59 protein-coding genes and 1 pseudogene (1 of these 60 only partly in view) are annotated in these 55461 nt (G+C 64.4%); 30 read left to right on the plus strand and 30 right to left on the minus strand.

Going from position 1 to position 55461, the window contains the following annotated elements:
* Positions 1-207: 207 nt before the first annotated feature.
* The 6 genes from QCM77_RS24375 to QCM77_RS24400 form a co-directional block, all read right to left on the minus strand.
* Positions 208-912 carry a hypothetical protein gene (locus QCM77_RS24375; RefSeq protein ID WP_279685248.1) on the minus strand — a complete coding sequence of 235 codons (705 nt, stop codon included), beginning with the start codon at positions 910-912 and terminating at the stop codon, positions 208-210.
* Between the two features lie 280 nt (positions 913-1192).
* A complete protein-coding gene (locus tag QCM77_RS24380) occupies positions 1193-1342 on the minus strand; it encodes a hypothetical protein (protein WP_007591825.1) in 150 nt (49 codons plus the stop codon).
* A 163-nt stretch (positions 1343-1505) separates the two neighbouring features.
* Entirely contained in the window at positions 1506-2327 is an 822-nt protein-coding gene (locus QCM77_RS24385) for a tetratricopeptide repeat protein (RefSeq protein ID WP_279665990.1), read from the minus strand.
* A 32-nt stretch (positions 2328-2359) separates the two neighbouring features.
* Positions 2360-3043 carry a substrate-binding domain-containing protein gene (locus tag QCM77_RS24390; protein WP_279665992.1) on the minus strand — a complete coding sequence of 228 codons (684 nt, stop codon included), beginning with the start codon at positions 3041-3043 and terminating at the stop codon, positions 2360-2362.
* A gap of 18 nt (positions 3044-3061) precedes the next feature.
* Positions 3062-3763, minus strand: coding sequence for a GrlR family regulatory protein (locus QCM77_RS24395; RefSeq protein ID WP_279666089.1), 702 nt, complete (start codon positions 3761-3763; stop codon positions 3062-3064).
* 196 nt (positions 3764-3959) lie between these two features.
* On the minus strand, positions 3960-4994 hold the full coding sequence (locus QCM77_RS24400) for a glutamine synthetase beta-grasp domain-containing protein (protein WP_279665993.1): 1035 nt from the start codon (positions 4992-4994) through the stop codon (positions 3960-3962).
* 540 nt (positions 4995-5534) lie between these two features.
* Between QCM77_RS24400 and QCM77_RS24405 the strand changes: the two genes are divergently transcribed.
* On the plus strand, positions 5535-5735 hold the full coding sequence (locus QCM77_RS24405; protein WP_371261365.1) for a DUF2735 domain-containing protein: 201 nt from the start codon (positions 5535-5537) through the stop codon (positions 5733-5735).
* A gap of 113 nt (positions 5736-5848) precedes the next feature.
* Here the strand turns inward: QCM77_RS24405 and QCM77_RS24410 are convergent.
* A pseudogene (locus QCM77_RS24410) lies at positions 5849-6159 on the minus strand (MliC family protein).
* A 71-nt stretch (positions 6160-6230) separates the two neighbouring features.
* Between QCM77_RS24410 and QCM77_RS24415 the strand changes: the two are divergent.
* The 7 genes from QCM77_RS24415 (at position 6231) to QCM77_RS24445 (ending at position 9806) form a co-directional block, all read left to right on the plus strand.
* Entirely contained in the window at positions 6231-7019 is a 789-nt protein-coding gene (locus QCM77_RS24415; RefSeq protein ID WP_279665999.1) for a tyrosine-protein phosphatase, read from the plus strand.
* 40 nt (positions 7020-7059) lie between these two features.
* Positions 7060-7740, plus strand: coding sequence for an SDR family oxidoreductase (locus QCM77_RS24420; RefSeq protein ID WP_279666001.1), 681 nt, complete (start codon positions 7060-7062; stop codon positions 7738-7740).
* A 54-nt stretch (positions 7741-7794) separates the two neighbouring features.
* On the plus strand, positions 7795-7992 hold the full coding sequence (locus QCM77_RS24425) for a hypothetical protein (protein ID WP_279666003.1): 198 nt from the start codon (positions 7795-7797) through the stop codon (positions 7990-7992).
* Positions 7989-8243 carry a hypothetical protein gene (locus QCM77_RS24430; RefSeq protein ID WP_279666005.1) on the plus strand — a complete coding sequence of 85 codons (255 nt, stop codon included), beginning with the start codon at positions 7989-7991 and terminating at the stop codon, positions 8241-8243. Before QCM77_RS24425 ends, QCM77_RS24430 begins: the two co-directional genes overlap by 4 nt.
* A 160-nt stretch (positions 8244-8403) precedes the next feature.
* On the plus strand, positions 8404-9090 hold the full coding sequence (locus QCM77_RS24435; RefSeq protein ID WP_279666006.1) for a DUF2161 domain-containing phosphodiesterase: 687 nt from the start codon (positions 8404-8406) through the stop codon (positions 9088-9090).
* Positions 9091-9115: 25 nt separating this feature from the next.
* Positions 9116-9415 (plus strand): putative quinol monooxygenase, encoded by a 300-nt coding sequence (locus QCM77_RS24440; RefSeq protein WP_279666007.1) that lies wholly within the window; start codon positions 9116-9118, stop codon positions 9413-9415.
* A gap of 85 nt (positions 9416-9500) precedes the next feature.
* A complete protein-coding gene (locus QCM77_RS24445; protein ID WP_279666008.1) occupies positions 9501-9806 on the plus strand; it encodes a hypothetical protein in 306 nt (101 codons plus the stop codon).
* 79 nt (positions 9807-9885) lie between these two features.
* On the opposite strand, the gene QCM77_RS24450 is transcribed toward QCM77_RS24445, so the two are convergent.
* On the minus strand, positions 9886-10497 hold the full coding sequence (locus QCM77_RS24450) for a GNAT family N-acetyltransferase (RefSeq protein ID WP_279666091.1): 612 nt from the start codon (positions 10495-10497) through the stop codon (positions 9886-9888).
* A gap of 167 nt (positions 10498-10664) precedes the next feature.
* Positions 10665-11066, minus strand: coding sequence for a PaaI family thioesterase (locus QCM77_RS24455; RefSeq protein WP_211396139.1), 402 nt, complete (start codon positions 11064-11066; stop codon positions 10665-10667).
* Between the two features lie 119 nt (positions 11067-11185).
* Between QCM77_RS24455 and QCM77_RS24460 the strand changes: the two genes are divergently transcribed.
* Complete coding sequence (locus QCM77_RS24460; protein ID WP_279666009.1) at positions 11186-11965, plus strand: cobalamin-binding protein; 780 nt, start codon at positions 11186-11188, stop codon at positions 11963-11965.
* Positions 11966-12052: 87 nt separating this feature from the next.
* Here the strand turns inward: QCM77_RS24460 and kynU are convergent, their stop codons facing one another.
* The 5 genes from kynU to QCM77_RS24485 all read right to left on the minus strand — a co-directional run bounded on the left by kynU (position 12053) and on the right by QCM77_RS24485 (position 17223).
* On the minus strand, positions 12053-13255 hold the full coding sequence (kynU, locus tag QCM77_RS24465) for a kynureninase (RefSeq protein WP_279666010.1): 1203 nt from the start codon (positions 13253-13255) through the stop codon (positions 12053-12055).
* An 8-nt stretch (positions 13256-13263) separates the two neighbouring features.
* Complete coding sequence (gene kynA / locus QCM77_RS24470) at positions 13264-14103, minus strand: tryptophan 2,3-dioxygenase (protein ID WP_279685249.1); 840 nt, start codon at positions 14101-14103, stop codon at positions 13264-13266.
* A gap of 33 nt (positions 14104-14136) precedes the next feature.
* A complete protein-coding gene (locus tag QCM77_RS24475; protein WP_279666014.1) occupies positions 14137-14946 on the minus strand; it encodes a hormone-sensitive lipase in 810 nt (269 codons plus the stop codon).
* Between the two features lie 219 nt (positions 14947-15165).
* Positions 15166-16443 (minus strand): ArgE/DapE family deacylase, encoded by a 1278-nt coding sequence (locus tag QCM77_RS24480; protein WP_279666016.1) that lies wholly within the window; start codon positions 16441-16443, stop codon positions 15166-15168.
* A 54-nt stretch (positions 16444-16497) separates the two neighbouring features.
* Positions 16498-17223, minus strand: a complete 726-nt coding sequence (locus QCM77_RS24485; RefSeq protein WP_279666018.1) for a pyridoxamine 5'-phosphate oxidase family protein — start codon at positions 17221-17223, stop codon at positions 16498-16500.
* Positions 17224-17297: 74 nt separating this feature from the next.
* Between QCM77_RS24485 and pdxR the strand changes: the two genes are divergently transcribed.
* Both pdxR and QCM77_RS24495 read left to right on the plus strand, forming a co-directional pair.
* Positions 17298-18770, plus strand: a complete 1473-nt coding sequence (gene pdxR / locus QCM77_RS24490) for a MocR-like pyridoxine biosynthesis transcription factor PdxR (protein ID WP_279666019.1) — start codon at positions 17298-17300, stop codon at positions 18768-18770.
* A 67-nt stretch (positions 18771-18837) separates the two neighbouring features.
* Positions 18838-19086, plus strand: coding sequence for a DUF6719 family protein (locus tag QCM77_RS24495; RefSeq protein WP_279666092.1), 249 nt, complete (start codon positions 18838-18840; stop codon positions 19084-19086).
* 3 nt (positions 19087-19089) lie between these two features.
* Here the strand turns inward: QCM77_RS24495 and QCM77_RS24500 are convergent, their stop codons facing one another.
* A complete protein-coding gene (locus QCM77_RS24500) occupies positions 19090-19452 on the minus strand; it encodes a hypothetical protein (protein WP_279666020.1) in 363 nt (120 codons plus the stop codon).
* 35 nt (positions 19453-19487) lie between these two features.
* Complete coding sequence (locus QCM77_RS24505) at positions 19488-19652, minus strand: hypothetical protein (protein ID WP_279685250.1); 165 nt, start codon at positions 19650-19652, stop codon at positions 19488-19490.
* A 413-nt stretch (positions 19653-20065) separates the two neighbouring features.
* Here QCM77_RS24505 and QCM77_RS24510 point away from each other — a divergent pair, with 413 nt between their 5' ends.
* The gene (locus QCM77_RS24510; protein WP_279666022.1) at positions 20066-20275 is read left to right on the plus strand and encodes a hypothetical protein; all 210 of its coding nucleotides are present in this window, start codon (positions 20066-20068) and stop codon (positions 20273-20275) included.
* A gap of 11 nt (positions 20276-20286) precedes the next feature.
* On the opposite strand, the gene QCM77_RS24515 is transcribed toward QCM77_RS24510, so the two are convergent.
* Complete coding sequence (locus QCM77_RS24515) at positions 20287-20835, minus strand: CreA family protein (protein WP_279666023.1); 549 nt, start codon at positions 20833-20835, stop codon at positions 20287-20289.
* A 202-nt stretch (positions 20836-21037) separates the two neighbouring features.
* On the opposite strand from QCM77_RS24515, the gene QCM77_RS24520 reads away from it, so the two are divergent.
* From QCM77_RS24520 to QCM77_RS24535, 4 genes are all read left to right on the plus strand, one after another.
* Positions 21038-22591: a L,D-transpeptidase family protein gene (locus QCM77_RS24520; RefSeq protein WP_279666024.1), complete on the plus strand. Its 1554-nt coding sequence runs from the start codon at positions 21038-21040 to the stop codon at positions 22589-22591.
* A 92-nt stretch (positions 22592-22683) separates the two neighbouring features.
* Positions 22684-23253 carry a glutathione peroxidase gene (locus QCM77_RS24525; protein ID WP_279666025.1) on the plus strand — a complete coding sequence of 190 codons (570 nt, stop codon included), beginning with the start codon at positions 22684-22686 and terminating at the stop codon, positions 23251-23253.
* A gap of 165 nt (positions 23254-23418) precedes the next feature.
* Positions 23419-24447, plus strand: coding sequence for a polysaccharide deacetylase family protein (locus QCM77_RS24530; protein WP_279666026.1), 1029 nt, complete (start codon positions 23419-23421; stop codon positions 24445-24447).
* Between the two features lie 8 nt (positions 24448-24455).
* Positions 24456-25007, plus strand: a complete 552-nt coding sequence (locus QCM77_RS24535; RefSeq protein WP_279666027.1) for a dihydrofolate reductase family protein — start codon at positions 24456-24458, stop codon at positions 25005-25007.
* A gap of 12 nt (positions 25008-25019) precedes the next feature.
* Here the strand turns inward: QCM77_RS24535 and QCM77_RS24540 are convergent, their stop codons facing one another.
* Positions 25020-25472 carry a DoxX family protein gene (locus QCM77_RS24540; protein ID WP_279666029.1) on the minus strand — a complete coding sequence of 151 codons (453 nt, stop codon included), beginning with the start codon at positions 25470-25472 and terminating at the stop codon, positions 25020-25022.
* Between the two features lie 246 nt (positions 25473-25718).
* On the minus strand, positions 25719-28028 hold the full coding sequence (locus tag QCM77_RS24545) for an NADP-dependent malic enzyme (RefSeq protein ID WP_279666030.1): 2310 nt from the start codon (positions 28026-28028) through the stop codon (positions 25719-25721).
* 247 nt (positions 28029-28275) lie between these two features.
* Here QCM77_RS24545 and QCM77_RS24550 point away from each other — a divergent pair, with 247 nt between their 5' ends.
* Positions 28276-30252 carry an aq_1923 C-terminal domain gene (locus tag QCM77_RS24550; protein WP_279666031.1) on the plus strand — a complete coding sequence of 659 codons (1977 nt, stop codon included), beginning with the start codon at positions 28276-28278 and terminating at the stop codon, positions 30250-30252.
* A gap of 192 nt (positions 30253-30444) precedes the next feature.
* On the opposite strand, the gene aspS is transcribed toward QCM77_RS24550, so the two are convergent.
* Positions 30445-32217 carry an aspartate--tRNA ligase gene (gene aspS / locus QCM77_RS24555; RefSeq protein ID WP_279666032.1) on the minus strand — a complete coding sequence of 591 codons (1773 nt, stop codon included), beginning with the start codon at positions 32215-32217 and terminating at the stop codon, positions 30445-30447.
* Positions 32218-32412: 195 nt separating this feature from the next.
* On the opposite strand from aspS, the gene QCM77_RS24560 reads away from it, so the two are divergent.
* Positions 32413-33888, plus strand: a complete 1476-nt coding sequence (locus tag QCM77_RS24560) for a protein adenylyltransferase SelO (protein ID WP_279666033.1) — start codon at positions 32413-32415, stop codon at positions 33886-33888.
* 126 nt (positions 33889-34014) lie between these two features.
* Here QCM77_RS24560 and QCM77_RS24565 read toward each other — a convergent pair whose 3' ends face one another.
* Positions 34015-34548 carry an REP-associated tyrosine transposase gene (locus tag QCM77_RS24565; RefSeq protein ID WP_279666034.1) on the minus strand — a complete coding sequence of 178 codons (534 nt, stop codon included), beginning with the start codon at positions 34546-34548 and terminating at the stop codon, positions 34015-34017.
* 199 nt (positions 34549-34747) lie between these two features.
* Here QCM77_RS24565 and QCM77_RS24570 point away from each other — a divergent pair, with 199 nt between their 5' ends.
* Genes QCM77_RS24570 through QCM77_RS24585 form a run of 4 tightly spaced genes read left to right on the plus strand, consistent with a single transcriptional unit; the run spans position 34748 to position 38760 of the window.
* Positions 34748-35599, plus strand: coding sequence for a phosphodiesterase (locus QCM77_RS24570; RefSeq protein WP_279666035.1), 852 nt, complete (start codon positions 34748-34750; stop codon positions 35597-35599).
* Between the two features lies 1 nt (position 35600).
* Entirely contained in the window at positions 35601-36551 is a 951-nt protein-coding gene (locus tag QCM77_RS24575) for a carbohydrate ABC transporter permease (RefSeq protein ID WP_279666036.1), read from the plus strand.
* On the plus strand, positions 36548-37417 hold the full coding sequence (locus QCM77_RS24580) for a carbohydrate ABC transporter permease (RefSeq protein WP_279666037.1): 870 nt from the start codon (positions 36548-36550) through the stop codon (positions 37415-37417). Before QCM77_RS24575 ends, QCM77_RS24580 begins: the two co-directional genes overlap by 4 nt.
* 11 nt (positions 37418-37428) lie before the next feature.
* Positions 37429-38760: an ABC transporter substrate-binding protein gene (locus QCM77_RS24585; RefSeq protein ID WP_279666039.1), complete on the plus strand. Its 1332-nt coding sequence runs from the start codon at positions 37429-37431 to the stop codon at positions 38758-38760.
* Positions 38761-38834: 74 nt separating this feature from the next.
* Here the strand turns inward: QCM77_RS24585 and QCM77_RS24590 are convergent, their stop codons facing one another.
* Positions 38835-39824, minus strand: coding sequence for a zinc-dependent alcohol dehydrogenase family protein (locus tag QCM77_RS24590; protein WP_279666040.1), 990 nt, complete (start codon positions 39822-39824; stop codon positions 38835-38837).
* A 103-nt stretch (positions 39825-39927) separates the two neighbouring features.
* Here QCM77_RS24590 and QCM77_RS24595 point away from each other — a divergent pair, with 103 nt between their 5' ends.
* Complete coding sequence (locus tag QCM77_RS24595; protein ID WP_279685251.1) at positions 39928-40827, plus strand: LysR family transcriptional regulator; 900 nt, start codon at positions 39928-39930, stop codon at positions 40825-40827.
* 346 nt (positions 40828-41173) lie between these two features.
* Entirely contained in the window at positions 41174-42325 is a 1152-nt protein-coding gene (gene rnd / locus QCM77_RS24600) for a ribonuclease D (protein ID WP_279666042.1), read from the plus strand.
* Between the two features lie 190 nt (positions 42326-42515).
* Here the strand turns inward: rnd and QCM77_RS24605 are convergent, their stop codons facing one another.
* The 5 genes from QCM77_RS24605 to QCM77_RS24625 form a co-directional block, all read right to left on the minus strand.
* Complete coding sequence (locus QCM77_RS24605; RefSeq protein ID WP_279666043.1) at positions 42516-43898, minus strand: aspartate aminotransferase family protein; 1383 nt, start codon at positions 43896-43898, stop codon at positions 42516-42518.
* 160 nt (positions 43899-44058) lie between these two features.
* Positions 44059-44229, minus strand: coding sequence for a hypothetical protein (locus QCM77_RS24610; RefSeq protein ID WP_279666044.1), 171 nt, complete (start codon positions 44227-44229; stop codon positions 44059-44061).
* A 30-nt stretch (positions 44230-44259) separates the two neighbouring features.
* The gene (locus tag QCM77_RS24615; protein ID WP_279685252.1) at positions 44260-44823 is read right to left on the minus strand and encodes an isochorismatase family protein; all 564 of its coding nucleotides are present in this window, start codon (positions 44821-44823) and stop codon (positions 44260-44262) included.
* A gap of 25 nt (positions 44824-44848) precedes the next feature.
* Complete coding sequence (locus tag QCM77_RS24620) at positions 44849-45469, minus strand: GNAT family N-acetyltransferase (RefSeq protein WP_279666046.1); 621 nt, start codon at positions 45467-45469, stop codon at positions 44849-44851.
* A complete protein-coding gene (locus QCM77_RS24625; RefSeq protein ID WP_279666047.1) occupies positions 45456-46067 on the minus strand; it encodes a hypothetical protein in 612 nt (203 codons plus the stop codon). Before QCM77_RS24625 ends, QCM77_RS24620 begins: the two co-directional genes overlap by 14 nt.
* A gap of 77 nt (positions 46068-46144) precedes the next feature.
* On the opposite strand from QCM77_RS24625, the gene QCM77_RS24630 reads away from it, so the two are divergent.
* The gene (locus tag QCM77_RS24630) at positions 46145-47185 is read left to right on the plus strand and encodes a LysR family transcriptional regulator (RefSeq protein ID WP_279666048.1); all 1041 of its coding nucleotides are present in this window, start codon (positions 46145-46147) and stop codon (positions 47183-47185) included.
* 79 nt (positions 47186-47264) lie between these two features.
* Here QCM77_RS24630 and QCM77_RS24635 read toward each other — a convergent pair whose 3' ends face one another.
* Positions 47265-48434 (minus strand): autotransporter outer membrane beta-barrel domain-containing protein, encoded by a 1170-nt coding sequence (locus QCM77_RS24635; protein ID WP_279666049.1) that lies wholly within the window; start codon positions 48432-48434, stop codon positions 47265-47267.
* A 380-nt stretch (positions 48435-48814) separates the two neighbouring features.
* Between QCM77_RS24635 and QCM77_RS24640 the strand changes: the two genes are divergently transcribed.
* Positions 48815-49021, plus strand: a complete 207-nt coding sequence (locus tag QCM77_RS24640; protein ID WP_007591938.1) for a cold-shock protein — start codon at positions 48815-48817, stop codon at positions 49019-49021.
* Positions 49022-49108: 87 nt separating this feature from the next.
* On the opposite strand, the gene purN is transcribed toward QCM77_RS24640, so the two are convergent.
* Complete coding sequence (gene purN / locus QCM77_RS24645; protein ID WP_279666053.1) at positions 49109-49762, minus strand: phosphoribosylglycinamide formyltransferase; 654 nt, start codon at positions 49760-49762, stop codon at positions 49109-49111.
* Positions 49762-50835 carry a phosphoribosylformylglycinamidine cyclo-ligase gene (gene purM, locus QCM77_RS24650; protein ID WP_279666054.1) on the minus strand — a complete coding sequence of 358 codons (1074 nt, stop codon included), beginning with the start codon at positions 50833-50835 and terminating at the stop codon, positions 49762-49764. Before purM ends, purN begins: the two co-directional genes overlap by 1 nt.
* A gap of 155 nt (positions 50836-50990) precedes the next feature.
* On the opposite strand from purM, the gene QCM77_RS24655 reads away from it, so the two are divergent.
* The 4 genes from QCM77_RS24655 to ppx form a co-directional block, all read left to right on the plus strand.
* Positions 50991-51533, plus strand: coding sequence for a CDP-alcohol phosphatidyltransferase family protein (locus QCM77_RS24655; protein WP_279666055.1), 543 nt, complete (start codon positions 50991-50993; stop codon positions 51531-51533).
* A gap of 112 nt (positions 51534-51645) precedes the next feature.
* Entirely contained in the window at positions 51646-52323 is a 678-nt protein-coding gene (locus QCM77_RS24660) for a P-loop NTPase family protein (protein WP_279666056.1), read from the plus strand.
* Positions 52324-52451: 128 nt separating this feature from the next.
* The gene (locus tag QCM77_RS24665) at positions 52452-54644 is read left to right on the plus strand and encodes an RNA degradosome polyphosphate kinase (protein ID WP_279666093.1); all 2193 of its coding nucleotides are present in this window, start codon (positions 52452-52454) and stop codon (positions 54642-54644) included.
* Between the two features lie 15 nt (positions 54645-54659).
* A protein-coding gene (gene ppx / locus QCM77_RS24670) for an exopolyphosphatase (protein WP_279666057.1) crosses the window boundary here: on the plus strand, positions 54660-55461 show its 5' portion. 701 nt of this gene lie beyond the right edge of the window; the window shows 802 of its 1503 coding nt (coding positions 1-802); its start codon is at positions 54660-54662; the stop codon falls past the right edge of the window.

Raw genomic sequence — 55461 nt, forward strand, 5'->3', positions numbered from 1 at the left:
CGGCGTCGAGCCATTGCTGGCAGCCATGCGGGCGTGAGGCGCGGGCAGCGAACTCAATAGCGACACCGACGGCCGCCTTCGTTGCATGGAGGTGATGCGGAGCCGCGTTTTTACACAGCCTGGGTCACAAGCCGACATCGCTGCGCGTCGCAAGTCAGGCCAGCATTACCTTCTCAAGCAGACATCCCAGATTTCTAAGTATCCGTCCTAGGCCCGCCGCATCAGCTTGAGCGAGGCCGTAAGGCGCAGGCTGCGCTTGCCCGCAAGCGCGATGCCTTCAAGCTCGCCGCTATCCGCCGTGCAGGTCCCGGAGAAGCCGATCCCGACCTCATAGCCGCCGAACACGGGGTTCTCGCCTTTCGCCGGCGTGTGTTCCTGGTTGAGCATCTCGCCCTTCCAGCGGCCGTCCGCCGAGGAAAAGGAGCCGAGATAGTAGAAGAACGCATCTCCGCCGAGGATGCGGCCGTCCATCAGCAGCATGACGCCGGAGAGTCCGGCATCGACGCCGTCGAGCGCGCGCAGATGGATCGCATAGAGCCCGTTCACGACCCCGCCCGGGCCAATCGTCCCCTGCGGCGGCAGCCCCTCGTCGTCGAGCCGGGTGAGATTGGCCCAGAAGTTGCCGCCCGGCATCGTGTCCGCACTGCCCGCGAGACGGATCTGGTTGCCGACCAGCCGGCCGCGTGCGCCGATCGCGGCGACATCAGCCCCCATCAGCGGCTTGTAGTGGGGATCGTCATTATGCCGTTCGGTGACGACTTCGGCGATGATCTCGCCGTCGCGCTCAAAATAGGTTCCGAGGTGCGCGAAGGCCGAATTGCCGCCCAGCAGCTTGCCGTCATGCATGCACATGATGCTGCGGCCGAACGCATCGTTGACGCCGTATTCAACCTTGTAGAGCCCGTCCAGCAACGCAATAGACCCAAAAAAATCAGAAGGAATCGCGGGTTACCTAGCACCGCCGCGGCACCAAGGCCATCCGGCTTTTCCGCGCAGGGCCGTTCAGAGCCACGCGCTGCCATGATGCCATCATGCCCCTGTTTTGCCCGACGGCGCAACAGTTTCGTAAATTCCGCAGGGCTGTGATTTCAACACCATCCGCAGAGCTGTGATTTCAACCACTTGGCTACTGTGCATGGGGTTGTTTTCGACATTTTTGTTTTGTGCGGTCCCGAACGGCCTTGCTCAGGAGCTAGTGACGCTTGAAATACTGCACCTCGCGCTCATGCTTCTCAGCCGCCGCCCGGCTCCTGAACGTGCCGAGGTTGCGGCGCTTGCCGGTCTTGGGATTCACCTTGCGTGAATAGAGGCGATATTCGCCGGATGCGAGCTTGCGGATCATGGTTGCGCCTCCTGTCAGGTTTCGGACTCAACCCGCTCCGCACGAGGTCCGTTCCTTCAAGGTCTTATGAGCGGGACGAGTGTAGGCCGGTACGGCCCGTGGCGGCATTTTCTCGAGACCACCTATCGCGACGCCAGCAAGAATGTCGCCTACTACACGTGAACTAGAAGCACAGCGTGGTCACGAGCTTGCCCTGCTTGTCCTTGATCGCATAGGGACAGCGCAGCCGCTCCAGCGCCTGCTTGGCGTCCTCGTCGCCGAGCGCTGCGGCGCGCTCGTAATAGGATTTCGCGGCGTCCTTGTCCTTTGGCCCGCCGCGGCCTTCCTGTGCGAAGGCGCCCATCCGCTCCAGCGCCCCGGGATGGTTTTGCGCCGCCGCCTTTTCGAACAGCGCGCGCGCCGCGGCGTCGTCCTTCGCACCGCCTGTGCCTTCGGAGAGCATCATGCCGAGCTGGTACTGCGCCTCCGCATTGGTCTCGGCCGCCTTGCCGAGCAATGCGCGCGCCTGTGCGGGATCGGCCGGCGCGGCGCCGCCGGTGCCGCCGAGCGCGGCGAGATTGCTGACGCCGCGGGGATTGCCGGCCTGCGCCGCCTTCTCGAACAATTTGCGCGCCTGCGCTTCATCCCTGGCGACGCCGGAGCCGGTGCCGTAGGCCACACCGAGCTCGACCATGGCGGCGCTCGATCCCTTGTCGGCGGCCTTGCGCCAGGCAGCCATCGCTTCCGCCGTCTGCCGGTTGGCCGCATAGGCGCGGCCGAGCGCGAACATCGCGCGCCGCGATGACGGCGCGGCCTGCTTGCAGAATTTGATGGCGGTCGCAACGTCGGAGGCTGCAATCTCCGTCACGCCCCTCAATTCGGCCGGCTTGTCGGGATCGCTGGGATCGGCGGCGACCCGATCGCACAGGACGAGATCGGCCGATTGCGCATGCGCCGACAACGGCGCCGCAAGCACGAAGAGGATGGCAACGAGGAAAGTCCGCATGGACGCCAAATTGGCTCGCCGCCCCGGCAAATTCAAGGCTCGAGTCCCGATTGGCGCAGCACGGGGACGACCTCCGGTGATGCCAGATAGCGCAGCAGCCGGTCCGCGGCATCGGCGTGCTCAGCGTTTGCCATCCGGCCGGCGGAGAACACGGCCGGCGTTTGCAGATCGTGCGGGACGGGGCCGACCACCTCGATGCCTTCGACCTGCCTCAGCTCGCTGATCTGCTGCACGGCGAGGTCAGCCTCGCCGCTCACGAGCCGCTCCGCGGTAAAGCCCTGCTCGACGATGGTGGCTTTGGCGTTGATCTCTGCCGCGATCCCCATCTGCGCGATCAACCGGGCGAAATAGACCCCGCTCGCACCCAGCCGCGAATAGGCCACGGACCGCGCCGCAAGCAGCGTATTGCGCAGCGCGGATGCGGTGGCGATGTCGGGATGGGCTTGCCCTGCCCGCACAGCGATGCCGACGAAGGAGCGCGCGAGATCGGCTGCGCTGCCCGAGACCACGCGGCCCTCGCCGATCATCTCGTCGAGCCCTTCGCGCGTGAGGATCACGAGATCGGCGGCCTCGCCGTCGCGCAGCCGCTTGAGCAGTGCCAGGGTCGGCGCGAAATCGGCGTCGATGCGGACGCCAGTTGCGGTCTCGTATGCGGAGGACAGGCTGCGTATCGCGCCCATCAGGCCGAGCGTCGAGAGCATGCGAACATTTTCCATAAGCGATTCCTGTCGCGATCAGGCGCGGTGCATCAGCTTGAGCGCGGCGGTCAGGCGCAGGCTGCGCTTGCCGGCGAGCGCCGTTGCCTCCAGCACCGCCTGCTCCGCATCATAAGTGCCGGAGAAGCCGATGCCGACCTCGTGGCCGCCGAAGATCGGATCGTCCTTGGCCGGCGTGTGCTCCTGATTGAGGATCTGGCCCTTCCAGCGCCCGTTGGCGGCGGTGTAGCTGCCGAGATAGTAGAACGATGCATCGCCGCCGAGGATGCGGCCCTTGTTGAGCAGCATCACGCCGGTGAGGCCGCCGTCGACGCCATCGAGCATGCGCAGATGCACCGAGTAGAGCCCGTCGGCGATGCCGGCCTCGCCGACGCCGCCGGCGATCGGCACCTCGTCTTCGGTGATCGGCGTCATCAACGACTGGAAGGGCACGCCGGGCAGCTCCTTGAGCTCGCCCTTGAAGCGATAGAGATCGCCCTCGGCCCAGCCCTTGGCCAGCAGCGTCGCATCATCGGTGCCGGCCATGGCGCGGTAGTTCGGATCGGGGTTGTGGCGGACGGTGTTGATCACGATGTCGACGCCGCCTTCGGTCTTCGCGTAGGTGCCGATATGGGCGAAGGCCGAATTGCCACCGAGCATCTTGCCGTTGCCGGCATGCATCACGCTTCGGCCGACCCCGTCGCCGAGCTGAAATCTCACCTTGTAGAAGCCTTCAAACACCAGCCGTCCCCGGCCCTGCGCGCATCCGGGCACACTCTATCCCGCTTTCGGCGGCGATGGACAAGTTTCGCGCGATCGAGGTCCGAGGGATCGCCGCAACTGCTGTCATCAGAATGCAAAAATCCGCCGAAGCCTTTCGGCTTCGGCGGATCGAAGTCCAACCCGGGCCAGCCCCCCAGCCCGGGCCGGGAGGATGTTAGGCCGCAGCCTTCTTGTCGGCCGGCACGGACGCGATCGTCTTCAGGATCTGCGAAGCGATCTGGTATGGGTCGCCCTGCGAGTTCGGACGGCGGTCTTCCAGATAGCCTTTGTAGCCGTTATTGGCGAAGGAGTGCGGAACGCGGATCGAGGCACCGCGATCGGCAATGCCGTAGCTGAACTTGTTCCAGGGCGCGGTCTCGTGCTTGCCGGTCAGACGTTTGTCGTTGTCCGGGCCGTAGACGGCGATGTGGTCCATGATGTTCTTGTCGAAGGCCGCCATCAGCGCCTCGAAGTACTCCTTGCCGCCGACCGTACGCATATACTCGGTCGAGAAGTTGGCGTGCATGCCGGAGCCGTTCCAGTCGGTATCGCCGAGCGGCTTGCAGTGGAACTCGATGTCGATGCCGTATTTTTCGGTCAGGCGCAGCATCAGGTAGCGGGCCATCCACATTTCGTCAGCGGCCTTCTTGGAGCCTTTGCCGAAGATCTGGAATTCCCACTGGCCCTTCGCGACTTCCGCGTTGATGCCTTCATGGTTGATGCCGGCGGCCAGGCAGAGGTCGAGATGCTCCTCGACGATCTTGCGGGCGACGTCGCCGACGTTCGAGAAACCGACGCCGGTGTAGTACGGACCCTGCGGCGCCGGATAGCCCGAGGCCGGGAAGCCGAGCGGACGGCCGTCCTTGTAGAAGAAGTATTCCTGCTCGAAGCCGAACCAGGCGCCGGAATCGTCGAGGATGGTGGCGCGCTTGTTGGAAGCGTGCGGGGTCTTGCCATCGGGCATCATGACTTCGCACATCACGAGCACGCCGTTGGTGCGGGCGCCATCCGGGAACACCGCGACCGGCTTCAGCACGCAATCGGAGCTGTGGCCTTCAGCCTGCTGGGTGGAGGAGCCATCGAAGCCCCAGAGCGGAAGCTGCTCAAGCGTCGGGAACGACGCAAATTCCTTGATCTGAGTTTTGCCGCGCAAGTTCGGAGTCGGCGTATATCCGTCGAGCCAGATGTACTCGAGCTTATACTTGGTCATTGAGCCTCTCTGTAGATGATGCGAAAGGTGGGGGCCGTAGGCCCCCGCACGATTGTTTACCCGGCCACCATCGGCCGACCGTTTACAAGCATTTAACGTGCCAAAAGGCCGCAGCGCGGGAGGTTTGCCACCGCGGCCGGCCTCCCTCGCTCCCGGCAGATCGTCGACTGCGCCGTGCGTCATAGCGGCGCACCTTTGCGTGAAGCTGCACCGCAAAAATCCCGCGGAAAACGCCTGATTCTGGAGCACGAGCACCAGAGCCCGAGGTTGCCGGCTAAACGCGCATCAACGTCCGGCAACATTCGCCAAGTCTGTGCCCGTCGCCCGCAACCTTCGCAACGGCCCACGCGTTAGCCACTCGACCGCTGCCTTAGAGGAAGCAGAATGCAGTCTGCCTACAAAATAGGCCAGCGCTGATTTCCTTTTCAGCACTTTGCATTTCGGAATGCACGGCCGATATGGGGATTCCAGTAACCACAAGCCAACGAGTCGGGCGCACCATGGAGGCCAACCGCTGCGATCTCGGGAGATACCGCAATGATGAATAATGGACTGAGTCACGGATCTGCACAGATCTACCAATTCCCTGTCGGGGGCCGCTCGGCTCTCGGGGGGCGCCGCAACGGTGAGACCCGCCTTCCCGCCAACCACGCCTCGCTCCCCGTGAACGAGACGATTTGCAGTGGAAGCTGGTACCATCAGGAAGCAGTCGATGAAGCCAAGCCGAAATGGGATCGCTGATGCCTGCGTTCGGTTCGATACCGCCGCGCTCTCTCAATGCCCGGCGTCAGTTTGAAAAAGGGTCGAAACAACGAAGTTTCGGCCCTTTTTGATTCCTGCGGCAATGCCGCCGTTCAGATCCCCGCGCAGGCCGTGACCGGCCGCTTCAGATGCTTGACCGTGGTGCTGCCGGTCTTGCCGATCACAAGCGTGATCCCCGCCCCGAATAGCGCGCGCCGGAGACCGTCAGCCGCTTGGCAAGTGTGACCGGTTCGCCGTCGATCTGGAGGAAGGCGCGCTTGTCGGCGTCATAAAATCCAACGATGAACTGCGTACCATCGGCGCAGCGATAGGTCCGGAACGTCTGCGCATCGGCCTGTCGTGAATTGATAATTCCGCCCGCCAGCATGGTGACCGCCAAAAGAATGGCCTTGTGCCGGCCCATGATCGCCCCCTGTAATAGACCTCAAGGACGCCCATCGAGCGTCCGCTGGAACCATAACCCAAGCTGATCTCATGCAAGACTCCTCCGTGCAAGACTCCTCCGTACAAGACTCTTCCGTACAAGACTCGCCTGCCCGCCATCTCGCCCTGCAAGGCGCCAGCAATTTTCGCGACCTCGGCGGCTACCCGACCGCAGATGGCCGTACCACGCGCTGGCGGCACATCTTCCGCTCCAACCATCTCGGCCAGCTCACCGCCGCCGATGTCGAGATCGTCCGCGCGCTCGGCGTGCGCAGCGCCTTCGATTTTCGCGGCGTCGAGGAGCGCGCGGCGGGCGTCTGCGTGGTGAACGAGATCGCCGTGTATTCACTGCCGATCGAGCCGACGGTCGTGGCCGCGCTGCGCGCGGAGCTCGCCAGGGGCAGGCTGACCGCGCCGGTCGCGCTCGAACTCATGCGCGAATCCTATCGCAACTATGTCCGCCACAACACGGCCAGTTTCCGCAACCTGTTCGGGCATCTCCTGGAGGACCGCGCGCCGCTCGTCATTCACTGCACCGCCGGCAAGGACCGCACCGGCTTTGCCAGTGCGCTGATCCTGCATGCGCTCGGCGTAGCCGACGACGTCATTGCCGCGGACTACCTCTTGACCAACCGGCACTACAGACGCGATGCATCGAACGCTTCCGATCTTCCCGCCGATGTCCTCGACGCGATCGGCAGCGTCGAGGCCTCGTATCTTGCTGCTGCTTTCGAGGCCGTCGATAGCGCGTATGGCGATCTCGATACCTACTTGCGCGACGGCCTCAAGCTCGGCACACCGGAGCGGACCGCGCTGAAGGCGCGTTATCTGCAATCGTAAGCGGCCGTAAATCTCGAGCGGCCGTGCCGGGAGAACGATGATGCAAGGCAAGGTTCTGATCGTGACCGGAGCACTCGGCGCACTTGGAAAAGTCGTCGCCGAGGCCGCGCAGTCGCGCGGCGCGCGCGTGGCCGGCATCGACCATGCGCCCTCGCAAATCTCCGCGACGGCTGAGCGCATCGAGATTGGCGGCGTCGATCTGTCCGATGCGGCGCAGGCGAAGACGGCGGTCGATGCCGCGGCAAGACACTTCGGCAAGCTCGATGCGCTGATCAACATCGCCGGCGGCTTCGCCTTCGAGACCGTCAGCGACGGCGACATCAAGACATGGCAGCGCATGCATGCGCTCAACGTGCTGACGGCGCTCAACGCCTCGCATGCGGCGCTCCCGCATCTGGCCGCCTCCAATGCCGGCCGCATCGTCAATATCGGCGCCATGGGCGCGCTTCAGGCCGGCTCCGGCATGGGCCCCTATGCGGCGTCGAAAGCCGGCGTCCATCGTCTCACCGAGGCGTTGGCGAGCGAGTGGAAAGGCAAGGTGACCGTGAACGCGGTGCTGCCCTCGATCATCGACACCAAGGCCAACCGCGCCGACATGCCGAAAGCCGACTTCGCCAAATGGGTGACGCCGCAGGAGCTCGCCGAGATCATCCTGTTCCTCGCCAGCGATGCCGGAAGCGGCGTCACGGGCGCGCTGATCCCGGTCGGCGGGCGGGTATAGGGGTCAGTTGCCGCGGACCTTTTCTAAACCACACCGCATTGCTATAATCGAACCATGACAACGGAAGATATCGAGCGAGCGGTCGAGCGACTTACGCCTGACGAGTTGGCGCGGTTTCGTGCGTGGTTCGACCAACTCGTCGCTAAACGGTTCGATCAACTCCTGGAGCAAGACATCGGGGCGGGCAAGCTCGATGAATTTGCCGAGGAGGCGCTGAGCGATTATCGCGCCGGCCAAACGCGCGACTTGTGAAGCACACGGCTTCGACGAGATTCTGGAAGGCTTATGAGGCGTTGCCCGTCAATGTTCAACGGCTGGCCGATGCCAATTTCAAATTGCTGAAGAGCGACCCCACTCCATCCCTCGCTTCTGTTCAAACGGGTCGGACGATTTTGGCCGCCAGAGTCGGCCTGCGTTATCGCGCCCTGGCTATCGAGTCTGATGGCGCCTGCGTCTGGTTCTGGATCGGCTCGCACGCAGACTACGACCATCTCATAGGCTGAAGGCGTCAATCTGGCACCAACAGCCGCAGATTGCCTTTGAAACGGATGCTCTGTCCCGTCCGCAGGATAGCCGGATCATCCGCTCCCGATCAAATGGCGCAGAGCCCTAAGTCCGATACGGGCTAGACTGCCCGCAACTGATTCTCGGATTCGAGCACCCGTGGAAACTGAGCTTTATCTGCCCGTCAAACGCTTCCTCGAAGAGCTCGGCTTCACGGTCAAGGGCGAGATCGGCGGCTGCGATCTCGTGGGCCTCAGCGCCGGGGATCCGCCGGTCGTGGTGATCGGCGAGCTCAAGCTAGCTTTCAATCTCGAGCTGATCCTCCAGGCGGTCGATCGTGCGCCGGCCGGCGACGAGGTCTGGATTGCCGCCAAGATGTCGGCGCGCGGCAAGGGACGCGAGGCCGACGCGCGCTATCGCAATCTCTGTCGCCGCCTCGGATTCGGTATGCTCGGGGTAACCGACCGCGGCCAAGTCGAGGTGCTGGTGAAGCCGCCAACGGCGGCGCCGCGCCGCGAGCCGAAGGTTCGTTCGCGCCTCGTCGCAGAGCATCAGCGCCGCCAGGGCGATCCCGTGCTGGGCGGCAGCACCCGCGCGCCGATCATGACGGCCTATCGGCAGCAGGCGCTGGCCTGCGCCTCGGAGCTTGCGGCGGGCCCGCGGCGCGTGAGCGAATTGCGCCAACGCTGTCCCGATGCCGGCAAGATCATGCTTAACAATGTGTATGGCTGGTTCGAGCGTACTGAGCGGGGAATCTACGGGCTGACCGAGGCCGGACGCGCGGCGCTGAAACGCTGGCCGCAAGCACCGGTGAATGACACCGCCCGCGAGGCGTCGCTGCCCTAGCGGCAATCATTTCGGGAGACATCGTATGATCGTTGTGACTGGCAGCGTAACGGTCCGCACCGACACGTTCGACGAGGCGCGCCGCCTGAGCCTCGAACATGTTCATCGGTCGCGGCAGGAGCCCGGCTGCATCTCGCACGCAGTGCATGTCGACTGCGAGAACCCGCTCAGGCTGGTGTTCTTCGAGCAATGGGCCGACCGCGCCGCGCTCGCTACCCACTTTGCGGTACCTGCGTCCGGCGAGTTCGTGCGCATCCTGCGCTCACTTGCCACGGGGCCGGCCACGCTTGAACTCTATGACGCCAGTAAGCTCGAGAAGCTGTGAGTGCATAGCTGAGCTGCCACACGAAATTCATATTGCAATGCAACATGGACGGCACTAGGTATCCCGGCATCGAAACGAGGCCGTTATGAACGCAGACTGGAATACCAAATATGGCACGCGGCGCGTGCGCCACGATCCGCCGACCCTGGACGAGGCGATCTTCGCCGCCGTCGGCATCACCGACGATCAGGAGCAGCAGGCCGAGATCGCGGCAGCTCTCATGGGGATGCCGGTCGAAATCGTCCAGGCCGAGGTGAAGAAGCAGGCCCGCACCAACAGCCGCATCATCGCCACGCGCGTGATCGCCGGCGAACAGGGCGCGCAGCGCTCGGTGGTGGTCGAACGCCGTGTCGTGCGCCGCTTCGGCAACGACAAGCGCACCGGCACCTGAGCGCTTAGCTCCCTGTCTCCCATACGAAAGCGGACCGGTTTTGCCGGTCCGCTTTTTGATTCCAGTCGGCAGTTTCCAGTCAGGCGGCGCGATTGCCATACATGCTGGAGATGATCTTCCAGCAGGTCGAGTTGAAGCTGAGAAGAGCGCGGCCGGCCGTGAAGGGCGAGGCTGCGAGATCAGCGAGCTCGTCCTCTGGCGCCTTGGCGAGATCGATCGTCCCGGTCGATTCGCCATGACGGAATTGCAGATGCGCCCCGAACTTCCTGGCGAGCGCCCGCATCGCGTGATTCTCGGCGCCGGTGGTGATGCGCAGGCGCTTGTAGCCTTTCCAACGCGCTTCCGCGATCAGGCGGCTGAACAGCACGGTGCCGACGTTCTGGCGCCGCGCCGAGGCTTCCACGCTGAAGGCGACCTCGGGCAGCGAATCGTCCTCCGGCGGATGCAGCTCGGCCGCACCGCGGACCACGCCGTCGACGATGTAGGCGACGATGACGGTGCCGTCCTCGGCACAGCGTGCGGCGTAACGTTCGATAAAACTGTCGTCGAGAAAACCGTTGAAACGGTCATGCCTGCTTTCGGCATCGAGCCTCAGCAGATGATCGCGCAAAAGCGGCAATTCTTCCTGCTGGCTCAAGGTCCGCACATAGCCCTGAACGGACTTCGTGCGGCTGGTTTCTTCAAGTTCCAAATCTGCGTCGATTGACAAGTCAAAACTCCTCTTGGTGTCCCTCGAGGAGGCGTTCGAATCCCTAGACCTCCAATATTGTGCATCGCAACAATCTTTTCAAGACGGGAACCTGCCCAAGTTTCGAGCATGGGAGTCGACTAATTCGTTAACAAAATCAAACCCCGTAGTCATACGAGGACCAGCTGAGTCTGGGTCACTACCGCGACCAGCTTGCCGTCCTCGGTCTCCAGCCGGGTGGTCCAGACCTGGGTCCGCCGGCCCCGGTGGATCGGGGTGGCGGTCGCGATGACCGTGGTTCCCTCTTTGGCGCCGCCAATGAAGTTGGTCTTGCTCTCGAGCGTGGTCGTGCCCTTGGCGTCCTCGGGCAGATTGATCACGGTCGCCGCCGCGCCGACGGAATCGGCCAGCGCCATCACCGCGCCGCCGTGGATGGTGTGGTGGAGCGTGCAGAGATCGGGCCTGACCGTCATCCGCGCCACCACGCGGTCCTTCCCGGCCTCGACGAACTCGACGCCCTTGAGCTCGGCGAACGGCATCTTCATCGCTTTAAGTTTCTCGAGCGGCGTCATCGGATCTCCTCCCAATTCATTGTTGTCTCAACGTGAATTGCTTCACGCGGCAAAGCAATGACGTCAGAGGTAATCGCGGTGCTGACATCGGCGCCCGCATTTGCGCATATGCTCCTCCCATGCGCCACATCCCGCCCCGCCGCATCGTCTGCCTGACCGAAGAGACGGTCGAAACGCTGTACCTGCTCGGCGAGCAGGACCGCATCGTCGGCGTCTCCGGCTACGCCGTCCGTCCGCCCCAGGTGCGCCGCGAGAAGCCGCGGGTATCGGCCTTCGTCTCCGCGGACATTCCAAAAATCCTGGCGCTGAAACCGGACCTCGTGCTCGCCTTCTCCGATCTCCAGGCGGGGATCGTCGCCGATCTGGTTCGCGCCGGCGTCGACGTCCACGTTTTCAACCAGCGCGACGTCGCCGGGATTTTGGCGATGATCCGTACGCTCGGCGCGCTGGTCGGCGCGGGCGAGCGTGCGGAGGAACTCGCTCACGAGCTCGAACGGCGCCTCGCCGCGATTGCCGCAACGCCTCGTCCTTCTGCCCGCCCGAGGGTCTATTTCGAAGAGTGGGACGATCCGCTGATCTCAGGCATCGGATGGGTCTCAGAGCTGATCGAGATCGCGGGCGGCGAGGATGTGTTTCCGGAGCTGCGCCATCGGCAGGCGGCGAAGGATCGCATCGTTTCGGCGGAGGCGGTGCGTGACGCTGCGCCGGACGTCATTCTCGCTTCATGGTGCGGCAAGAAGGTCGTCCCTGCCCGCATCAGCGCGCGCGACGGCTGGAGCGAGATCCCCGCCGTGCGCGATGGTCGTATCGTCGAGATCAAGTCGGCGATCATTTTGCAGCCGGGGCCGGCGGCGCTGACGGACGGGCTCGATGCAATCGTGCAGGCGCTGTGGGGGTGAAGCGCAATAGCTTGGCCGTAGCTCTCGTGTCCCGGACGCGCCGCGACGCGTCAGCGTTGCTGCGCTGCGGGGCACGGCGGACACTTCTCACGTCACCGCATTCACGACCTGATATTCCGGCCGCCGCCACACTTCGCCCGCGATCACGTCCTCGATGATCTTGGCCGCCTTCATCACCTCGGCCTCGCCGATATACAGCGGCGTGATGCCAAACCTCATGATGTCAGGCGCGCGGAAATCGCCGATGACGCCGCGGGCGATCAGGGCCTGTATCGCGGCGTAACCGCCATCGAAGGCGAAGGAGACTTGCGAGCCGCGGCGCTCATGGGCGCGCGGGGTGACCAGCTTCAGCTGCGGGCAACGGCGCTCGACTTCGCTGATGAGGAGATCGCCGAGCGAAAGCGAGCGGGCCCGGACCTCGGCGATATCGACGCGGTCCCAGATGTCGAGCGAGACCTCCAGCGCCGCCATTGCCAGCACCGGCGGTGTCCCGACGCGCATGCGCTCGACGCCGCCCGCGGCCGCATAGGCGAGCTCGAACGCGAACGGCTTTGCGTGCCCCATCCACCCCGACAAAGCGGCGCGCACGCTGTCGGCGTGACGCGGCGCGACGTAGAGGAAGGCCGGCGCACCGGGGCCGGCGTTGATGTATTTGTAGGTGCACCCGGCGGCGAAATCGGCGCCGGTGCCTGCAAGATCAACCGGCAGTGCGCCGGCCGAATGCGCGAGGTCCCAGACAGTGACGATGCCGAGCGCATGTGCTCTTGCAGTCAGCTTCGCCATGTCGTGGCGGCGCCCGGTGCGGTAATCGACCTCGGTGATGTAGAGGACAGCGATCTCCTCGGACAGCGCGGCCTCGATCTCCTCCGGCGCCACCAGGCGCAATTGATGGCCACGGCCGAGCGTCGCGATCAGGCCTTCGGCCATGTAGAGGTCGGTCGGGAAATTGCCGGTGTCCGACAGGACGACCTTGCGCGATGCGTTCATGTCGAGCGCGGCGGCGAGCGCCTGATAGACCTTGAGCGACAGCGTATCTCCGACCATGACGGAGCCGGCTTCCGCGCCGATCAGTCGCGCGATGCGATCGCCGACATGGCGCGGCTGGGCATACCAGCCCGCACTGTTCCAGGCGCGGATCAGCTCGTCACCCCACTCGGCGGTGATGACGCGACTGACACGCTCGGCAACGCCAAGCGGTAGCGCGCCGAGCGAATTGCCGTCGAGATAGATCACGCCATCGGGCATATGGAACAGCGCTTTGGTGTCGTCGTAGACGCGAAGCTTGGTCATGGAGATCTCTACAGGATCGTGCGCACGCGCCAGAGTTCGGGAAACAGCTCGACCTCCAGCATGCGCTTGAGGTAGCTGACGCCGCCGGTGCCGCCGGTGCCGCGTTTGAAGCCGATGACGCGCTCGACCGTCGTCACATGGTTGAAACGCCAGCGCCGGAAATAATCCTCGAAATCGACCAGCTTCTCGGCGAGCTCGTAGAGCATCCAGTGCGTCTCCGGCGCCTCGTAGACGATACGCCAGGCCTGCAGCACACCTTCGCTGAAGCTATGAGTCTCGCGAACATCGCGCGCCAGCACGGCCGCAGGCATCTTGAGCCCGTTGCGGTCGGCGAGCCGCAGCACCTCGTCGTAGAGGCTTGGCGTCGCGAGCTCGGCTTCGAGCAGCTGCGTGGTTTCCAGATCGTGCGCGTGCGGCTTGAGCATGGCGTGGTTGCGGTTGCCGAGCAGGAATTCGATCAGCCGGTATTGCCGCGACTGGAAGCCTGAGGACTGGCCAAGCTGCGAGCGGAAGCGCGTATACTCGCTGGGCGTCATGGTGCGCAGCACGTCCCAGGCGCCGTTGAGCTGCTCGAAGATGCGCGACATCCGTGCCAGCATCTTCATCGCAGGCTGCACCTCATCTTTAGCGATCGAGCGGCGTGCGGCGCTGAGCTCGTGGATAGCGAGTCGCATCCACAGCTCGGTGGTCTGATGCTGGATGATGAACAGCATCTCGTCATGCGCTTCCGACAGCGGATGCTGCGCGCCGAGGATCGCGTCCAACGCCAGATAGTCGCCATAGGACATGCGCCGGACGAAATCGGTCTCGGCGCCTTCGCTTGCGGGATCGTATTCGCTGGACGTCATGACAGGCCCTTTCGATCGATCTTCCAGGCCTCGTCAGTCGAGGCCGATCAGGCGCGCGGTGATTGGCGACGACGGGTCCTTGAGGGCGTCGATCACGGTGAAATGGTTCAGCCCGGGATCGACGACGAGGCGCGTCGGTACGTCGAATCCAGTCCAGACATTGGCCATCAGATCGGACTGGCGGATGAATTCGGGCCGCTCGTTGCCGCCGACCCAGGCGGTCACGGGCGAATGCCCGCGCGGCAGATGCAGCGCCGCGCTTTCCAGCGTCGCCTCCTCCATCGTCATGCGCAGCGTCTCGTTCATCCCAGTCTTGAGCAGCGGACGCAGATCATGCAGGCCGCTGATGGAGAGCGTGCCAGCGATGCGGTTGGAGACGGCGGGCTCGAGCCGGCTGTCGTCACACAGCATGCGCGTGACGAGATGGCCGCCCGCCGAATGGCCGGCGAGCCGGATCGGGCCAGCGACGAGCGAGGCCGCCTTGGCGATCGCGGCGGTGATTTCCGCCGTAATGTCGGCGATGCGCGCGGCCGGCGTCAGCGTGTAGCTCGGCAGCGCCATCGTCCAGCCGTGATGGCGCGCGCCTTCGGCGAGATCGGTCCACGTCGATTTGTCGAAGCGCATCCAGTAGCCGCCGTGGACGAACACGACGAGGCCCTTGCTGTCGCCGTCGGGCAGGATGAGGTCGAAGCGCTGGCGCTCGCCGGCGCCATAGGCGATGTCGGCGCGAAAATCTTTCAGCCCGGCGCGGTAAGCCGCCGCCCGCTCCGCCCACAGCGCCGGCATCTTGTCCGAGCCCGGGATATGGGCGGAATTGGCATAAGCGTCATCCCAATCGCGCATCATTACTTCCTCGACGGACTCAAGGCTTTGTGAACCTGGCGCCCACTCTGCCACCGGCGCGGGCGGCATCCTAGTCTTTAGTTTAAGCTTAAAGGATTTGGGGCGCCGATGGATTGGGCAGCCCGTCGTTGCGAGCGCAGCGAAGCAACCTAGCCTGCCCCCGCGGAGTCTGGATTGCATCGTCGCAAGGGCTCCTCGCAATGACGGTGGAAGAGAGAGCTATCCCTTCTCCACCCCGCACCAATCCGCGATGAACAGCGCCATTGCCTTGGTGGTCTTCTTCAGCGAGTCCAGATCGACATATTCATTGAAGCCGTGCATCTCGCCGCCGCTCGCGCCGAAGCAGAGGCTCGGGATACCGTGATTAAGGCCGTAGAAGCGGGTGTCGGTGAGCGCGGTGAAGACGAGGTCTTCGACTTCGCCGCCATAGACGGTGTTGAAGGCCTTGCCGAACGCCGCCTCGGGCGCGGCGGCGTCGGTCAGCTCATAGCCTTCCGACAAAAAGCCCGACCATTCGATCTCCGGCGGATTGTTGGCGAGGAAGCGGTGGTTGCGCGCGGCGGCAGCAACGCAGGCCATGATCTCCTTCTGGTGATCGGCGATCGACCAGCCCGGCAACACGGCAATCCGGCAATCGACGTCGCACCAGGCCGGCACGCTGGAGGCCCAGTCGCCGCCCTTGATGATGCCGGGGTTGAAGTTGATGGGATGGTTCAGCGTCTTGAAGTGGCGGTCGGCTTTCGCGCGCTCGTTCCACTCGATCTCGAGCTTTTGCAGCGCCTGGATCAAATGATAGGCCGCCATGATTGCGTTCGCGCCGGAGCCGGCGAAGGCGACATGGGTCGGATGGCCCTTTACGCTCAGGCGGAACCAGATCACGCCGACCTGCGAGCGCACCATCTTGCCGCCGGTCGGCTCAGGGATAAAGCAGGCATCCGCGCGATAGCCGCGTTGAAGCGTCGAGAGCGCGCCGACGCCGGTGCTCTCCTCCTCGATCACGGACTGGAAGTGGATTCGCGCCGTCGGCTTGAAGCCCGCCGCCTTGATCGCATCGAGCGCATAGAGCGCGCCGATGGTGCCCGACTTCATGTCGCAGGCGCCGCGGCCGAACATCTTGCCGTCCTTGATGACGGGCGAGAACGGCGGGGTGTCCCACAGTTCCAGCGGCCCCGCGGGCACGACGTCGCAGTGGCCCTGGAGGATCAGCGATTTGCCCCGGCTGGTTTGCGGACGATAGGTCCCGACCACCGAGCGCGCCTTCGAAAAATCGTGTTCGATGGGCCCGAAGCCGCGCAGATCCTTGAGGTCGTCGACATTGATGTGCCAGTCGTCGACCTCGTAGCCGCGCGCGCGCAGGAGGTCGCCGATCATGTCCTGGCACGGTCCCTCCGCACCGCGGGTCGAGGGGATCGCGACGAAATCGCTCGTAGTCGCAAGCTGGGCTTCGAAGCCGGCGTCGACGGCGTCAACGATCCTCTGCTGCGTTTCGGCATTCATCAGGCAACTCCAATCGGGCATTCAGATCATCGATGGAGCGCAAGCTAGCCGATTTCAGCCGTTCGGGTACTCTGCAAAATAGGCATCCCGCAATGCATCTTCGAGCAACCGGCCCTCGGAATAGCCATTCAGTGTCGCCGGCCGGCTCACGCCGTCGAGCAACCGCGGGCACGGTTCCGGCGCGCCGAGCACGGTGCGCACCGGGATGCGCTCGGCATAGATTGGCAACTCATAGTCCTCGTCATCGTCGGCGACGCCCTTGGCGCGGACTTTCGCGGAGGCTTCCTCGATCTCCATCGCGATAAAGGAGGTCGCCTTGATCTCCTGCGTGTTGCTCGCCCGCAGGCTCGCGGTGCGATCGGGGAAGAAGCGGTCGACCATCGCGATCACCGCGCGCTCTTTCTCCTCGGGGTCGGTGACGAGATAGGCGGTGCCGAACGCCATCACGGCGCGGTAGTCGGCCGAGTGATTGAAGCCGCAGCGCGCCAGCACCAGGCTGTCGAGATGGGCGACCGTCAGGCACACCCGCTCCCCTTTGGTCTGGTTGCGCAGCATGCGGCTGGCGCTCGAGCCGTGCCAGTACAGCTTCGTGCCCTCGCGCCAGAAGAAGGTCGGCGTGCAATAGGGTTGGCCGTCGATCGCGTAGGAGACGTGGCAGAGCATCGAGGAATCCAGGATGCGATGAACGGTGTCGTGATCGTAGAAGCCGCGGTCGTGACGGCGCTTCACCTGGTTGCGCGCGGACGTCGGATAGGAATTCTGGCTCTCGGTCTGGCTCACGGCCGCTCCTGTCGGATTGGAACAATTCCAAGGCAGTTGTAGCCGCGGATTTGGTCTGCGATAGTGCCAATTCCATGCGAAAAATTCCGACCAATTCTGTTCCCTCGCCGGCCAAGGCCGAGCTGCCGCTCGATCTCGCCGGCCCGCACATCACGCCCGGCGCCTCGTCGGCGCACCGGCTGTACCAGGCGCTGTGCGAGATGATCGTCGGCGGTCTGGTGAAACCCGGCGAGCCGCTGCCGCCGTCGCGCACGCTGGCCAAACAGACCGGCTTTCGGCGCAATGCCGTCGTCACCGCCTATGAGCGGCTGATCGCCGACGGCTTTGCCGACGCCACCGTCGGCTCCGGCACGTTCGTCGCCGCGCGCATCCCCGCGCGCGCGGCCGAGCCGAAGCGGCCGAAGATCATCGTCGAAACGCCCGGGCAAGGCGCGTTTTCGCTGGGCTGCACCCATATCGACGAGCGCGCCGTGCAGCGTTTCCGTGCCTTTGTCGGCCGTCGCATGCGCGCCTTCGGCGCGGAACATCTGCACTATGGCGACCCCCGCGGCAGCCGCGAGCTGCGCGCGGCGATCGCCGATCACTTGCTATCGGCGCGGGGCCTGCGCTGCGATCCCGATCAGATCATGCTGACATCAGGCACGCTGCACGCGCTGCGCATCGTGCTGAGCGCGATCCTCAAGCCCAACGACCAGGTCTGGTGCGAGGACCCAGGTTACCCCGCCGCGCGCAGGACCATCGCGCATTGCGGCTATCGCGCCGTGCCCGTTCCCGTCGACGCTCACGGCATGCGGGTCGCCAGGGGCCGGGCCGCGGCGCCGTCCGCGCGCGCGGCCTATGTGACGCCGTCGCACCAGTTTCCACTGGGCGTTCAGATGTCGATGCCGCGGCGGCTCGAGCTGCTGGACTGGGCCAAGCAGGCTGGCGCCTTCGTGCTGGAAGACGATTACGACAGTGAGTTCCGCTATGACGGCGCGCCGCTGATGTCGCTCGCAGGCATCGATCATCTCCAGCGCGTGATCTACCTGGGCACGTTCGCCAAGACGTTGTTTCCGGGGCTGCGCATCGGCTATTGCGCCCTGCCCGAGCGCTTGATTGCGGACGTCTCCGCCGCGCGGGCCGCACTCGACCGCTTTCCCGGCACGCTGATGGAGGGCGCGGTGGCCGACATGCTCAATTCCGGTGCGTTCGCCGCGAACCTGAAGCGCGTGCGAAAGCTCTATCGAGAGGCGCGCGACGTGCTGGCCGCGACCCTGGAAGCCGCATCCGACGGCGTGCTGTCGGTGCCGGTTCCATCACAGGGTCTGCATCTTGTCGCCCGGTTCGATCCCTCGGTCGATCTAGAGGTGGCGGCAGAAGCCAAGCAGGCCGCCGGCGCCGAAGGCTGGCTGTTGGCCGACACCTATTCACGCTCACGTCCTCTGCCCGGTTTCGTGCTGGGATTTTCCGGCCACGCGGTTCCGAAGCTCGTGGCATCCGCCGAGCGGCTCGCGCGGGAATCGCGCGCGGCCTTGCGTGCGAGGAGCAAGCCGGCCCGACGGGCATGACGAACGTTCGCTATGAGAATCGGCTGCCGCTCCCTACATTGCGGCATCGATGCCGGGACCTCACACCATGCTGCTGCGCCGTGCGACTTGCCTCTCGCTCCTGCTCTCCATCGCTCTCGCCGCGACGGCGCGCGCAGGCACGGTCGGACGCGAGCAGGACATCGTCGATCTCAAGCTCGGCCAGCGCGTGCAAGTGGATGACGGAACCTGCCCCGCCGGACAGGTCAAGGAAGTGCGCGGCGCCAAGATGACCGACAAGGGCGTGGCGCGGACCAGCACCTGCGTGCCGCGGTTTGGTCCGAAATCAAAGCGATGAGCGCTACTTCGCCGGATCGAACATGCACTGCAAGGTCGGCTTGGCGATCTTGGTGAAGGTCGGGCCGATCTCGCCTTGCTTTGACGTCGGCACCCAATCCGTCTCGATCGTCGGCACGCCGGTCTCGCTGATGCCGCGGAGCAGGGCCTCGCGCAAATCCCGATCCTCGACGACTGCGGCGGCATGGTCATGCAGGCAGCCGCAGACTTCCTCCGGATGCTCCCAGCGCCCGAGCATGCGCGGCGCACATTGCCTCACGAACTCAGTACGGGGATCAGGTAATCTGGAGGGTGAGCGCACCTGCGCCTGAGCGGCACTGATCGTCAGAAGGGATATGAACGCCGCAGCGCAGAAACGAACAAGCATGATGGCCTTTATCGGCTGATTTTTCTTGTTGGCGATCAGAAGCGCGCGGCGACCACGATCGGCTGCGGCGCCGGGAACATGATCGGCGAGCCGCTGTACTGGAAAGTGCCGATACCCGGGAGATTGCCGTCCGGCGAGCCTGCGAACGAGGAGCCGGCGAGCACGACACCGAAAGCAAGGATGAAGCTGAGCGTGCGCATGGACTTGTCTCCGAATTCGGTCGCCGGCGTGCGCCGTCGTCGTTGTCAGGTTGATAACCATGGGCGGTTTCGCGCGTGATGCGCCAAAGACGGAAAATGGTTTCATCTCCGTGAGAATTGTTTCGTCCCGTTCGGGGTGACGACACATTCGACGGAAAATCTCAATCTTTTCAGATGGGTCGCGCGGCTGCCCAATGTCGCTTGGCAGGTCCCGTTCGAGGTCGGCCGCGCGCCGGGCGCTGCACCGTCATAATCCCGCCTCACACGCTTCACATGCGTTTTACGTTTTTCTGCTGAAGAGAAGCCGAACGAAGGCTAGGCCCTGTCGAACCGGGGGCGCTTCGGCTGCGACCCAAGCTATCGAGACCGAGACGCCGGGATCACCGGGTGCGTTCATGTGAGGAATGGCCATCATGATGGCGCAAGATCGCGCAACGGCGCGCGATGCGGACCAACGAACGGACCGCGGGGATCAACGATCTGTTCGCAGCAGCGCCGCGTCGCCTGGCGAAATGGCGCTGCAATCGAGCCGCGGCTTTGAGGCCGTGCCGCAGACCTTCGTGCGGCTGACCGGCTCGCATCTTGCAAAACCGCGCGCCAGCCGCGCTGACATCACTGAGTGAACGCAAACGCGTCACTGAGTGAAGAACTCGCCGCACTTCTGGACGTTTGCGTCCGCCGGTCCCCACGGCATGACCGGCACGGTCGAGGTCGAGTTCTTCGGCGAACCCTCGATCAGCCTGTCCGAATAGACCATGTAGACCAGCACGTTGCGCTTGGCGTCACAGCCGCGCACGATCTGCATCTTCTTGAAGAACAGCGAGCGGCGCTGGCGGAACATGTCGTCGCCCTGCTCCATCTTGTTCTTGAACTTGATCGGGCCGACCTGACGGCAGGCCAGCGAGATGTCCGAGACCTCCTCGGCAAGGCCCAGCCAGCCCTTGAAGCCACCCTTCTCCGGCACCGTGAAATGACAGGCCACGCCCTCGACCTCAGGGTCGTCGAGGCCGTAGGTCGCAAGCTTGTCGTTCGGGCTCACCCATTTGAACACGGTCGAGCGGCGGAAGATCAGATCCGGCTCGTCCGCGGCGGAAGCGGACGCCGCCGGCACGGTCAGCGCCAGGAGGAATAAAGCAAGGCCTTTCAAGCGGATGCGGGAAAGACCGGGGAAACGAGATGACATGAAGTTCTCCGGTAGGAAGTCCCAGCAATGTAGGCATGACGCGACCGATCAGGAAGACGACCGGCAAGCGGCCGCCGTTTACCGCTCCGTGAGGCTTTTTTGCTACGGTTTAGACAAAAGTAGCTGATGGCAGAACTGCCGTGCTGGTGAACGCGTATCCCCTCTGAGAGACTAACATCTGATTTGGATTATGGATTCGAGGATGAATAGCGTGAACGGGTCTGGTTTTTCTGCCAAGCCGGCGCGACTTTGGCAGGTCGCCATTTTGGCGGCGGCGGGTGCGATCGGTACGGCGAGCCAGGCGGACGCAGCGTTTTATTACTGGACGGATTATTCCGACGGGTCCTACGGTCGCCATGAGCGGCATCCCGAGGAGCCGCGACAGAAGCCGCAGAAGCGCAGCGCTACAGGCAAGAAAGAGGTCGTCGCCGAAAGGGAAGCCGGCACGAAGCCGCAAGGGCCGCTCGTCATCGTCGTCTCGATCGACCGGCAGAAGGTCACGGTCTACGACACCAACGGCGTGTTTGCGGAATCTCCGGTGTCGACCGGCATGAAGGGCCATTCGACGCCGATGGGCGTGTTCAGCGTCATCCAGAAGCACAAATTCCACCACTCCAACATCTATAGCGGCGCGCCGATGCCGTACATGCAGCGCATCACCTGGTCCGGCGTTGCGATGCACGCCGGCGTGCTGCCGGGCTATCCGGCCTCGCACGGCTGCATCCGCATGCCGACGGCGTTCGCGGTGAAGATGTGGAACTGGACCAGGATGGGCGCGCGCGTGATCGTTTCGCCCGGCCAGATGTCGCCGCAGAACTTCTCACATCCGCTGCTCGCCTCCGTGCGCGTGCCGCCGCAACCCGCGGCCAGCCTGGAGCCGCAGACCAATGCCGACGACAAGGCCGACAAGGGCGCGGCCAATACCAGGGCCGCCGAAGCAAAGCCGGTTGAAACGAAGACCGCCAGCGCTGACGGTGCGCTCAAGCTGCGCTCGTCGGTCGGCCACACCATGATGTCGGACGTGACCACCGGCAATGCGCCGGCCCGCGAGGAAGCCGCGGTATCAGCCGACCAGACCGAGACCACGGCAAAGCCCGAGACCAAGACCGCTGAGGCAGCTGACGCGGCCAAGTCCCAGGCCGGAGACGCCGCGCAGCCCGAGGCCGCGGAGACGTCCAAAGAAACGCCTAAGGCCGAAACGGCAGATGCGCCGAAGTCTCAAACCGCCACGTCTGAAACTGTCACGTCTGAGCCCGCAAAAGCAGACCCGGTGCCCGCGGCAAAGCCTGAAGCACCCAAGCGCGCCGGCCAGATCGCGGTCTTCGTCAGCCGCAAGGATTCCAAGCTCTACGTGCGGCAGAACTTTGCGCCGCTGTTCGAGGTGCCCATCACGATTGCCGCGAGCGATCGGCCGCTCGGCACGCATGTCTTCACCGCCGAGGTCGACAAGGCCGATTCCAATGCGCTGCATTGGTCGGTGGTGTCCTTGCCAGTGTCGGTCCGCTCTGCCGCGCGCGAAGATGACGGCCGCATGACAGGCCGCCAGCGTGGCGCGGCCGTGATTCCCGTCGCCGCAAAGCCTGTGGTCACGCCGAACAGCCCGGCCGAGGCCCTCGACCGCGTCTCGATCCCGGCCGACACGATCACGAAGATCAACGAAATGCTGACATCAGGTGGCTCGATCATCATCTCCGATCAGGGCATCAACCAGGGCGAGACCGGCGAAGGCACCGATTTCATCGTCCGCTTGTACTAGTGCGCTTCACCGCGGCAGATAACGCGGTTTTGACGAGGCCGCCCGCGCCGGCGGGGTAACATGCGGCCCGGATCATTTCGGGGGACGCCGTCATGATGAACCGCAGGACCATGCTCATCGCAGCCGTTGCAGGCACGCTGGCGCCGGCAACGCGTACACTGGCCGATGGCGGCATGAGCCGAATCTCCGCCTACGCCTTCTCCTTCCCGGCATTATCAGGCGACGACATCCGCCTTGCGGCCTTCACCGGCAGGCCGCTGCTGGTGGTCAACACCGCTTCGCTCTGCGGTTACACGCCACAATATGCCGGCCTGCAAGAAATCTGGAGCGAGTTTCGCGAACGCGGGCTCACCGTCATCGGCGTGCCTTCCAACGATTTTGGCGGACAGGAGCCCGGCGGTACCAGCGAGATCTCGGAGACCGCCCACCACCAATACGGCGTTACCTTCCCGATTGCGGCCAAAGCCGTTGTGGTCGGTGCGAAGGCGCATCCGTTCTACAAATGGGCGGCAGAGGCGCGGCCGAAGGAGGTTCCGCGCTGGAACTTCCACAAATACCTGATCGGCCGAGACGGTTATATCGCCGATGTCTTTGCATCCACGGTCGAGCCGGCCGACACGCGGATCAAGACGGCGATTGCCAAGACGCTGGCCGACACTTGACGTCACACGCCCCAATCCGGTTGGGCACAATTGTGGCGGGGCGCCAAACAGCCGTTGCAATGGCGAGTGCCCACCATCTAGGCTAGGATCACCCAAGGGCAGGATGGTTTTGCCGGACGCGAAAAGCCACGGTGAAACAACGGGATCAATCTCGAGGACAACACCATGCGTGTGGCGGCAGGACTGATTTTAGCAAGCGCAATGTCTCTGGCGATGGCGGGCGCGGCATGGTCGCAGACCCCCGCCGCAAAGCCCGCAGCCGCCACGCAGGCTGCACCCGCGGCGACGCCGGCAGCTGCAGCGCCCGCCGCAGCTCCAGCAGCGGCTCCCGCGGCAGCAGCAACCGCTCAGCCCGCCTTCGTCAATCCACCCCCGCCGAAGCAAGCGCCGCAACCGGCGCGCGCCGCCTGCAACACGCCGGGCGCACTCGGCGTCGCCCGCACGGTCGAGATCGACACCACGGGTGGTCCCGGCTTCGGCTTCGAGCATTTCAAGGAGCTCGACTTCCTGCGCGAGCACGAGGTGGTGCTGACCTTCGACGACGGCCCCTGGCCGAAGAACACACCCGCCGTGCTGAAGGCACTCGCCGACGAATGCACCACCGGCATCTTCTTCTCGATCGGCAAGCACGCGACCTATGAGCCGGAGATCCTGAAGCAGGTCTACGCGGCGGGCCACACCGTGGGCACCCACACCTGGTCGCATGCCAACCTCAACAACAAGAAGCTCACGGAAGCGCAGCGCAAAGAAGAGATCGAGAAGGGCCTTTCCGCGGTGAAATGGGCGCTCGGCGGCATCTCGCCCTCGCCGTTCTTCCGCTTCCCGGCGCTCCAGCATCCGCCGGAGATGGTCACCTATCTCGGCAACCGCAACACCGCGATCTTCTCCTGCGACATCGACTCCTTCGACTTCAAGGCCTCGAAGCCCGAGAAGGTGATCGAGACCGTGATGAAGAAGCTCGACAACAGGGGCAAGGGCATCATTCTGATGCACGACTTCCAGAAGCACACCGCGGAGGCCCTGCCCGAGCTGCTCAAGCGCCTGAAGGCCGGCGGTTACAAGGTGGTGGCGATGCGCGCCAAGTTCCCGGCCTCGACGCTGCCGGAATACGACCAGGAGCTGCTCAAGGACGTCAAGCTACCAACGGTGAGCACCCGGCCCGTCAGCAGCGTCGTGACGACGGTGTCTGAATAGCCGCGCCATTGTCCTTTTGCATCGAAGGCTACGTCATCATCTCCGCGGACGGCATGCTCGCGGACGCGGCGCATGTCATGCCCGACAGCCTGAAGTTCGAAGGCGACAAGCTGTTCTTCGAGCAGGCGCTCGATCGCGCCGCGCTGATCGTGCACGGCCGGCACTCGCATGAGCAGCAGCCGAATTCACCCAAGCGCAAGCGGTTGATCCTGACCCGCAAAATCAAGGCGCTGACCGTCGATCCCGAGATGCCGAACGCGACATTATGGAATCCGGATCACGCGAGCCTCGAGGACGCCTGCGCCTTCGCCGATGTCGCCTCCGGCACCGTCGCAATCATCGGCGGTCCCGTCGTGTTCGACATGTTCATGGACCGCTACGACACGTTCTGGCTGTCGCAAGCCCCGCATCTGCGGCTGCCCGGCGGCGAAGGCTGTTTTGTGGATGTACCGGAGCGGACGCCGCACGAGGTGCTGGCCTCACACGGGATGAAGCCGGGCGCGCCGTATCTTCTCGACGCCGCGCATGGGGTGACGGTGACGCCGTGGCGCAGGACGTAGGGTGGTTTAGCCCTACACGTCCCCGTAGGCCGCCTCGGCCGGACGCGTGGCGCGGCCGTAGCCCATGATCATGAACAGCGCGCCGATGATCGACAGGTTCTTGAGCGCGTCGACCAGCATCTTGGCGTTGTCGGGCGCCGCCTGGTTCCAGAAGTCGTAGAACAGGAAGGTCGCGACCGCGACGTAGATGATCATCAGCATCGCGAAGAAGCGCGCGCCGAAGTTCAGCGCGATCATCACCCCCGCGATGATCTCGAGCCCGCCGCCCGCGATCGCCAGCAGTTGCGGCGTGGTCATGGCCGTCGCCGTCTCGATCTGCTTGGCGTAAGGCGCGATCATGTCGGGCACCACGACCTTGGCAGCGATGAGATCAACTGTCGCCTGCATGGCAAACAGTCTTGCCGCGCCCGTGTAGATGAACAGCACGGCGAACAGGATTCGCCCGAAAGTCACGAACGCTGGCATGGTCGGCCTCTTGGCAAAGCGCTAAAGCACGGAACGCATGAGGGGATTATGAAGAGTCCGCTTGCGGTTTACAAACGGGGAATGAGAAACCGCGAGTAATTCAAAACCAGCGGAACGCACGGTGCGCTGGCGCTCCCTAGCGGAATCGAACCGAGGGTGAAGAGTTCGTCCCCCCACCCTCGCAACGTCATAGCCGGGCTTGGGCCACGGCTGTCCCGGCATGACGAGTTCGCGGAACGTCGATCCTTACGTAAACAACGTCGGCTGCTGCCGGGCCGCGCGCTCCTGCGCTTCGACCACCGCCACCGCGGTCATGTTGAGGATTCCGCGTGCCGTCACCGACGGGGTGAGGATGTGGGCCGGGCGCGCCGGGCCGATCAGGATCGGGCCGACGGGGAGCGCGTCCGCGAGCGACTTGATCATCTGATAGGCGACGTTGGCGGTGTCAAGGCTCGGCATGATCATGATGTTGGCCTCGCCCTCGAGCTTGGAGTGCGGCAGCACCATTTTCCGCGCAGCAGCTGAAAGTGCAGTATCGCCCTGCATCTCGCCGTCGGCCTCGAGCTCCGGATGCTTCTCCTTCAGGAGCTGGGTTGCCCGCCGCATCTTGCGTGACGATTCCGTGTCATAGCTGCCGAAATCCGAATGCGAGACGAAGGCGATCTTCGGCTTGATGTTGAAGCGCTGGACGTGGACCGCCGCGAGCGAGGCGATCTCGGCAAGCTCTTCGGCGCTCGGATTGGGCCGCACCTGGGTATCGGCGATGAAGAAGGCGCCCTTGCTCGTGATCAGCAGCGCCAGCGCCGCATAGTCGCTGATCCCCGGCGTGAATCCGACGATCTCGCGGACATGGCGCAGATGGCTCATGTAGCGGCCTTCGACGCCGCAGAGCATGGCGTCCGCCTCTCCGCGCACCACCGCGAGCGCCGCGATGACAGTGTTGTTGGTGCGCACCACCGTGCGCGCCGCATCCGGCGTTACGCCACGGCGGCCGGCGACCTCGACATAGGACTGCACATAGGAGCGGTAGCGCGGATCGTCCTCGGGATTGACGAGGTCAAAATCCTTGCCGGCCTTGATCGACAGGCCGAAGCGCTTGATGCGCGCCTCGACCACCGACGGGCGTCCGACCAGGATTGGCGTCGCCAGCTTCTCTTCCAGCACCACCTGGGTCGCGCGCAGCACGCGCTCGTCCTCGCCTTCGGCGTAGATCACGCGCACCGGCTGGGTCTTGGCCTTGGCGAACATCGGCTTCATGACGAGGCCGGAGCGGAAGGCGAAGCGCTCGAGCAGCGCGGTGTACTCGTCGAAATTGGTGATGGGCCGGGTCGCAACGCCCGATTCCATCGCGGCCTTCGCCACCGCCGGCGCGATGCGCAGGATCAACCGTGGATCAAAGGGACTCGGGATCAGCGAGCCCGGGCCGAAACCTTGCGTCTCGCCGGTGTCAAAGCCTTGCGCGACCGCATCGGACGGTGCCTCGCGCGCGAGCTGTGCGATGGCCTCCACGGCTGCGTGCTTCATCTCTTCGTTGATCGCGGTGGCGCCGACATCGAGCGCGCCGCGGAAGATGAAGGGAAAGCACAGGACGTTGTTGACCTGGTTCGGATAGTCGGAGCGCCCGGTGCAGATCATGGCGTCGGGGCGCGCTTTGCGTGCCTCCTCCGGCATGATCTCCGGCGTCGGATTCGCGAGCGCCATGATCAGCGGCTTGTCGCCCATCGCCTTGGCCATCTCGGGCTTGAGCACGCCCGGTGCAGAGAGGCCGACGAAGATGTCGGCGCCGCCGATGACGTCAGCCAGCGTGCGCTTGTCGGTCTTCTGCGCATAGACCGCCTTCCAGCGGTCCATCGTGGTGTTGCGACCTTCGTGAACGAGGCCGTCGATGTCGCAGACCCAGATGTTCTTGCGCTGCGCGCCCATCGACACCAGCAGGTTCAGTGTCGCGATCGCTGCGGCCCCTGCCCCCGATGCCACGATCTTGACGTCCGACAGTTTCTTGCCGTTCAGCCGCAGCCCATTGGTGATGGCGGCTGCAACGATGATCGCGGTGCCGTGCTGGTCGTCGTGGAAGACCGGGATCTTCATGCGCTCCTTGAGCTGCGCCTCGATCTCGAAGCATTCCGGTCCGCGGATGTCCTCGAGATTGATGCCGCCGAAGGTCGGCTCGAGCGCCGCCACGGTCTCGACCACGCGATCGATGGTGTCGGCGGCGATCTCGATGTCGAACACGTCGATGCCGGCGAATTTCTTGAACAGGACCGCCTTGCCCTCCATCACCGGCTTCGAAGCCAGCGGGCCGATATTGCCGAGGCCGAGCACGGCGGTGCCGTTCGAGACCACGGCGACCAGATTGGAGCGGATCGTCAGCGTCGCCGCTTCCGCCGGGTTCTTGGCGATCTCCATGCAGGCGGCGGCGACGCCCGGAGAATAGGCAAGCGCGAGGTCGCGCTGGTTGGCAAGCGGCTTGCTTGCCTGGATCTCGAGCTTTCCGGGGCGCGGCAGACGGTGATAGGCCAGCGCCGCCTGGTGGAGATCATCGGAATAAGACGACATGCGGTGTCTCGCCTCGCGTTACCGGCCTCAAAATGCATCATCCGGAGCGGCCGCCCGAAGCGGGCGGTATTTCCGGGTCGTGGAAACGGGATGAAGCACGGCCGGCGGCCCGGTGGCAACATCCGATTGCTGCTCCATCAACAGGGCGGGTAGTCAAATGTCTGATAGCGCTAGCTTTCCCTGGACCACACGGCGCTTTGCGAATATGGCAGGTTGCGCAGTGCAAAACGAGCAACTGGAGCTGGGAATGAAGCGTATCCTGATCGGCCTGATCGTGGCAGCCGTGCTCGCGGCGGGCGGATGGTTCGGCGTCAACCTCTACGCCCAGCGCCGCGCCATCGCCGAGGTGGAGGCCACGTTCGACCAGGTTCGCGCCGGTGGCGGCAAGGCAAGCCATGGCAAGATCGAGTTCGATCTGCCGACGCGCACCCTCACGATCAAAGACATCGCCGTTGAGCCGGGCCAGCCGTCGCAACTGCCGGCCAGGATTGCCGGCGTCAAGGCGATCGGCGTGCGCCAGATCGACGACGTGACCTTCTCGGCCGATGCCATCGAGGTCTCGGGGATCGAATTCGCAATCGACAGTTCGGTCGGCTCCTCGCAAGTCAAGACCGCCTACAATATCCCGCAGGCCACCATAAGGGACTACGCCGGGGCGATTCGTGCCCAGCGCCTGCCGGCCTCGAACGCCATCACCGAGCTGTATCGATTTGGCATCGAACAGTTCAGCGGCGTCACGGCGTCGTCGATCGAGGTACCGACGATCACCGTCACCGTCGACGGCAAGCCCGGTACGGCCAATCCAGGCGGCGGCGATTTCGCCTATTCCGGCCTGGTGATGAAAAACCTGAGACGCGGCAAGGTCGAGGCGACCAAAGCGGATCTGTTCACCTCCACGTTCAAGCTGCCCCAGCCGGGCAAGTCCGACAAGCTCACGGTAGAAATGTCGAATTTCGTCATGAACGATTTCGATGCAGGCGGCATGCTCGCCACGCTCGATCCCGAGAAGGCGAATGACGCCAGCTATCATCAGATCTACCGACAGATTTCGTCAGGGCCTTACATCGTCACCCTCGATGGCATGCGCCTCCAGATCGACGGCTTCGCCATCGATGATGTCGGCATGCAGCCGTCAAAGTTCCGGATGGGCGAGATGCTTGCCGCGCTACCGCAGGACCCGTCGGTCGTTCAAGCGCCGGCACAGGCACGAGAGATGATGGAGAAGCTGGCCGGCTACTATGAAGGCCTTCGGTTCGGCAGGATCGAGATCGGCAAGACGTCGATGACGACGCCGCAAGGGACGGCCAGGATCAATGCGATCAGATACCGCGAGGGCGAATTCGCGATCGAGGGCGTCGATACGCCGACCCCGCAGGGGCGGTTCAAGATGGAGCGCTTCGCGCTGAAGTCGTTCAGCGCGGCAAACCTGATGCGCTTGGGGGCGGGCCTCAGCAATCCCGGACAGACGCCCTCACCGGAGCAGATGCTGGGTCTGTTCCGGGTGCTCGAAGGCGCTGAGATCAAGGGCGTGGTCTCGCCTTTCAAGAACACGCGGCAGCTCGTCACCATTGATACGATTAGCCTGAACTGGGGCCAACTGGTCGGATCGTTCCCGAGCAAGGCCAATCTGGTCGTCAAGATGGTCACGCCCACCGATCCCTCCAGTCCGGCGCAGCGGCCGCTGATCATGGCGGGCGTCGACAAGCTCGCGATCGACCTCGATCTCGGTGCGGCCTGGACGGAGTCGTCGGGCGCGTTCGCGCTTGCGCCAGCCACGATCGATCTCGGCAATCTCGCGAGGGCGCAGGCCCGCCTCGCGTTCGCCAATGTGCCGCGCGGCATGTTCACGACCGATCTTGTGCAGGCCATGGATCAGGCGGCCCAGATCGAGACCGGCGCGATCGAGCTCTCCTTGCGCGACAGCGGCGTCGTCGATCTCGTCGTGGCGCAATTCTCGCGCATCCAGAACGTCAGCCGCGACGCCGCGCGCAGCGCCATCGTCGAGATGATCCGGGCGCACGGCGAGAAGATCGCGGCCTCCAACCTCGATGCCCGGGTGGCGGTGGATGCGCTCGCCGGCTTCGTCGAGACCTCAGGTCAGACGCTCTCGATCAAGCTGACACCGCTTGGCAAGCTGCCGGTGCTTCAGCTCATGGATGTCCTGAGCAACGAACCGATCGTCGCGCTGGCGCAGTTCCGGATCGAGGCGTCGACGGGGCTGTAAGGGATCGATCTCGTGTCCCGGACGCGCTGAGCGTGTGACGCTGCTGCGCAGAGCCGGGACCCAGAAGCTTGCTGCTCGCTGATATGTGGGCCCCGGCTCAGCAGCGCATCACCATAGCGCGTCGAAGACGCGCGTGAACGCGCTTATGGTGCTGCGCTGCGTCCGGGGCACGGACATCTTCCCGCGCGAGCCTCACTTCTGCGGCAGGTTCACCTTCACATGCAGCTCGCGAAGCTGCTTGGTGGTGGCGTCCGAGGGCGCGCCCATCAGCAGGTCCATGGCCTGCTGGTTCATCGGGAACAGCGAGATCTCGCGCAGATTGTTGGTGCCGCACAGGAGCATCACGATGCGGTCGACACCGGCCGCCATGCCGCCATGCGGCGGCGCGCCATACTGGAACGCGCGGTACATGCCGCCGAAGCGATCAACCACTTCCTGCTCGCCATAGCCGGCGATCTCGAACGCCTTCACCATTGCTTCCGGCACGTGGTTGCGGATACCGCCCGAGGCGATCTCGTAGCCATTGCAGGTGATGTCGTACTGGAACGCCTTGATGGTCAGCGGATCCTGGCCCTTCAACGCATCGAGACCGCCCTGCGGCATCGAGAACGGGTTGTGCGAGAAGTCGACCTTCTTGTCCTCGTCGTTGTACTCGTACATCGGGAAGTCGACGATCCAGGCGAGTTCGAACCGCTCCTTGTCGGTGAGGTTCAACTCCTCGCCGACCTTGTTGCGGGCAAGGCCTGAAAACTTCCAGAACTTGTCGGGATCGCCGGCGACGAAGAACGCGGCATCGCCCTCCTTCACGCCGATCTGTGCGCGGATCGCGGCGGTGCGCTCAGGCCCGATGTTGTTCGCGAGCGGACCTGCGCCTTCGCCGCCCTCGCGCCACATGATGTAGCCGAGGCCCGGCTGGCCTTCGCCCTGCGCCCATGAATTCATGCGGTCACAGAAGGCGCGCGAGCCGCCGCCCGGCGCCGGGATCGCCCACACCTGGTTCCCGGGGTCTTCGAGCATGCGCGCGAACACCTTGAAACCGGAGCCGCGGAAGTGTTCGGAGACGTCCTGCATCTCGATAGGGTTGCGCAGGTCCGGCTTGTCGCTGCCGTATTTGCGCAGCGCTTCGGCGAACGGAATCCGGCGCCAGCCTTTTGTCACCGGCTTGCCCTTGGCAAACTCCTCGAACACGCCGGTGATGACGGGCTCCATCGCCGCGAACACGTCCTCCTGCGTGACGAAGCTCATCTCGACGTCGAGCTGGTAGAACTCGCCCGGCAGACGGTCCGCGCGCGGGTCCTCGTCGCGGAAGCAGGGCGCGATCTGGAAGTAGCGATCGAAGCCCGACATCATCAAGAGCTGCTTGTACTGCTGCGGCGCCTGCGGCAGCGCGTAGAATTTTCCCGGATGGATGCGCGACGGCACCAGGAAGTCGCGCGCGCCCTCCGGCGAGGACGCGGTCAGGATCGGGGTGTTGAACTCGAAGAAGCCCTGCCCCTCCATGCGCCGACGCATCGACTTGATGATTTCGACGCGGGTCATGATGTTCTGGTGCAGCTTCTCGCGGCGCAAATCGAGGAAGCGGTACTTCAGGCGGATGTCCTCGGGATATTCCTGCTCGCCGAACACCGGCAGCGGCAGGTCGCCGGCCGGACCCAGCACCTCGATCTCGCTGACATAGATCTCGATCTTGCCGGTCGGCAAATCGTCATTGTCGGTGCCCTCGGGGCGGCGCCGGGCCTTGCCGTCCATCCGCACCACGAATTCCGAGCGCAGCTTTTCGGCCTGCGCGAACGCCGGCGAGTCCGGGTCGACCACGCACTGGGTCAGGCCGTAATGGTCGCGCAGGTCGATGAACAGCACGCCGCCATGGTCGCGAACGCGATGGACCCAGCCTGAAAGGCGGACCGCCTCGCCGATGTTGTTCTCGCGGAGCGCGCCGCATGTATGTGACCGGTAGCGATGCATGGTCGTCCCAAAATCAATGTCGGAGGATCGAATCGGACCGCCGAAAACGGCCGGTCCGAAGTTGCGGCAGGGTTTACCTCGGGAGGACCAAGGCGGCAACCAAGGGAACGGCCTGTTTTCGGCTGGAAGTACCCATTTTTGCCCAATCTTGGCTGAAGCCTTTGCCATCAGGCGTTCCACGCCTATCTTGACGCCATGACAGTCCATTTCCCGTTCCAGAACTCCTATTCGGCCCTGCCGGACAGCTTCTTCGCCCGGGTCGCACCGACCCCTGTCGCGGCCCCCCGGCTGATCAAGCTGAACCGGCCGCTGGCGGTCCAGCTCGGGCTCGATCCTGATGTGCTGGAGACCCCTGAGGGCGCCGAGATCCTGGCCGGAAAGACAGTTCCCGCCGGTGCCGATCCCATCGCCATGGCCTATGCCGGCCACCAGTTCGGGCAGTTCGTCCCGCAGCTCGGCGACGGCCGAGCGGTCCTGCTCGGCGAGGTCATCGACAAGGACGGCGTTCGCCGCGACATCCAGCTCAAGGGCTCGGGCCCCACCCCGTTCTCCCGCCGCGGCGACGGCCGCGCCGCGCTCGGGCCGGTGCTGCGCGAGTACATCGTCAGCGAAGCGATGTACGCGCTGGGCATCCCGACCACGCGCTCGCTCGCCGCCGTCGTTACCGGCGAGCACGTCATCCGAGAGACCGCGCTGCCCGGCGCGGTTCTGACGCGCGTCGCCTCGAGCCACATCCGCGTCGGCACCTTCCAGTTCTTCGCAGTCCGCCGCGACACCGACGCGATCCGCCGGCTCGCCGACCACGTCATTGCCCGCCACTATCCGGAGCTGCTCAGCGCGACGCGCCCCTATCACGCGCTGCTCGCCGGCGTCGTCGCGCGCCAGGCCGATCTCGTCGCGCGCTGGCTGCTGGTCGGCTTCATCCACGGCGTGATGAACACCGACAACTCTTCGATCTCGGGCGAGACCATCGACTACGGTCCCTGCGCCTTCATGGACGCCTACAATCCCGCGCAGGTGTTTTCCTCGATCGACGAGATGGGCCGCTACGCCTATGCCAACCAGCCGCGCATCGCGCTGTGGAATCTGACCCGGCTCGCCGAATGCCTGTTGCCGCTGTTCTCCGAGGACCAGGAGAAGGCGGTCGAGCAGGCGCAAGAGATTCTCGGCGCATTCCCCGAGACATTCAGCACCGCCTATCAGGCCGGTCTGCGCCGGAAGGTCGGCCTGTTCACCGAGCGCGACGGCGACGAGGCGCTGATCCAGGACCTGCTGGATGCCATGGCGAAGAACCAGGCCGACTTCACCCTCACCTTCCGCAAGCTGGGCAATGCAGCGGGCGATGAGGCCACTGACGACGTTCGCGCGCAGTTCATGGATCCTGCGGCCTTCGACGAATGGGCCAAGCGCTGGCGCGAGCGCACCGGCCTGGAGTCGCAGTCTGCAGCCGAGCGGCAGGCCGCCATGCACGCGGTCAATTCGATGTTCGTCCCGCGCAACCACCGTGTCGAGGCTGTCATCCAGGCCGCCGTGAACGATGACGACTACGCACCATTCGAGGAATTGGTGAAGGTGCTGGCCAAGCCGTTTGAGGACCAGCCCGAGTACGCGGCGTACGCCGATCCGCCGCTGCCGGACCAACGGGTGTTGCAGACGTTCTGCGGAACGTGAACCACGCCCGGTGCGTAGGGTGGATTAGCCGAAGGCGTAATCCACCACTTCTCTCAACAAGCGGAAAGTAAAGAGGTGGATTACGCTTCGTTAATCCAACCCTACAGACTGACGCTGCCGCGACCATCAAGCCCGCTCACCGAACTCGCCCGCCATCTTGAGATCGCCACCCCAATCTTCGGGGAACAATCCCGCGCGGACATCGCGATGAAACGACGAGTACGGCCAGTCGCACACCTTAGAGACGTGCCCGTGCTTGACGGGATTGTAGTAGCAGTACTCGACGTGACGTGCGTAATCGGTCTCGTCGCGGATGAGATGCTCCCAGAAGCGGCGCTGCCAGATTCCGCGCTCGTTCCGTGCGGCGCGGATGGCACTTAGACGCTCGTTCGCTGGTAGCGCTTTGGCGAAACGCGTTTTGATTAATCGCCAGCGCACCGAAAAATTCGCATCGTCTGGTGGCAGCTTCCAGATTGCGTGGAGATGATCCGGTAGAACGACGAAAGCATCGATCTCGAAGGGATGACTCTCGCGGGTTGCGGCGACCGCGTCCCGCAAGATTTCGATCTGGTTGGTCAAAAGAGCTTTCCGCCGATCGAGCAGGTTTACGGTGAAGAACCAGCATCCTCCGGGAATGAGTGCGCGGCGGTAGTTGGACATGGATCATGAATAGCACAACTTGAAGTTGGATCACAGTGGTGGATTACGCCTTCGGCTAATCCACCCTACGCAACCGGCTACGCCGCGCTGTCTGTGGACGCTGGAACCGCTGTCATCAAACTGAAACACTCCCACTCTAACGGCCTGGCAGGGTCGTCCTGCCGGAGGCGCCCGCCCTCCAACGGTCCTGACAAGCGCCATGCCCTTCAAGTTCATCCACATCACCGACACGCATCTCGCGAATCCCGGGCTGAAGCTCTATGGCCTCGATCCGCGCGCCCGGCTGGATGCGGCGATTGCCGATATCAACGAGCACCAGCCCGATGCCGCGTTTGCGGTCGTGACCGGCGATCTCACCCATTGGGGCGAGGCTGAATCCTACGCCAATTTCGCCGAGGCGATGGCCGCGCTGAAGATCCCTTACATCGCCATGGTCGGCAATCACGACAAGCGCGTGGCCTGCCTCGACGGCCTGAAGGCCGCGCCGCGCGATCCCAACGGCTTCGTGCAGGGCACGCGCACCACCGAGCACGGCCTGTTCGTGTTCCTCGACACGCTGGACGAGACCAGCCATGCCGGCGAGATGTGCGCAAAACGCCTTGGCTGGCTTGCCAACACGCTCGCCGCGGCGCCGGCCGACATGCCGTTCGTCGTGTTCATGCATCATCCGCCGTTCCCGGTCGGCGTCCACGCGATGGACGAGATCGCACTGAAGCAGAGCGCGGAATTCGCCGAGGTGATCGCGCCCTATCGTGCGCGCATCCGCCATCTCTTCTTCGGCCATGTGCACCGCCCGATCTTCGGCAGCTACGGCAAGATCCCCTTCTCGACGCTCCGCGGCACCAACCACCAGGTCTGGTTCGAGCTTGACGCCACCATCACCGAGCATCTGGCCAGCCACGAGCCGCCCGCCTATGGCGTGGTGCTGATCGACGGGGAGAATTTGGTCGTGCACAGCCACGACTTCCTCGACACCAGTCTGCGTTTTCCCTTTGCGGCGCCTGAGGGAATGAACGATCGCGACTATGCGCTCAATTTCGCGGCGCGGTGAGATGAGCCTCGCCGAACCAGCGGCGCTCCCGGTCACGACATCAGCATCGCCGCGGTTGCACATCCTGAAGCGGTTCACGACCGGCTTCAAAGCCTCGCTGCCGGCCTATCTGCTGCTGCTGCCCTCGCTCGTCTTCCTCGCGCTGTTCACCTATGGTGCAATGGGCCGCGTGCTCGTCGACGCGCTCTATCAGCGCGCCACGCCCAGGGCGCCGGTCCGTTTCGTCGGTCTCGACAATATCGCAGCGGTGCTTGCGGACTCCGCCTTCACCGGCGCGGTCGTCAACAATCTCGTCTATGCCGTCGGCACCGCGGTCCCGAGCATCGGCCTCGCACTGCTGTTCGCGCTGGCGCTGTCGCGCACCAGCGCCGTGACCAGCGCGCTGCGCGCCGCGCTGTTCCTGCCGGTGCTGATCCCGATGGTCGCGGCCTCCGCGCTGTTCCTGTTCATCTTCCTGCCCAATGTCGGGCTGCTCGACTATTACATCGGCAGCCTGCTTCCGGTGCTGCCGAACTGGCTCGGCGATTCCGACATTGCGCTTTACGCCATCATGGTCATCACGATCTGGAAGAACGCCGGCTACTACATGCTGTTCTTCCTGGCCGGCCTCCAGGCGGTGCCGGAAGATGTCATGGAAGCCGCGCATCTCGACGGCGCCGGGCCGTACCAGCGTCTGCGCCATATCATCCTGCCGGAGCTCAAGCCCACCTTCCTGTTCGTGACTGTCATCGCCACGCTCAACGCGGTCACGCAGGTCGACCACGTCTTCGTCATGACCAAGGGCGGGCCATCCAACGCGACCAATCTCGTGCTGTTCTACATCTACCAGCAGGCGGTCGAGCATTACGACATTGGCAAGGCTTCGGCGGCAACGCTGCTGACGCTCGCCGCCCTGATGAGCCTCACCGCGCTCTCGTTCCGCACCATGGCGAACCGGGAGGGCGGACGATGACGCTGATCGACTGGCTGCTCAAGGACGCCCCGCTCGCCACGCGGCGCGAGATCACGCCAAAGCTCGGCTTCGCGCTGACCGTGCTGCTCGCGGTCGTCTGGCTGATTCCGTTCCTGTGGATGGGCGTTGCGACGTTGCGCCCGGCATCCGACGGCATCAATCTGATGGCCGAGCTGATGCCGAGCCTGAAGCCGACGCTCGACAACGTCAGGGACGCCTGGGAGATCGGCGATTTCCCGCGCTACACCCTCAACACCATGATCATCTGCGCCGGCATCCTCCTGGTGCAGTTCGTCACGATCACGCTGGCGGGCTTTGCCTTTGCGCGCCTCGCCTTCGCGGGCAAGACGCTGATCTTCTATCTGTTCCTGATGCAGCTGATGCTGGTGCCGGTGCTGCTGATCGTGCCCAATCTGAGCTTGGTGGCGCAGCTCGGCCTCTACGACACGCTCACCGGCGTGATGATGCCGTTCTTCGCCTCCGCCTTCGGCACATTCCTGATGCGGCAAGCGTTCGAGGCTATACCGACCGAGCTGGAAGATGCCGCGCTGATCGACGGCGCCAGCCTTCTCCAGCGCATCCGCCACATCTACGTGCCGCTGTCGATGCCGAGCTTCTCGGCCTTTGCCATCATCTCCGTGACCAGCCATTGGAACGACTTCCTATGGCCTCTGATGGTGATCAACTCGCCGGACAAGCGGCCGCTCACGGTCGGGCTCTCGGTGTTCACCGCGACCGCGGAAGGCACGCAGGCCTGGGGCACCATCGCCGCCGGCACGCTGATGGTGATCGCACCGCTGCTCATCACATTCCTGATCTTCCAGAAACGCTTCATCAGCTCTTTCGTCACCTCTGGCATCAAATAGGAGATTTCTCGATGCTGTTTTCCCGCAGGCTCATGCTTGGCCTTGCCACCGCAGGCACTTTGGCAGGCGCCCTCGCCTTCCCGGCGCTCGCCGAAGGTCCGACCGAGATCGACCTGTTCTTCCCCGTTCCCGTCGATGGCAAGCTCGCCCGCGACATGGGCACCCTGATCAAGGAGTTCAACGAGGGACATCCGAACATCAAGGCGACAGCCGTCTACACCGGCTCTTACGATGACACGCTGATCAAGACGCGCGCCTCGATCAAGGCCGGCAAGCCGCCGGCTGCCGTGATCATGTCGGCGAACTTCCTGCTCGACATGCAGATCGAGAACGAGCTCACCAATCTCGACAGCCTGATCGCCGCCGACGGCACCACCAAGGAGCAGTTTCTGGGCCAGTTCTTCCCGGCGCTGCAGGGCAACGCAGTGATCAACCGTTCGGTGTATGGCGTGCCCTTCCACAATTCGACGCCGCTGCTCTACATCAACGCCGACCAGGCCAAGGAAGCCGGCCTCGATCCGAACAAGCCGCCGCAGACCTGGGCGGAGCTCACCGACTGGGCCAAGAAGGTCACCAAGCGCGAGGGCGACAAGGTCACCCGCTGGGGCATCGCGATCCCCTGCGCCTATGACTATTGCGGCTGGATGATGGAAACGCTCACCATGACCAATGGCGGGCGCTACTACAACGAGGAGTTCGGTGGCGAGGTCTATTACGACACGCCCTCGATGCTGGGCGCGCTGACCTGGTGGAGCGACCTTGTCACCAAGCACAAGGTTCACCCGCCCGGCGCGACGCCCGGCCCTGCCGTCAGCACCTCCTTCATCTCCGGCAACGCCGCGATGATGATGCTCTCGACGGGCTCGCTGACCTATGTGCGTGACAACGCCAAGTTCGCCTACAAGGTCGCCTTCATCCCGCGCAACGTCCGCAACGCCGTGCCGATCGGCGGCGCCTCGCTGATCGTTCCGGCCGGCCAGGAAGCCGACAAGCAGAAGGCCGCCTGGACGCTGATCAAGTGGATGACCTCGCCCGAGAAGAGCGGCTGGTGGAGCCGCGCCACCGGCTATTTCGCCCCCAACATGGCCGCCTACAAGACGCCCGACATGGTCGACTTCCTGAACAAGAACCCGGACGCCAAGACCGCCGTCGAGCAGCTCGACGTCGCAAAACCGTGGTTTGCGACCTACAAGACCGTCCCGGTGCGCAAGACGCTGGAGGACGAGGTGATGCTGGTCCTCAACGGCAAGAAGCAGCCGAAGGAGGCCCTTGTCGCCGCCCAGAAGGCCGCCGACGAGACCCTCAAGCCGTACAACGCGGAGACGTCGCTGAAGCTGCCGTAGGGCTGGCGACATCGGCAAAACAAGCTTCGGCGCTCCGTCATGCGGGGCGTCGAATGCGTTTCGGGGATGCGCGCTTAGATCGTCACCACGATCTTGCCGAACTGATTGTTCGACTCCAGAAAGCGATGCGCCTCGACGATCTCTTCGAATGGAAACGTCCTGGCGATGATCGGCTTCAACGCACCGTCCGCAAGCCCATCGAGAATGAACGCCTTTGCCGCCGCAAGCCGTGTGGAATCGCGAATGATCTCGTGCACGAGGTAGCCGCGCAGGGTGAGGCTCTTGGTCAGGACGTTGACCAGCGGAAACGGCGTGGGCTCGGGGCTCAGGCCGCCATATTCGATGAGAACGCCACCCGGCGACATCGCGGCAGTGAGCCGCTCAAATATGGGGCCGCCGACCGCGTCGAACACCACGCGAACGCCGTTTGAGCCGACAATGTCCGCGAGGCGCGACCGGATGTCCTCTTCCACCGACGCGATGACGTCGGCGGCGCCAGCATCGCGCAAGGCCTGCCGCTTGATCGAGGTTCGCGTCACTGCAATCGGGATCGCACCGATCCGGTTCGCGATCTGAATCGCTGCCAGCCCGACACTGCTCGACGCCGCCGTGATAACCACGGCCTCCCCTCGCTCCAGCCCGGCAATATCGACCAGAGCGCCGAACGCCGTGAGATATTGCATCCATACCGCGGCCGCCGCGTCGAAGCCGAGCTCGGGCGGGTGCTTCACGACGAACTCGGCCGGAAACGTGACGAGCTCGCCATAGGCCGGCCATCGCACCATCGACACGGGCGGCACGATGCTGACGGCCTCGCCCGGCGAAAAGCCGCTCACGCCCTCGCCGATCGCCTCGACGATGCCCGCGGCCTCGAGACCAAGCCCGGACGGAAACGTTGCGGTCTCGATATAAGTCCCCGTCCGCAAGAGCGCTTCCGCGCGATTGAGCCCGAGGGCCTTGACCCTGATCTGCACCTCGCGCCTCCCTGGCGGCGCGACGTCGACGGTCTCGATGCGCAGCACCTCGGGGCCGCCATGCCTGTGGAAGCGAACGACGCGCGCCATTGGACACACTCCAAACAGTTGAATTGAATGGAGCTATGCCCACCGCGCGGTAGCGGATAAAGCGTTCAGATGGGCAAACAGTCGAAACCAGGAGTTTGCAATCATGGACCGTCTGACCAGCATGGCCGTCTTCGTCAAGGCGGTTGATGTGGGTTCGTTCGCCGCTGCCGCCGACGCGCTCGAAATGTCGGGGCCAATGGTCGGCAAGCACGTCCGTTTCCTCGAAGAGCGCTTGGGCGTCCGCCTCCTCAACCGCACCACACGGCGCCAGAGCCTGACCGAGACTGGCCAGGCCTATTACGAGCGCTGCCGCACTGTGCTCGCTGAAGCCGAGGCCGCCGACGCCGTCGCTTCGGACGAGTTCTCCGAGCCGCATGGCCGGCTCCGCGTGACCATGCCCGCCCTGCTGGGCCGGCACTGCATCGCCCCCTTGCTGATGAAGCTCGCGCGAAGATATCCGCATCTGGAGCTCGATCTCTCGTTCGGCGACCCGATCGCTGACATCATCGAGGCCCGCTATGATCTTGCGATCCGGACCGGCGATCTTGACGATCAATCCGGCCTGATCGCCCGGCGCATCGCACGCCAGCGCATGGTGGTCTGCGGCGCGCGCTCGTATCTGCGCACCAACGGCAAGCCGAAATCGCTCGACGATCTCGCCCAGCATCAGGCGATCATCTATCGCCGCTCCGGACGCGTCCGGCCGTGGCTGTTTCCGCAAGCAGACCAGCCTACGCGCGAAATCATGCCGGCCGGCAGGTTGAGGCTTGATGATATGGAGGCGATCGCCGATGCCGCCGCGCAGGGCATGGGGCTCGCATGGTTGCCCTATTGGCTGGTTCGCGAACGGCTCAACACCGGATCGCTGGTCTGTCTTTTCGGAGGCCAACCCGAATTCCTCTACGACTGCCACGCGCTGTGGCCGCGTTCGCCCCGGATGCCGCCAAAGGTCCGCGTCGCCGTGGACGTGCTCGCCGCCGCCCTGCCGAAGCTCATGACGTGATCGAAGTCCCATTAACCCCGCGTCCACCATCCGGCCCGGCCCGCCGCCGGTAACCACGAGAATTAACAGACCCTCAATTCGCCCCAGACAAGTTTAGCAATGTTTCTGAGGGGTTTTGCCGTGGATCTGTTGGTTTTCGAGTTCCTGGGACTGGCGCTGGTCGCCATGTGCGTGGTCGTGGTGGCGCTGCCTTGCGCCCGAAAACCCTCCCGGCGGGTCCGCTACGAATAGGATTTTCGTCGGAAAATGCGATTCCGGCCCAAATGCAAGGCTCGAATTCGCATCGAGCCCCTTGACATCACTGCGCTTTCGGCAGAACGGCTGATGTACGTGTCATGGGCCGTTCATGGATTTGATTACCACCACCGCTGACCTTGCGGCTGCCTGCAGCCGGCTGGCCAAGCACCCCGTCATTACCGTCGATACCGAGTTCCTGCGCGAGACCACCTACTACCCGCTGCTGTGCGTGGTGCAGATGGCCAGCGCCGAGGAAGCGATCGTTATCGACACCCTCGCCGACGGCATCGACCTCAAGCCGTTCTTCGAGCTGATGGGCAACGAGGGCGTGCTGAAGGTCTTCCACGCCGCCCGCCAGGACATCGAGATCATCTGGCACCAGGCCAACATCATTCCGCACCCGGTGTTCGACACCCAGGTCGCGGCCATGGTGCTCGGCTACGGCGACAGCATCGCCTATGACGCGCTGGTCGAGAAGGTCACGGGCCACCGCCCGGACAAGACCCACCGCTTCACCGACTGGTCGCGCCGGCCGCTGACCAAGGAGCAGATGCACTACGCGGTGTCCGACGTCACGCATTTGCGCGACGTGTTCGCAGCCCTCGATGCCGACCTCAAGAAGCGCCGCCGCAGCGAGTGGGTCTCGATCGAGATGGAGGTCCTGACCTCGCCCAAGACCTACGACTTCCATCCCGAGCGGGCCTGGGAACGGCTCAAGACGCGGGTGCGCAAGCCCAAGGACCTCGCGGTCCTGATGGAGGTTGCCGCCTGGCGCGAGCAGGAGGCGCAGAGCCGCGACGTGCCGCGCGGCCGCGTGCTGCGCGACGAAGCGATCAGCGACATCGCGACCCACGCGCCGAACACGATCGAGAAGCTCGCAAACCTGCGCTCCGTGCCGAAGGGTTTTGAGAAATCCAAATGGGGAGCGGACATCGTCGCCGCGGTCGAGCGCGGGCTGGCGCGGGATCACGCCACGCTGCCGAAGCTGGAAAAACCGCGCAACAATAACAATGGCGCCGCGATCGTGGAGCTGTTGAAGGTGCTGCTGCGCATGACCGCGGAGCGCCATGCGGTCGCAAGCAAGGTGATCGCCACCGTCGACGATCTCGAAGAGATCGCAGCCGACGACGAGGCCGACGTGCCCGCCCTGCGCGGTTGGCGCCGCGAGCTGTTCGGCGACGCAGCCTTGAAGCTCAAGCGCGGCGAGCTAGCGCTGGCGATCGAGAAAGGCCGCGTCATCGGGGTTCAGCGGGCGGAATAGCCCCGATGCCTCCCCGACGTCGTCCTGGCGAAGGCCAGGACCCATTACCACAGGGAGCAGTTTGGCGAAAACTCCTCGTTCGGTACTGCTACCACCCTTCTCGATAGATCACACGGTATGGGTCCTGGCCTTCGCCAGGACGACACCGAGGGTGTGATAAAGCACTCCGCTCACGATGAAGCGCCGCCCCTTACGCCGGTGTCAGCTTCGCCGCTTCGCCCTTCATGTCATCCAGCACGCCTGATATCGCCGCGACCAGCTCGTCGATCTGGGCCTTGGTGACGATCAGCGGCGGGCAGATGGCGATGGCATCCAGCATGTTGCGCGAGATCACGCCGCGCTCCTGCAGCATGCGGCTGGCCATGCCGCCGACGGCGCCCGGCGTTGCCGCTGCGGTCTTGCGTCCCTTGTCGAGCACCAGCTCGATCGCTGCGATCATGCCGACGCCGCGGACCTCGCCGACCAGCGGATGGCTGGTGAGCTCGCGCAGCTTGCCTTGCATGTAGGCGCCGAGCTCGGCGGCATGCGCGACCAGGCCGCGCTCCTCGATGATTTTCAGGTTCTCCAGCGCAATCGCCGAACCGACCGGATGGCCGCCGGCGGTGAAGCCGTGGCCGAGCACGCCGATCTTGTTGCTCTCGTCCGCGATCGGCTCGAACATGCGGTCGTTCAGAAGGATCGCCGACAGCGGGAAATAGCTCGAGGTGATCTGCTTGGAGACCACGATCGCGTCAGGCTTGATGCCATAGGTCTCGCAACCGAACATCTTGCCGGTGCGGCCAAAGCCACAGATCACCTCGTCGGCGACCAGCAGGATGTCGTACTTGTTCAGGACCTTCTGGATCTTGTCCCAATAGGTCGCCGGCGGCACGATGACGCCGCCCGCCCCCATCACCGGCTCGCCGAAGAAGGCCGCGATCGTGTCCGGGCCCTCCTTCTGGATCAGCGCGTCGAGCTCCTCGGCCCGCCGCGTCGCGAACGCTTCCTCGCTCTCGCCGGGCGCGCCGTCCTTGTAGAAATGCGGCGAGCCCGTGTGCAGGATGTTCGGCAGCGGCAGGTCGAACGAGCGGTGGTTGTTCGGCAGGCCGGTGAGGCTGGCGGACGCGATGGTGACGCCGTGATAGGCGCGCATCCGGCTGATCACCTTCTTGCGCTGTGGCTGACCAAGCGCGTTGGAACGATAGGCGATCAGCTTCAGAACGGTGTCGTTGGCCTCCGAGCCGGAGTTGGTGAAGAACACCTTGCTCATCGACACCGGTGCGAGCGCGACCAGCTTCTCGGCGAGATCGATCGAGGGCCCGTGCGATTTGGCGGAGAACGTGTGGTAGAACGGCAACGCCAGCATCTGCTTGTGCGCGGCCTCGACCAGCCGCTTCTCGTTGAAGCCGAGCCCGACGCTCCACAGACCTGCCATCGCCTCGAAATAGCGCTTGCCCGACGCGTCGAACACGTAAGGGCCCTCGCCGCGTTCGATCACCAAGGGACCGGCCTGCTGATGGGCGCGCGCGTTGGTGTAGGGATGGAGCTGGTAGGCCACATCCCGGGCCTCTTGCGAATTGGGCAACATGGACATTTGCGGGATCCTTGAAAGCGTCACGTCGCCGGCGCGGCCAGCGTCATCACTTGGCAATTGCGACAACACTTGGCTATTGCGGCAACGCAAAACTTGCAACGCCAATTCGTCGGCAGCAAGCGCTCAGCAGCGTTGCACAAAGCCGCACATTGGGCAGCTCTCACGCCGCGCCGTCGTCATCCCCATCGCTATCGGCGGCAGCGGCTTCCCGCACCTCCACCAGCGCCATCGAGAGCAGATACACCGTCGTGGGCAGACCAAGACGGCGCGCCGCCTCGGCGGCATGCGACAGGTCGCTTGCCAGCTCCTTGAGCTGATCTCCCCGTGACAATGTCCCGCTCCATCCGCCGATCGCGGCCGCCTACACCGCAACGGCGCCGCTGATTCTGATCAGTTCGGCGCTGGTTTGGATTGTAGCAAAATTCCCGATCACGTTCACTACCGCATGCTTGTAGGCGGCGGCATCGCCTGTCCCCGGCTGCCGGCAGGCCACGGCGTCGGCCGCCACCTGGTAGCGATGGCTGCGGTGAAACCCGTCGACGGCGGTCGCCATGATGGTTTCATCCAGGGAAAAGCCTGCGAGCACGCAACGGACATTGCGGATATTGGACATGTAGTCCACAAACCGCGACGAACTGTAGGCCGACGGCAGTGGGTGCTCGAACGTCATTTCTCCCGGCCGCGGCTTCGCCTCCGCGATCCAATCGGTCAGCCTGGATGCCGGATTGAACCAGGCCGCCTGCGCGATGCGCTTCAGATGCATCACCGGCCAGAGATTGTCGCGCCACAGCGTCAGCAGTTCCAGGCAGCGCGCCGTGGCAACCTCGCCGTCGAGGATGACGTGGCGACGTCCTGGGGTCAGATATTCGACCTGGAGATCCGCGCAGACCAGGATCGGCGGATCGTCAGTGATGGAAACCAGCATGGTTTTGCGCGCAGCTGCACCAGTTTCAACGGTCAGCGAGCGCGACGTCCCGCAGCGGCGACGTCACGGCCCGTCCTGCCGAGGCGTCGAGCACGCCCGGCCGGTCCCAATCGCCCTCTGGTCGGATGATCACGTAGGGATCGCTGTCCAGCGTGATGGCATCCGGGCCCGGTTCGATCTCGAGCAGCATCTCCGTGTAGGAAAAGTCGGAGAAGGTGATCTTGCGGTTGTGGCCGAGCGGCTTGGCGCCGAAATGGGCCCAGAAATCGACCAGCCGGTCCTGCGCCTGGCCGTAGATCTTGCGAAAGCCCTTGCGCTTCACATAGTCGACGCTCGCCTGCACCAGCTTGAACGAGACGCGCGAGCGCCGATATTGATGCCGTACCGCGAGCCGTTCCACCTTGGCGAAATCGCCGAAGAACCGCACCCGCAGACAGCCCGCGGGCTCGTTGCCGACGTAGCCGATGAAATGCGCGGCGACCATGTCGTTGCCGTCGAACTCCTCCTCGAACGGACAATCCTGCTCGGCGAGATAGACCGCGGAGCGAATGGCGGTGACCAGCATGAGGTCGCTGAGATCGCGCGCGAGACGAATGGTGATGGCGCGGGAGTCGGGCTTCGCGAGAGGAATCCTAGTACCGTGCATCTGCAAAACTCCTTGCTTGGATGATCGCGCCCGGCATGCGCATCGGCTGCCGATGCCAGGGGCGCTCGTAGCACCAGAGATCGGGTTGGAAGCTTGGAACAGGCTCGAATCCGGTCGCCTTCATGATGTCGCGTCCGGCCACGGTTGATGGCTGCGCATAGCAATCCGCGTTGCGAAATCTTAGCTGTCTCAGATGAGCCGCGGCCTTGCCGAGACCGGCGACGCCGCGCCCCGTCGCCGCGATCGCCCAGATGTAGATGGCAGCAACGTCCTCCTTCGCAGAGGCGAGATGGCGCGTCTCCGGCGCGGTAAGGCAGATCTCGTCGAGCAGCAGCGCATCGTGCCCGCGGTCGTTGAGAAACAGGAAGGCCATGCCGCCGACGAGGTTGCCCTTCCGGCTGAAAGTCAGGATGCTCTCGGGATCGAAGGTGAAGTATTTTGCAAGCTCCGCCGTCCCGATCCGAACGCCCGGCACCAGCCGATGCGCCATCTGCGAAAGCGCGGAGATTTCGGAAAATTGAGCACAACGAACATCGACATCCGGGCCGAGCGGCAGCGCGTCGAAATCATGCCTTGCGGCAAACGAACCCCTTTCCATACCGATATCCCCCCTCTATCGTCTGCGACTTTCGTGCCCCGCTATCGCGAAGAGTTTAGCGGCTGGGGATCAGGAGTATGCAGCAGTTATTGCACCGGGGTGCTGCGATGATGCAGCACCGTGAAGAAGCCCTGGATGCGTCCTGGGACGATTTGAAACTGTTTTTAGCTTGCGCAAAATATAAAAGCTTCCGCAACGCCGCCGAGGAGCTCGGGCTCACCTCGACCACCCTGATGCGCAGGATCGACCGGCTCGAAGAGAGCATCGGCTGCAAGCTGTTCCTGCGCGACCAGAGCGGGCTCACGCTCAGCGACGAAGGCAGCGCGATGATCGCCGACGTCGCGCATATGGAGCGCCATGCCTTCAACGTCTTCCGGCGCGCCTCGCGATCGTCGAGCGATACGTCGGGCACCGTGCGCGTCGCGGTGACGGAAGGCCCCGGCAATTTCTGGATCCTGCCGCGACTGATCGACTTCCAGAAGACCTATCGCAAGATCACCGTCGACCTGCGCTGCGCGATGGAGCAGGCCGACGTCGCACGGCTCGAATCCGATATCGCGATCCAGCTCGAGCCGCCGACCAATCCCGATCTGATCGTCGCCAAGCTCGGCCGGCTGCACATCTATCCCTTCGTCTCCAAGGAGTACGAAAACCTCTACGGCGTACCGGCGAGCCTGGCTGAGCTGAAGAACCACCGCATCATCAAGCAGAGCGCGCCGCAGGTCGACGACGGCGCCTATGCCCGCGTGCTCGGGCTGAAGTCGCTCGAGGGCATCGTCGGGATCAAGACCAATTCCTCGGTCGGCGTGCTCTATGCAGTGGAACGCGGCGCCGGCATCGGGTTCCTGCCGACGGTCTCGATCGCGCTTGGCGCCCCGCTCGTTGCCGTCGATCTCGGCGTCAGCCACCACGCCGATCTCTGGCTGACCTACCACAAGGAGTTTCGCACCTCCGAGCGCCACAAGATCGTGGTCGACTGGCTGAAGAAAATCTTCGATGCCAAGACCTATCCCTGTTTCCGCGACGAGTTCATCCACCCGAACGCGCTGGTGCCGATGATGACGGCCGTGCGCGAGGGCTTTGGATTGACGGGATATGTCGCGGCAATGCCGACTTAAAGCTTGAGCATGATCTTCTCGGAAAACCGCTTCGCACTTTTCCGGATCCTGCTCTGGGCGGACGCGGGCAGGCTTCGCCTCACCACCGATATTCGAAGCCGACCGTGCCCTGGTGCGACGTCAGCTCGTTGCGGAACTTGCCGTCGTAATTGACGTAGAGCCGCGCGGTATTGGTCAGGCTGAGCGAGGCCGAGGCGCCGGCATCCATGCCGTAGCGGCTCTCGCCGAGGCCGGGGACGACGATGCTCTGGGTCCCGAGGCTCACCTGCACCGATCCCAGGTCCTGATAGAAATTGTCGACGAACTTGCCGTAGGCGGACAGGTCCAGGATCTTCTGGTCGAAGATGAAGTAGCGCCCGATCTCGGCCCCGATCATGACGCGCGCGCGCGAGAGCGCTGTCGAGCCGACATTGAGGGGATCGAGGCCGCCGGCCTCCTGGAACGCAACGCTGGTGGCGCGGACATATTCCAGCGCGCCCTTGGGCACGATGCGCATCTGGTCCTTGGTCCAGTAATAGCTGATCTCGGTCAGCGCGCCGTCGACTGCGGCGCGATAACCCGCGGTCGCAAGGCCCAGGCCAGTATCCCGGCTGGAACGGACCTTGCCGAAACCGTGCACCACCGCGAAGGCCCAGGTCCATGGGCCCTTGTCGATGGAGCCGTTGAATCCGAGTTGCGTCAGGTCCAGCGTCGCGGACTGAAGCGCGAGCGGCACGTCGATGTCGGTGTGGCTCTGGTCGACGGAGAAGCCGATATTGACACCCGGCGCGAGCCGAGCGCCAAAGCCTGCGACACCGCCAAACGTCTTGCGCTTGTCGCCGACGAAGTCGCCCTGCGCATCGGTCCGGACCGAGATGCCGTAGCCCTCGAACCAGGTGCGGTAGCGCGGATCCTCCGTGCCCGCCGACGCGCCGCCGCCGCCGGGATTGGTCCGGAACGCCCGGTTGACGCCGCCCGATGCCTGGTTGCCGAGCCGCTCCAGGAAATTCGAGCCAAGATTGAGCGCGCTGTTGCCGGCCGACTGGTCGTAATTGGTCGACGTTGGCATTGGAATCGGCGTCGGTGATGGCGTTGGCGTTGGTGTCGGTGTCGGCGACGGAGAAGGTGTCGGGCTCTGCGCAAAGCCGGGCGTCGCCGCCGACATCATCACGACGAGCGCAAATGCCATCGCGATCGCCGTTATGATCCGGCGGACGCCCGCCAGCCCGATCGTCTGCCGTGTCCTTGAGGGCTGCGAGGTGCAGCACATGACGATCCCAATCCTAAAGCAAAATGGCGGCGCGCAAAAATGCAACACAGCCTGCGGCGCATGCGACGATTTGTGCTGAACTGCCACGGGGGGTCAACCGTTTGGCACGTGATCACCGCGGCGTTTGCGCCCGATTGTGGTTCCGCGGCAACAGGTCGCAAATTGCATGTCGACGCGCCCGGCCCGATCTTGAAATCCGCGCGCGGCTTGCTAACGCGCGATTTTCATGTTGCAATATCGGACACAATCGGAATTGGCGCTCGGCTGTGCGTTTCGCGACATTGAAATTCAAGACTCGAACAGACTTCCGGAAGCCCGTTTGTGGCGTGGCACGCGAAAAGCGGCCGCGTCTTTTTTGTATCTAGCGGAGGAGACTGAGGATGCCGCAAAAGGGCACCGTCAAATGGTTCAACCCGACCAAGGGCTATGGGTTCATCAAGCCGAACGGCAGCGATAAGGACGTGTTCGTCCACATCTCCGCCGTCGAGCGTGCCGGACTTTCCACCCTCAACGAGAACCAGGTGGTTGAATACGACCTCGTGGAGAACCGCGGCAAAGCATCCGCGGAGAACCTCAAGGTTTCCTGATTTCTCTCGATTCTGCGCGAGAGATCATGACGTTGCCCCCGGCTCCGCCGGGGGTTTTTGTTGGTGACGACGAAACGCGACAGCGCTTCAATTCACCACCGGCGCTATCAGAAAGTTCTCCGACGGCCCGCCGCCCGCGGTCTTGCAGACATCGCCCTCGATCCGGACCTTGCCGGTGGCGATCAGGCGCAGTGCTGCGGGATAGATGCGGTGCTCGACTTCGAGGATGCGCTCCGACAGCGTATCTGCCGTGTCGTGATCGCTGACGGGAACCGCGCCCTGCATCACGATTGGGCCGGCGTCCGTCTCGGGGATCACGAAGTGCACCGTCGCGCCAGACACTTTGACACCGGCGCGCAGGGCCTGGCCGTGCGGGTCGAGACCGGGGAAGGACGGCAGCAGCGAGGGATGGATATTGAGCATCCGCCCGTACCAGGTCTTGGTGAATTCGGCCGTGAACAAGCGCATGAAGCCGCCGAGACAGATCAGCTCGATGCCATGCTGATCGAGCACTGCTTGCAGCACCTTCTCGAAGCCGGCGCGGTCCTTGCCGAATGGCTTGCTTTCGATCACCAGCGTCTTCACGCCGCTCGCTTTGGCCCTTTCCAGCCCCGGCGCATCGGCCTTGTTCGAGATCACCAGGGAAATCTCCGCCGGAAAATCCGGTACGGCCGCGCCCTTGATCAGCGCGGCCATGTTGGAGCCGCGGCCGGAAATCAGGATGGCGACGCGGCGCTTCATCACAGCGCCAGGTCGAGGTGGCCGTTATAGACGACGCGGTGCTCGCCCTCGGCCGGGATCACGGTGCCGAGCTGCGCCACGGTCTCACCGGCGTCAGTGAAGACCTGCACGACCTGATCGACCTTGTCCGGCTCGACGATCGCGATCATGCCGATCCCGCAATTGAAGGTCCGCAGCATTTCGAGCTCGGCGATGCCGGCCTGCGCGGCCAGCCATTTGAACACCGGCAGCACCGGCAGGCGCGCCAGATCGATACCGACGCCGAGATGCTTCGGCAGCACGCGCGGAATGTTGTCGGTGAAGCCGCCGCCGGTGATGTGGGCAAGCCCCTTCACCGCTCCGGTCTCGCGGATCGCGCGCAGGCAGGATTTGACGTAGAGCCGCGTCGGCGTCAGCAGCGCGCCGCCGAGCGTCATGACGGGCGCAAACGGCGCCTGCGCCTCGAAGCCGAGGCCGGATTGTTCCACGATCTTGCGCACCAGCGAGAAACCGTTGGAGTGCACGCCCGACGAGGCGAGCCCGATCACGGCATCGCCGGCGGCGATGTCCTTGCGCGGCAAGAGCGTACCGCGCTCCGCGGCGCCGACGGCAAAGCCGCCGAGGTCGTAATCGCCGTCCTTGTAGAGGCCGGGCATCTCGGCCGTCTCGCCGCCGATCAGGGCACAGCCGGATTCGCGGCAGCCTTCGGCGACGCCGGCGACGATCGAGGCGGTCGCCTCCGGATCGAGCTTGCCGCAAGCGAAATAATCCAGGAAGAACAGCGGCTCGGCGCCCTGCACCACGAGGTCGTTGACGCTCATGGCGACGAGGTCGATGCCGATCCCGCTATGCAGGCCGGTCTCGATCGCGATCTTGACCTTGGTGCCGACGCCATCGGTCGCGGCCACCAGGACGGGGTCCTTGAAGCCGGCCGCCTTGAGGTCGAACAGGCCGCCGAATCCGCCGATTTCGGCGTCGGCGCCGGGCCGTGCGGTGGCGCGCACCATCGGCTTGATCAGGTCGACCAAGCGGTTGCCCGCGTCGATATCGACGCCTGAATCGGCGTAAGTGAGGCCGTTTTTGCGGTCGGTCATGCCCGATTTCCAGTGGGTTTGCGGCTGGTTACGTCGAATTCCGGGGACGCGCAATGGCTCGCATGGCGCCCCTCCGTATACTATGTAGAGATATCAACCGGTTCAGCCTCCAAAGGGCCGAATTCGAGGTCAGGCCGGGTGCCGGGAAACGCCGCGTGAGTATTCCGAATATCATTACCCTGGGCCGCATCATGCTGGTCCCGATCATCGTCTGGGCCATCGTGTCGAGCCAAATGGAGGTGGCGTTCGCCGTCTTCCTGATCGCCGGTATCAGCGATGCCGTGGACGGCTTTCTCGCCAAGCGCTTCAACATGACGAGCGAGCTCGGCGCCCTGCTCGATCCGCTCGCCGACAAGGCGCTGCTGGTCTCGATCTACATGGCCCTGGGCATCTGGGGTGCGATTCCGCGCTGGATCGTCATCCTGGTGGTCTCGCGCGACATCATGATCGTCGCCGCCGTTATGGTATCGTGGCTGTTCGACCGCCCTGTCGAGATGAAGCCCTCCAAGGTATCCAAACTCAACACTGTGGCCCAGGTGGCGTTCGCGGCGCTGGTGCTGGCGGCGCTCGCCTTCGGCTTCAAGCCCGCCCCTTATGATATAATCCTGATGGGCCTCGTCACGGTGTTCACGCTCTCCTCCGTGTCGCTCTATCTCGTCGAGTGGTTGCGGCACATGAGCACGATCGAGGCCAAGTAGCACGATCGAGGCCAAATGAGTTGGGATGCGGCCCCGCAAAAGGCCAACTCCCGCTCGATTAAGTCGCCTCTCATCAAACGAAGCCGGCACGCCGGCACGGAGCAAAGCAAGCGTGCCAGGCCGCGTTCATCCCCGACAATTGGCGTTTTCGCTTCCGCATGCGGAAAGCCTGAGCCGGGACAATTTTCTCGAAGGCCCCGCCAACACCGCCGGTCTCGCCCTCATCGACGCCTGGCCGGAATGGCCGAACCGGATCATGTGGCTGGCCGGCCCGGAAGGGAGCGGCAAGAGTCATCTCGCCGCGATCTGGGCCGAGGCTTCAGGCGCCCGCTCGACCACGGCCAATGGGCTGACCGCCGAAGCCGTCCCGGGTACGCTCGTCACCGGCGCGCTGGTGGTTGAGGATCTCAAGGCCAGGGAGTTCGACGAGCGCGCCCTGTTCCATCTGATGAACCTCGCCCGCGAGGATGGCGCCTACGTGCTCTTCACCGGACGCGAGGTGCCGGCATCGCTCGAGATCGAGCTTCCCGACCTGCGCTCGCGGCTGCGCGCCGTGCCTGTCATCTCGCTGCTGCCGCCTGACGACCAGCTGTTCCGCGGCCTGATCGTCAAATTCTGCGCCGACCGCCAGCTCGCCGTGGACGAGAGCGTGGTCAGCTACCTCGCCACCCGCCTGGAGCGGTCCTCGGCCGCCGCCCGGCAGGCCGTGGAACTGCTGGACAGCGAGGCCCTGCGCCTCGGCCGCCCCGTCACGCGGGCCCTGGCCGCCGAGCTGCTCCGGGATGTCTGACCAAGGCGGCTTGACGCGGCCGGGCTGCGGAACATCAATGTCATCGAAACGTCATCGCTCTAACACATGCTCCCGGCGGTTTTGCGCATAAGTCGCAAATGTGGGCGAACTGGATGGACCGACTTCTGATGGACTCTGCGCAAGCTGTTGAAGTTAAAGAAAAAGCCCAAGAAGCCGAGAGCCTTCCGGCGATTGCATCGAGCCCCGAGCGGTTCATCAATCGCGAGCTCTCATGGCTGCATTTCAACCGGCGCGTCCTGGAGGAATCGGTCAATCCCAGCCACCCCATGCTGGAGCGGGTGCGATTCCTGTCGATTTCAGCGAATAACCTCGACGAGTTCTTCATGGTCCGCGTCGCCGGTATCAAGGCCCAGGTGCGCGAGGGCATTGCCGAGCGTAGCCCCGACGGCCTGACGCCGTCCGAGCAGCTCGCGCTCATCAACCGGACCGTCTCGCAGCTTGCCTCCGACCAGCAGGCGATCTGGCGCGACCTGCGCGGCACGCTGGCCGACGAGGGCATCGTGCTGGTCGAGGGCAAGGAGGTCACCAAGGCGGAACGAACCTGGGTCGAGGATTATTTCCTCAGCAACGTGTTCCCGCTGCTGACGCCGCTCGCGATCGACCCGGCCCACCCCTTCCCGTTCATTCCGAGCCTCGGCTTCACCATCGCGCTCCAGCTCACGCGCGCCGTCGACGGCAAGCAGATGAACGCGCTGATCCGCATGCCCGGCAAGATCGACCGCTTCATTCGGCTGCCGTCTGACGGCAAGGTCGTCCGGCTGATCTCGCTGGAGCAGGCCACCGCGCTGTTCATCAACCGCCTGTTCCCCGGCTACAATCTTCATGGCCAGGGCGCTTTCCGCATCATCCGCGACTCCGAGCTCGAGATCGAGGAAGAGGCCGAGGATCTCGTCCGCCTGTTCGAGACAGCGCTGAAGCGCCGCCGTCGCGGGTCGGTGATCCGGCTCGAGATCGACGCCAAGATGCCGGAGCAGCTGCGCAGCTTCGTGCAGCATGCGCTGTCGGCCGCCGACGACGAGGTGTTGCTGGTCGATGGCGTGCTGGCCATGAACGAGCTCTCGCAGCTCACTCGCCTCGACCGGCCCGATCTCGAATTCACCCCTTACGTGCCGCGCCATCCCGAGCGCGTGCGCGAGCACGGCGGCGACATCTTCGCCGCGATCCGGCAGAAGGACCTCGTCGTCCATCACCCCTACGAATCCTTCGACGTGGTGGTGCAGTTTCTCCAGCAGGCGACGCGCGACCCCGACGTCGTCGCCATCAAGCAGACGCTCTACCGTACCTCCAGCAACTCGCCGATCGTGCGGGCGCTCGTGGAAGCCGCCGAAGCCGGCAAATCCGTCACCGCGCTGATCGAGCTGAAGGCGCGCTTCGACGAAGAGGCCAACATCCGCTGGGCGCGCGACCTCGAGCGCGCCGGCGTGCAGGTCGTCTACGGCTTCCTCGAACTGAAGACGCACGCGAAACTGTCGATGGTGGTGCGGCGCGAGGGCGGCAGCCTCACGACCTACGTCCACACCGGCACCGGCAATTACCACCCGGTGACCGCGCGCATCTACACCGACCTCTCCTACTTCACCTCGGATCCGACCATCGGCCGCGACGCTGCGCGCGTGTTCAACTTCATTACCGGCTATGCGGCGCCGAGCGATCTGGAAAAGATGGCGGTATCGCCGCTGACCTTGCGCAAGCGCATCATCGAGCACATCCAGGGCGAGACCGCGCATGCGCGGCACGGCCGGCCCGGTGCGGTCTGGATGAAGATGAACGCGCTGGTCGACCCCGACATCATCGACGCGCTCTACGAGGCCTCACAGGCCGGCGTGCAGGTCGAGCTCGTGGTACGCGGCATCTGCTGCCTGCGGCCCGGCATTCCCGGCCTGTCGGAGAACATCCGTGTCAAGTCGATCATCGGACGCTTCCTGGAGCACGGCCGAATCTACTGCTTCGGCATGGGCCAGGGCCTGCCGAGCGCCAAAGCGGCTGTGTATATCTCCTCGGCCGACATGATGCCGCGCAACCTCGACCGCCGCGTCGAGGTGCTGTGTCCACTGCAGAATCCCACGGTGCATCAGCAGGTTCTCGAACAGATCATGGTCGCGAATCTCAAGGACAACGAACAGAGCTGGCAGTTGTTGCCGGACGGGTCCTCAACGCGTATGAAGACCGCGAAGGGCGAGGAGCCTTTCAACGTCCACAACTACTTCATGACAAATCCGAGTCTGTCTGGCCGTGGAAAGTCGCTCAAGGAATCCTCGCCGCGCCGCCTCACGCGCCGTAATGAACGTCACCAATCCTGATCCGGGACCTTCGACGTGAAGCGGCCGCGCAAGCGCGGCTCGAGCGTCGCGGTCATCGACATCGGCTCCAACTCGGTCCGTCTCGTCGTGTACGAGGGACTGACGCGGAGCCTGATTCCGATCTTCAACGAGAAGACGCTGTGCGGCCTCGGGCGCGAGGTGCAGAGCACCGGCCTGCTCGCGCCCGACGCCGTCGACAAGGCGCTGACCTCGCTCAAGCGCTTCCGTGCGCTGTGCCGGGTGATGCAGGTCGGACGGGTGTTTGCGATTGCGACCGCCGCCTGCCGCGATGCCTCCAACGGCCCCGACTTCATCGCCAAAGCCGAGCGCATCTGCGCCGTGAAGATCGAGATCCTGTCGGGCCCGCGCGAGGCGCGGCTGTCGGCGCTTGGCGTGATCTCCGGCATCCATCACCCCGACGGCATCGTCGGCGACCTTGGCGGCGGCTCGCTCGAACTGATCGACGTGCGCAAGAACAACGTGCGCAGCGGCGTGACGTTGCCGCTCGGCGGCCTCGCGCTGCAGGACCTCGCGCATAAATCGCTCAAACGCGCCGACCGCATCGTGCGCGAGGCGCTCGACGGGGTGCCGCAGCTCAAGGCAGGTAGTGGCCGCAGCTTCTACGCCGTCGGCGGCACCTGGCGCGCGCTTGCGCGCATCCACATCATCCAGAGCGGCTATCCGCTCCAGGTGATGCACGGCTATTCGATTTCGGCCGCCGAGGCGCTCGACTTTTCGCGTCGTCTCCGCCGGCTTGCGGCCGTCGACATGCTCGCCGACATCGAGATCGTCGCCGATGCCCGGCGCCCGCTCCTCA

The sequence above is a fragment of the Bradyrhizobium nivariense genome (assembly GCF_029846695.2).
Taxonomy (GTDB): Bacteria; Pseudomonadota; Alphaproteobacteria; order Rhizobiales; family Xanthobacteraceae; genus Bradyrhizobium.

Bases quoted from the DNA above. Each gene is read 5' to 3' on its own strand.
- QCM77_RS24440 (WP_279666007.1), top strand. From the start codon at position 9,116: ATGATCGTTGTGACTGGCAGCGTAACGGTCCGCACCGACACGTTCGAC.
- QCM77_RS24380 (WP_007591825.1), bottom strand. From the start codon at position 1,342: ATGATCCGCAAGCTCGCATCCGGCGAATATCGCCTCTATTCACGCAAG.
- QCM77_RS24665 (WP_279666093.1), top strand. From the start codon at position 52,452: ATGGACTCTGCGCAAGCTGTTGAAGTTAAAGAAAAAGCCCAAGAAGCC.
- QCM77_RS24545 (WP_279666030.1), bottom strand. From the start codon at position 28,028: ATGTCGTCTTATTCCGATGATCTCCACCAGGCGGCGCTGGCCTATCAC.
- QCM77_RS24560 (WP_279666033.1), top strand. From the start codon at position 32,413: ATGACAGTCCATTTCCCGTTCCAGAACTCCTATTCGGCCCTGCCGGAC.
- QCM77_RS24570 (WP_279666035.1), top strand. From the start codon at position 34,748: ATGCCCTTCAAGTTCATCCACATCACCGACACGCATCTCGCGAATCCC.
- QCM77_RS24525 (WP_279666025.1), top strand. From the start codon at position 22,684: ATGATGAACCGCAGGACCATGCTCATCGCAGCCGTTGCAGGCACGCTG.
- aspS (WP_279666032.1), bottom strand. From the start codon at position 32,217: ATGCATCGCTACCGGTCACATACATGCGGCGCGCTCCGCGAGAACAAC.
- QCM77_RS24510 (WP_279666022.1), top strand. From the start codon at position 20,066: ATGATGGCGCAAGATCGCGCAACGGCGCGCGATGCGGACCAACGAACG.
- purN (WP_279666053.1), bottom strand. From the start codon at position 49,762: ATGAAGCGCCGCGTCGCCATCCTGATTTCCGGCCGCGGCTCCAACATG.
- QCM77_RS24455 (WP_211396139.1), bottom strand. From the start codon at position 11,066: ATGACGCCGCTCGAGAAACTTAAAGCGATGAAGATGCCGTTCGCCGAG.
- kynU (WP_279666010.1), bottom strand. From the start codon at position 13,255: ATGACCAAGCTTCGCGTCTACGACGACACCAAAGCGCTGTTCCATATG.
- QCM77_RS24585 (WP_279666039.1), top strand. From the start codon at position 37,429: ATGCTGTTTTCCCGCAGGCTCATGCTTGGCCTTGCCACCGCAGGCACT.
- QCM77_RS24480 (WP_279666016.1), bottom strand. From the start codon at position 16,443: ATGAATGCCGAAACGCAGCAGAGGATCGTTGACGCCGTCGACGCCGGC.
- QCM77_RS24565 (WP_279666034.1), bottom strand. From the start codon at position 34,548: ATGTCCAACTACCGCCGCGCACTCATTCCCGGAGGATGCTGGTTCTTC.
- QCM77_RS24640 (WP_007591938.1), top strand. From the start codon at position 48,815: ATGCCGCAAAAGGGCACCGTCAAATGGTTCAACCCGACCAAGGGCTAT.
- rnd (WP_279666042.1), top strand. From the start codon at position 41,174: ATGGATTTGATTACCACCACCGCTGACCTTGCGGCTGCCTGCAGCCGG.
- QCM77_RS24385 (WP_279665990.1), bottom strand. From the start codon at position 2,327: ATGCGGACTTTCCTCGTTGCCATCCTCTTCGTGCTTGCGGCGCCGTTG.
- QCM77_RS24540 (WP_279666029.1), bottom strand. From the start codon at position 25,472: ATGCCAGCGTTCGTGACTTTCGGGCGAATCCTGTTCGCCGTGCTGTTC.
- QCM77_RS24590 (WP_279666040.1), bottom strand. From the start codon at position 39,824: ATGGCGCGCGTCGTTCGCTTCCACAGGCATGGCGGCCCCGAGGTGCTG.
- QCM77_RS24460 (WP_279666009.1), top strand. From the start codon at position 11,186: ATGCGCCACATCCCGCCCCGCCGCATCGTCTGCCTGACCGAAGAGACG.
- QCM77_RS24500 (WP_279666020.1), bottom strand. From the start codon at position 19,452: ATGCTTGTTCGTTTCTGCGCTGCGGCGTTCATATCCCTTCTGACGATC.
- QCM77_RS24425 (WP_279666003.1), top strand. From the start codon at position 7,795: ATGACAACGGAAGATATCGAGCGAGCGGTCGAGCGACTTACGCCTGAC.
- QCM77_RS24615 (WP_279685252.1), bottom strand. From the start codon at position 44,823: ATGCTGGTTTCCATCACTGACGATCCGCCGATCCTGGTCTGCGCGGAT.
- QCM77_RS24605 (WP_279666043.1), bottom strand. From the start codon at position 43,898: ATGTCCATGTTGCCCAATTCGCAAGAGGCCCGGGATGTGGCCTACCAG.
- kynA (WP_279685249.1), bottom strand. From the start codon at position 14,103: ATGACGTCCAGCGAATACGATCCCGCAAGCGAAGGCGCCGAGACCGAT.
- QCM77_RS24595 (WP_279685251.1), top strand. From the start codon at position 39,928: ATGGACCGTCTGACCAGCATGGCCGTCTTCGTCAAGGCGGTTGATGTG.
- QCM77_RS24620 (WP_279666046.1), bottom strand. From the start codon at position 45,469: ATGCACGGTACTAGGATTCCTCTCGCGAAGCCCGACTCCCGCGCCATC.
- QCM77_RS24415 (WP_279665999.1), top strand. From the start codon at position 6,231: ATGCAAGACTCCTCCGTGCAAGACTCCTCCGTACAAGACTCTTCCGTA.
- QCM77_RS24550 (WP_279666031.1), top strand. From the start codon at position 28,276: ATGAAGCGTATCCTGATCGGCCTGATCGTGGCAGCCGTGCTCGCGGCG.
- QCM77_RS24635 (WP_279666049.1), bottom strand. From the start codon at position 48,434: ATGTGCTGCACCTCGCAGCCCTCAAGGACACGGCAGACGATCGGGCTG.
- QCM77_RS24625 (WP_279666047.1), bottom strand. From the start codon at position 46,067: ATGGAAAGGGGTTCGTTTGCCGCAAGGCATGATTTCGACGCGCTGCCG.
- QCM77_RS24390 (WP_279665992.1), bottom strand. From the start codon at position 3,043: ATGGAAAATGTTCGCATGCTCTCGACGCTCGGCCTGATGGGCGCGATA.
- purM (WP_279666054.1), bottom strand. From the start codon at position 50,835: ATGACCGACCGCAAAAACGGCCTCACTTACGCCGATTCAGGCGTCGAT.
- QCM77_RS24420 (WP_279666001.1), top strand. From the start codon at position 7,060: ATGCAAGGCAAGGTTCTGATCGTGACCGGAGCACTCGGCGCACTTGGA.
- QCM77_RS24515 (WP_279666023.1), bottom strand. From the start codon at position 20,835: ATGTCATCTCGTTTCCCCGGTCTTTCCCGCATCCGCTTGAAAGGCCTT.
- QCM77_RS24400 (WP_279665993.1), bottom strand. From the start codon at position 4,994: ATGACCAAGTATAAGCTCGAGTACATCTGGCTCGACGGATATACGCCG.
- QCM77_RS24530 (WP_279666026.1), top strand. From the start codon at position 23,419: ATGCGTGTGGCGGCAGGACTGATTTTAGCAAGCGCAATGTCTCTGGCG.
- QCM77_RS24575 (WP_279666036.1), top strand. From the start codon at position 35,601: ATGAGCCTCGCCGAACCAGCGGCGCTCCCGGTCACGACATCAGCATCG.
- QCM77_RS24445 (WP_279666008.1), top strand. From the start codon at position 9,501: ATGAACGCAGACTGGAATACCAAATATGGCACGCGGCGCGTGCGCCAC.
- QCM77_RS24495 (WP_279666092.1), top strand. From the start codon at position 18,838: ATGCTGCTGCGCCGTGCGACTTGCCTCTCGCTCCTGCTCTCCATCGCT.
- QCM77_RS24475 (WP_279666014.1), bottom strand. From the start codon at position 14,946: ATGCGCGATTGGGATGACGCTTATGCCAATTCCGCCCATATCCCGGGC.
- QCM77_RS24405 (WP_371261365.1), top strand. From the start codon at position 5,535: ATGAATAATGGACTGAGTCACGGATCTGCACAGATCTACCAATTCCCT.
- QCM77_RS24520 (WP_279666024.1), top strand. From the start codon at position 21,038: ATGAATAGCGTGAACGGGTCTGGTTTTTCTGCCAAGCCGGCGCGACTT.
- QCM77_RS24580 (WP_279666037.1), top strand. From the start codon at position 36,548: ATGACGCTGATCGACTGGCTGCTCAAGGACGCCCCGCTCGCCACGCGG.
- QCM77_RS24630 (WP_279666048.1), top strand. From the start codon at position 46,145: ATGCAGCAGTTATTGCACCGGGGTGCTGCGATGATGCAGCACCGTGAA.
- QCM77_RS24505 (WP_279685250.1), bottom strand. From the start codon at position 19,652: ATGCGCACGCTCAGCTTCATCCTTGCTTTCGGTGTCGTGCTCGCCGGC.
- pdxR (WP_279666019.1), top strand. From the start codon at position 17,298: ATGCGAAAAATTCCGACCAATTCTGTTCCCTCGCCGGCCAAGGCCGAG.